This is a genomic window from Streptomyces griseus (genome assembly GCF_900460065.1).
GTDB lineage: Bacteria > Actinomycetota > Actinomycetes > Streptomycetales > Streptomycetaceae > Streptomyces > Streptomyces griseus.
In genome coordinates, this window is record NZ_UAVD01000036.1 from 1 (window position 1) to 57,671 (window position 57,671).

The 57,671-nt window shown below is 72.9% G+C and carries 37 protein-coding genes and 1 tRNA gene; 12 read left to right on the top strand and 26 right to left on the bottom strand.

The genetic code is table 11. The features are described 5' to 3' along the window. From DTB53_RS25825 to DTB53_RS25840, 4 genes are all read right to left on the bottom strand, one after another. Nucleotides 1-5,787: non-ribosomal peptide synthetase (locus DTB53_RS25825; protein WP_370454225.1), on the bottom strand; the 5,787-nt coding region annotated here is incomplete at its 3' end. A gap of 263 nt (nt 5,788-6,050) precedes the next feature. Then, the gene (locus DTB53_RS25830; RefSeq protein ID WP_012379767.1) at nt 6,051-7,289 is read right to left on the bottom strand and encodes a cytochrome P450; all 1,239 of its coding nucleotides are present in this window, start codon (nt 7,287-7,289) and stop codon (nt 6,051-6,053) included. Beyond that, the gene (locus DTB53_RS25835) at nt 7,286-8,263 is read right to left on the bottom strand and encodes a TauD/TfdA family dioxygenase (protein WP_003967389.1); all 978 of its coding nucleotides are present in this window, start codon (nt 8,261-8,263) and stop codon (nt 7,286-7,288) included. The genes DTB53_RS25830 and DTB53_RS25835 overlap by 4 nt, the downstream gene beginning before the upstream one ends. Then, entirely contained in the window at nt 8,260-12,279 is a 4,020-nt protein-coding gene (locus tag DTB53_RS25840; protein ID WP_012379768.1) for a PA14 domain-containing protein, read from the bottom strand. The genes DTB53_RS25835 and DTB53_RS25840 overlap by 4 nt, the downstream gene beginning before the upstream one ends. A 165-nt stretch (nt 12,280-12,444) precedes the next feature. On the opposite strand from DTB53_RS25840, the gene DTB53_RS25845 reads away from it, so the two are divergent. Next, nucleotides 12,445-13,095: a response regulator gene (locus DTB53_RS25845; RefSeq protein WP_003967391.1), complete on the top strand. Its 651-nt coding sequence runs from the start codon at nt 12,445-12,447 to the stop codon at nt 13,093-13,095. A gap of 200 nt (nt 13,096-13,295) precedes the next feature. Here DTB53_RS25845 and DTB53_RS25850 read toward each other — a convergent pair whose 3' ends face one another. The 3 genes from DTB53_RS25850 to DTB53_RS25860 form a co-directional block, all read right to left on the bottom strand. Next, on the bottom strand, nt 13,296-13,553 hold the full coding sequence (locus DTB53_RS25850; protein WP_003967392.1) for a LysR family transcriptional regulator: 258 nt from the start codon (nt 13,551-13,553) through the stop codon (nt 13,296-13,298). Between the two features lie 220 nt (nt 13,554-13,773). Further along, a complete protein-coding gene (locus DTB53_RS25855; RefSeq protein WP_012379769.1) occupies nt 13,774-16,311 on the bottom strand; it encodes an ABC transporter permease in 2,538 nt (845 codons plus the stop codon). After that, nucleotides 16,311-17,081, bottom strand: a complete 771-nt coding sequence (locus DTB53_RS25860; protein WP_012379770.1) for an ABC transporter ATP-binding protein — start codon at nt 17,079-17,081, stop codon at nt 16,311-16,313. The genes DTB53_RS25855 and DTB53_RS25860 overlap by 1 nt, the downstream gene beginning before the upstream one ends. A 256-nt stretch (nt 17,082-17,337) precedes the next feature. On the opposite strand from DTB53_RS25860, the gene DTB53_RS25865 reads away from it, so the two are divergent. After that, the gene (locus tag DTB53_RS25865) at nt 17,338-18,561 is read left to right on the top strand and encodes a cytochrome P450 family protein (RefSeq protein WP_012379771.1); all 1,224 of its coding nucleotides are present in this window, start codon (nt 17,338-17,340) and stop codon (nt 18,559-18,561) included. Between the two features lie 19 nt (nt 18,562-18,580). Here DTB53_RS25865 and DTB53_RS25870 read toward each other — a convergent pair whose 3' ends face one another. Continuing rightward, nucleotides 18,581-20,653, bottom strand: coding sequence for an ABC1 kinase family protein (locus DTB53_RS25870; protein WP_042496536.1), 2,073 nt, complete (start codon nt 20,651-20,653; stop codon nt 18,581-18,583). 247 nt (nt 20,654-20,900) lie between these two features. On the opposite strand from DTB53_RS25870, the gene DTB53_RS25875 reads away from it, so the two are divergent. Then, complete coding sequence (locus DTB53_RS25875; RefSeq protein ID WP_003967397.1) at nt 20,901-21,140, top strand: DUF6269 family protein; 240 nt, start codon at nt 20,901-20,903, stop codon at nt 21,138-21,140. Between the two features lie 71 nt (nt 21,141-21,211). Here DTB53_RS25875 and DTB53_RS25880 read toward each other — a convergent pair whose 3' ends face one another. After that, entirely contained in the window at nt 21,212-23,035 is a 1,824-nt protein-coding gene (locus DTB53_RS25880; protein WP_012379773.1) for an AfsR/SARP family transcriptional regulator, read from the bottom strand. A 212-nt stretch (nt 23,036-23,247) separates the two neighbouring features. On the opposite strand from DTB53_RS25880, the gene DTB53_RS36945 reads away from it, so the two are divergent. Further along, on the top strand, nt 23,248-23,421 hold the full coding sequence (locus DTB53_RS36945) for a hypothetical protein (RefSeq protein WP_003967399.1): 174 nt from the start codon (nt 23,248-23,250) through the stop codon (nt 23,419-23,421). A 21-nt stretch (nt 23,422-23,442) separates the two neighbouring features. Here the strand turns inward: DTB53_RS36945 and DTB53_RS25885 are convergent, their stop codons facing one another. From DTB53_RS25885 to DTB53_RS25915, 7 genes are all read right to left on the bottom strand, one after another. Next, on the bottom strand, nt 23,443-26,445 hold the full coding sequence (locus DTB53_RS25885) for an AfsR/SARP family transcriptional regulator (RefSeq protein ID WP_012379775.1): 3,003 nt from the start codon (nt 26,443-26,445) through the stop codon (nt 23,443-23,445). Nucleotides 26,446-26,545: 100 nt separating this feature from the next. Continuing rightward, entirely contained in the window at nt 26,546-26,788 is a 243-nt protein-coding gene (locus DTB53_RS25890; protein ID WP_012379776.1) for an acyl-CoA carboxylase subunit epsilon, read from the bottom strand. Between the two features lie 11 nt (nt 26,789-26,799). After that, on the bottom strand, nt 26,800-28,347 hold the full coding sequence (locus DTB53_RS25895) for an acyl-CoA carboxylase subunit beta (RefSeq protein ID WP_042496540.1): 1,548 nt from the start codon (nt 28,345-28,347) through the stop codon (nt 26,800-26,802). Nucleotides 28,348-28,811: 464 nt separating this feature from the next. Next, complete coding sequence (locus DTB53_RS25900; protein WP_003967403.1) at nt 28,812-29,585, bottom strand: IclR family transcriptional regulator; 774 nt, start codon at nt 29,583-29,585, stop codon at nt 28,812-28,814. Further along, complete coding sequence (locus DTB53_RS25905) at nt 29,582-30,526, bottom strand: ACP S-malonyltransferase (protein WP_003967404.1); 945 nt, start codon at nt 30,524-30,526, stop codon at nt 29,582-29,584. Before DTB53_RS25905 ends, DTB53_RS25900 begins: the two co-directional genes overlap by 4 nt. A gap of 186 nt (nt 30,527-30,712) precedes the next feature. Then, nucleotides 30,713-31,504 (bottom strand): LuxR family transcriptional regulator, encoded by a 792-nt coding sequence (locus DTB53_RS25910; RefSeq protein ID WP_012379778.1) that lies wholly within the window; start codon nt 31,502-31,504, stop codon nt 30,713-30,715. A gap of 99 nt (nt 31,505-31,603) precedes the next feature. Continuing rightward, on the bottom strand, nt 31,604-32,239 hold the full coding sequence (locus DTB53_RS25915; protein ID WP_234345424.1) for a helix-turn-helix domain-containing protein: 636 nt from the start codon (nt 32,237-32,239) through the stop codon (nt 31,604-31,606). A gap of 1,047 nt (nt 32,240-33,286) precedes the next feature. Between DTB53_RS25915 and DTB53_RS25920 the strand changes: the two genes are divergently transcribed. From DTB53_RS25920 to DTB53_RS25930, 3 genes are read left to right on the top strand one after another with little or no spacing between them, the layout of a single operon-like run. Then, a complete protein-coding gene (locus DTB53_RS25920) occupies nt 33,287-36,133 on the top strand; it encodes a non-ribosomal peptide synthetase (RefSeq protein WP_042496543.1) in 2,847 nt (948 codons plus the stop codon). Next, on the top strand, nt 36,133-37,107 hold the full coding sequence (locus DTB53_RS25925) for an NAD-dependent epimerase/dehydratase family protein (RefSeq protein ID WP_012379780.1): 975 nt from the start codon (nt 36,133-36,135) through the stop codon (nt 37,105-37,107). The genes DTB53_RS25920 and DTB53_RS25925 overlap by 1 nt, the downstream gene beginning before the upstream one ends. Before the next feature lie 10 nt (nt 37,108-37,117). After that, complete coding sequence (locus DTB53_RS25930; RefSeq protein ID WP_172595295.1) at nt 37,118-37,585, top strand: nuclear transport factor 2 family protein; 468 nt, start codon at nt 37,118-37,120, stop codon at nt 37,583-37,585. Nucleotides 37,586-37,611: 26 nt separating this feature from the next. On the opposite strand, the gene DTB53_RS25935 is transcribed toward DTB53_RS25930, so the two are convergent. Continuing rightward, nucleotides 37,612-38,529, bottom strand: a complete 918-nt coding sequence (locus DTB53_RS25935; RefSeq protein WP_030704673.1) for a LysR family transcriptional regulator — start codon at nt 38,527-38,529, stop codon at nt 37,612-37,614. Nucleotides 38,530-38,662: 133 nt separating this feature from the next. Here DTB53_RS25935 and DTB53_RS25940 point away from each other — a divergent pair, with 133 nt between their 5' ends. Beyond that, nucleotides 38,663-39,334, top strand: coding sequence for an FMN-dependent NADH-azoreductase (locus tag DTB53_RS25940; RefSeq protein WP_012379783.1), 672 nt, complete (start codon nt 38,663-38,665; stop codon nt 39,332-39,334). A 14-nt stretch (nt 39,335-39,348) separates the two neighbouring features. Here the strand turns inward: DTB53_RS25940 and DTB53_RS25945 are convergent, their stop codons facing one another. Together DTB53_RS25945 and DTB53_RS25950 are read right to left on the bottom strand one after the other, a co-directional pair. Then, complete coding sequence (locus DTB53_RS25945) at nt 39,349-40,377, bottom strand: polyprenyl synthetase family protein (protein WP_042496546.1); 1,029 nt, start codon at nt 40,375-40,377, stop codon at nt 39,349-39,351. Between the two features lie 312 nt (nt 40,378-40,689). After that, on the bottom strand, nt 40,690-40,890 hold the full coding sequence (locus tag DTB53_RS25950; RefSeq protein WP_003967413.1) for a hypothetical protein: 201 nt from the start codon (nt 40,888-40,890) through the stop codon (nt 40,690-40,692). A 229-nt stretch (nt 40,891-41,119) separates the two neighbouring features. On the opposite strand from DTB53_RS25950, the gene DTB53_RS25955 reads away from it, so the two are divergent. Beyond that, entirely contained in the window at nt 41,120-42,406 is a 1,287-nt protein-coding gene (locus DTB53_RS25955; RefSeq protein WP_012379785.1) for a hypothetical protein, read from the top strand. Between the two features lie 49 nt (nt 42,407-42,455). Here the strand turns inward: DTB53_RS25955 and DTB53_RS25960 are convergent, their stop codons facing one another. Beyond that, entirely contained in the window at nt 42,456-43,076 is a 621-nt protein-coding gene (locus DTB53_RS25960; protein WP_236586295.1) for a response regulator, read from the bottom strand. A gap of 310 nt (nt 43,077-43,386) precedes the next feature. On the opposite strand from DTB53_RS25960, the gene DTB53_RS25965 reads away from it, so the two are divergent. The 3 genes from DTB53_RS25965 (at nt 43,387) to DTB53_RS25975 (ending at nt 47,160) form a co-directional block, all read left to right on the top strand. Then, nucleotides 43,387-44,352, top strand: a complete 966-nt coding sequence (locus DTB53_RS25965) for an ATP-binding cassette domain-containing protein (protein WP_012379787.1) — start codon at nt 43,387-43,389, stop codon at nt 44,350-44,352. Continuing rightward, nucleotides 44,349-45,155, top strand: a complete 807-nt coding sequence (locus DTB53_RS25970) for an ABC transporter permease (protein WP_012379788.1) — start codon at nt 44,349-44,351, stop codon at nt 45,153-45,155. Before DTB53_RS25965 ends, DTB53_RS25970 begins: the two co-directional genes overlap by 4 nt. A 118-nt stretch (nt 45,156-45,273) precedes the next feature. Further along, nucleotides 45,274-47,160, top strand: coding sequence for a sensor histidine kinase (locus DTB53_RS25975; protein WP_012379789.1), 1,887 nt, complete (start codon nt 45,274-45,276; stop codon nt 47,158-47,160). Nucleotides 47,161-47,465: 305 nt separating this feature from the next. On the opposite strand, the gene DTB53_RS25980 is transcribed toward DTB53_RS25975, so the two are convergent. From DTB53_RS25980 to DTB53_RS26005, 6 genes are all read right to left on the bottom strand, one after another. Further along, nucleotides 47,466-47,539: transfer RNA gene (locus tag DTB53_RS25980), tRNA-Thr, on the bottom strand. 127 nt (nt 47,540-47,666) lie between these two features. Then, entirely contained in the window at nt 47,667-49,196 is a 1,530-nt protein-coding gene (locus tag DTB53_RS25985) for an alpha/beta hydrolase (protein WP_012379790.1), read from the bottom strand. A 78-nt stretch (nt 49,197-49,274) separates the two neighbouring features. After that, nucleotides 49,275-50,480: a DNA polymerase III subunit delta' gene (locus tag DTB53_RS25990; RefSeq protein WP_012379791.1), complete on the bottom strand. Its 1,206-nt coding sequence runs from the start codon at nt 50,478-50,480 to the stop codon at nt 49,275-49,277. A 326-nt stretch (nt 50,481-50,806) separates the two neighbouring features. After that, nucleotides 50,807-54,061 (bottom strand): dTMP kinase, encoded by a 3,255-nt coding sequence (gene tmk, locus DTB53_RS25995; protein WP_003967421.1) that lies wholly within the window; start codon nt 54,059-54,061, stop codon nt 50,807-50,809. Nucleotides 54,062-54,262: 201 nt separating this feature from the next. Further along, nucleotides 54,263-57,154: a type I DNA topoisomerase gene (gene topA / locus DTB53_RS26000; RefSeq protein ID WP_012379792.1), complete on the bottom strand. Its 2,892-nt coding sequence runs from the start codon at nt 57,152-57,154 to the stop codon at nt 54,263-54,265. Nucleotides 57,155-57,434: 280 nt separating this feature from the next. Next, nucleotides 57,435-57,632 carry a hypothetical protein gene (locus tag DTB53_RS26005; RefSeq protein ID WP_003967423.1) on the bottom strand — a complete coding sequence of 66 codons (198 nt, stop codon included), beginning with the start codon at nt 57,630-57,632 and terminating at the stop codon, nt 57,435-57,437. Nucleotides 57,633-57,671: the final 39 nt, after the last annotated feature.

Here is a 57,671-nt window from a genome sequence, read left to right on the forward strand (position 1 = left end):
GCCGCCCTCCCACAGCGCGCCCCAGTCGTCGACGCCCGGGCGCAGCCGGGCCGGCCTGATGGTGGTGAACCAGCCGACCGTGCGGGACAGGTCCAGGCCCTCGGCGATCTCCTGCCGGCCGTGGCCCTCCACGTCGATGAGGACCCCGGCGTCCGCTTCCCCGCCCCGGTGGTGCGCCCGGTGCTCCAGGGCGATGGCCAGCGCGGTGACCAGCACCTCGTGCACGCTCGCGTTCAGCGCCCCGGGGACCCGGTCGAGGAGGGGCCCGGTGATGTCCGCGGACAGGGTGCGGGTGAGCCGGCGGGCGGCTCCCGCGGTGTCCCTGGCCGGGTCGAGCGGCCGGTCGGCCAGGACGGGGGCGGGCAGCGCGAGCGCCCTCTCCCAGTGGGCCCGTTCGCCGGACCGGGCGGCCGTCTGCCCGGCGAGCAGTTCGGCCCAGCGCCGCCACGGCGTTCCCACCGGGGCGAGTTCGGGGTCCTTGCCGGCCGCGACCGCCTCCCGGGCGGCTCGCAGGTCCGGCAGGAGGACGGACCAGGACACGCCGTCGACGACCAGGTGGTGGGCGGCGATGAGCAGCCGGCCCGGTGTGTCGGGGCCGGCGTCGAACCAGACCGCCTGGACCATGGCCCCGGCCCCGGGGTCCAGCCGGTTCCAGGCCGCCCGGGCCTCCCGGCCGATCACGGTGCGCAGCTCGTCGCCGTCGATGCCGGCGATGTCGGTGCGGTGCACGAGACCGGCCGCCGCGACCGTGCCGCGCCCGGGGATCGTGTACGTCCAGCCGGCGTCGCCCGCCCGGTCCAGCCGGGTGCGCAGGGCGTCGTGCCGGTCGAGGACCGCCTGGAGGGCCCGGGTGAGTTCGTCCCGGCCGAGCCCGGCCGGGGTCAGGACGAGTGCGCTCTGGTGGAACGCGTCGACGGGGCCGCCGCGCTCCTCCAGCCAGCGCATGATCGGGGTCGCGGGGAACGCGCCGACGCCGGCGTTCTCGTCGGCCCGCGCGGGAGCCGCTTCGGTGGCCTCGGCGGCCAGCGCGGCCACCGTCTTGAGCTCGAACACCTCCTTGGGGGAGAAGACGAGCCCCTTGCGGCGGGCGCGGGACACCAGCTGGATCGAGACGATGCTGTCGCCGCCCAGCTCGAAGAAGCTGTCGTGCAGGCCGACGCTCTCGCGGCCGAGCACCTCGGCGAACAGCCCGGCGATCACCTCCTCCGCGGGGGTCCGCGCCCCGCCCGCGTCACCGGCTCCGGCGGTCTCGCGCTCCGGCGCGGGCAGCGCCCTGCGGTCGAGCTTGCCGTTCGGGGTCAGCGGCAGGGCGTCGAGCACGACGGCGACGGCGGGGGTCATGTACGCGGGCAGCGCCCGTGCCGCCCAGGCCAGGAGGTCGGCCTCGGCGGGGGGTGCGCCGTCGCCGGGGACGACGTATCCGACGAGCCTGCGGTGGCCCGGCACGTCCTCGCGGACCGCGGCGGCGGACCGTGCGACCCCGGGGTGGCGGGCCAGCACCGCCTCGATCTCGCCCAGTTCGACGCGGAAGCCGTTGAGCTTGATCTGGTCGTCGACGCGCCCGAGGTACTCCAGCAGGCCGTCGGCGCGCCAGCGGCCCACGTCGCCGGTGCGGTACATGCGGGCGCCCGGGGGGCCGTAGGGGTCGGCGACGAAGCGTTCGGCGGTGAGCCCCGGCCGGTCCAGGTAGCCGCGGGCCAACTGCCCGCCGCCGAGGTAGATCTCGCCCCGGCTGCCGGGCGGTACGGGGGCCAGCGCGGGGTCCAGGACCCGGACGGCCGAGTTGCGCATCGGCCGGCCGATCGGCACGGGCCCGCCGGGGACGGTGTCGTCGGGGCCGATCCGGAACTCCACGCAGCCGACGGTGGCCTCGGTCGGCCCGTACTCGTTGACGACCGCGATCCCCGGCCGGTGCCTGCGCAGCTCCTCGACCGCCTCGCCGAGCAGCATCTCGCCGCCCACGACCAGTTCGTCGCTGGGCGAGAACTCCTCGGGCAGCACGCCGAGCAGGGCCAGGTGCGCCGGGGTCGCCTTGAGGAAGGACGGGCGGGGCGCGCCGCTCCCGGGCCCTTCGAGGGCGGTCACCCGCACGGTGCCGCCCGAGATCAGCGGGGCGTACAGCGAGGTGACGGTCAGGTCGAAGGAGACGGGCGAGTGGAGCAGGGTGCCGCCCGCGACCGAGGGGTAGCCGTCCCGTGCGCACTCCAGGTAGACGGCGACCGACCGGTGGGTCACGACGACGCCCTTGGGGCGGCCGGTGGAGCCGGAGGTGTAGATCACGTAGGCGGGGTGGTCCGGGTCCAGCGGTCGCGACCGGTCGGTGTCCGCCGGGGCGCCCGGGTCCGGCGCCGGGTCGCGGAGCTCCTCGGCGGCGTCGAGCACCGGCGTCCCGGCGGGCACCGCCGGGGGCGGGGCCCCCGGTCCGGCCAGGACCAGGGCCGGGGAGGCGTCGGCGAGCATGTGGGCGATCCGCTCACCGGGGTAGTCGGGGTCGACCGGCACGTAGGCCGCACCGGACTTGAGGACGGCGAGCAGCGCGACCACCAGCTCCGCCGAGCGGGGCAGCAGCACGGCGACGCGCTGCTCGGGGCCGGCCCCGGCGCGGATCAGCCGCCGCGCCAGCCGGTTCGACAGCGCGTCGAGTTCGCCGTACGAGAGGGTGCGGTCGCCCTCGATCAGGGCCGGCGCGCCGGGGGTCCTGGCGGCCTGCCGCTCGAAGAGGGCGGGGAGGAGGAGATCCGCGCCGGCCTCCGCGGCAAGCCCGAACTCCTCCAGGACCAGGCGTCGTTCGTCGCCGATGAGGATGTCGACGTCGGCGATGCGCCGGTCCGGGTCGGCGGTGAAGGCCTCCAGGACCCGCAGCAGGCGGACGCTCATGGCCTCGACGGTGGAGCGGTCGAACAGATCGGTGCTGAACTCCAGCCGGCCGCTGATCCCGGCGGCGGCCTCGTGGCCCGCCGAGCGCTCGTCCAGACCGAACAGGAGGTCGATCTTGGTGACGCCGGGGTCGACCTGCTGCGGGGTGGTGACCAGACCCGGCAGTTCCAGGCGGGACTCGGCGGGGGTCTGCACGTCCATCATCACCTGGAACAGCGGGTTCCTGGCGAGTGAGCGCTCCGGGTTGAGCGCCTCGACGAGCCGCTCGAAGGGCACGTCCTGGTTGGCGTGCGCGGAGAGCGACATCTCCCGCGCGCGGTCGATGAGTTCGCCGACGCTCGGGTTGCCGGAGAGGTCGTTGCGGAACACCACGGTGTTCACGAAGCAGCCGACGAGGCCGTCGAGGCTCGCGTCGCCGCGGCCGGCGACCGCGCTGCCGAGCGGGATGTCCTCCCCCGCCCCGAGCTTGCCCAGGAGCACGGCGACCGCGCTCTGGAGCACCATGAAGAGGCTGGCCCGGTGCGCGCGCCCGAGCTCGGTGAGCCTGCGGTGCAAACCGGCGTCGATGTCGAAGCGGACGATGTCGCCGCGCTGGCTCAGCTCGCCGGGCCGTCGCCGGTCGAGGGGCAGTTCCAGCTCCTCGGGCAGTCCGGCCAGGGCCTGCTTCCAGTGGTCGAGCTGGCGGGCCAGGGTGCTGTCCGGGTCGTTCTCGTCGCCCAGCTCCGCCTGCTGCCACAGGGTGTAGTCGGCGTACTGGACCGGCATCGGCGCAAAGGCCGGCGGCTCACCGGAGGTGCGGGCCGTGTAGGCGAGGCCGAGGTCGCGGGCGAGGGGGGCCAGCGAGAGGCCGTCGGCGACGATGTGGTGCAAGACGATCAGCAGGACGTGGTCCTCGGGTCCGAGGACCAGCAGCCGGGGGCGTACGGCGAGCCTTTCGGTCAGGTCGAAGCCCTCGGCGACCACCTCGGCGACGGTCGCGTCCACCGTGGCGGCGTCGGCGGGCGACTGGGTGAGGACCACCTCCGCAGCGGCCTCGGCCGGCGGGAGGATGTGCTGGCGCGGCGTCCCGTCCGTCTCGGGGAACGTCGTCCGCAGGCTCTCGTGGCGGGCGAGGACGTCCTGGAACGCCGCGGCGAGCGCGGGGCGGTCCAGGCGGCCGGTCAGCCGGAGCGCGAGACCCATGTTGTACGCGCCGCTGGGTCCCTGGAGCCGGTTCACCAGCCAGAGGCGCTGCTGGGTGAGGGAGAGCGGGAGCACGGCGGGGCGGTCGAGCGGCTTCAGGACGCTCCGGTGGGTGGCGGAGCGGGCGAGGCGGCCGGCGAGGGCGGCGACGGTGGGGGTCTCGAAGACGGTACGGATGGAGAGTTCCGCCCCGAAGGTCTCGCGGATCCGGCCGAGCAGCCGGATCGCGGTGAGGGAGTGGCCGCCGAGGGCGAAGAAGTCGTCGTCGATACCGACCCGTCCGACCGAGAGCACCTCGGCGACCAGGGCGCAGAGCCGCTCCTCGCGGGCGGTCCGCGGGGCCCGGTAGGGCGCGGGGGCCTGCGCGGGGGTGGCGTCCCCGGTGTCCGCCGGGGGGACCCAGCCGACGGGCGCGCCGGTGACGACGGAGTCCAGCCGGTCGTCCGGTCCGGCGCCGGCCAGGGCGGTGAGGAAGCCGGTGAACGCCTCGCTGTGCCCGGTCACCGACTCCTCGGTGTAGAGGTCGGCGTTGGCGTGGAGGTCGAGGAGGAAGCCCGCGTCGGGCGTCCGGTTGTCGACGATCAGGGAGAGGTCTTCCTCGGGCCCGACGGAGAAGCCGCGCACGGTCGCGGGGTGCCCGGCGAAGGAGAGCCGCTCGCCGTACATGAGGAGGTTGATCTCGGGGCCCCACAGCCGCTTGCGGTCGCCGACGCGGCCGAGGTCGCGGTGGATGTCCTCGTAGCGGTAGCGCTGGTGCCGCAGCGCCCCGTGGATCTCCTCGCTCACTGAGCGGAGGAAGGCGCCCACGGTGCCGGACGGCACGGGGCGCAGCCGCAGCGGCAGCGCGTTGGACACCATGCCCGGGGTGCGCCTGCTCGCGGCGGACCGGGCGCTGACGGCCAGCCCGAGCACGAGGTCGTCGGCGCCGGTCAGCTGCCCGAGGTGGGCGGCGATGCCCGCGACGACCACGGCGGGCCAGGCGACGCGGGTCTCCCGGGCGAGGTCGCGCAGCGCCTCGGCGTGCGCGGGGGCGACCGGTCGGGTCCGGCGGATGTGGTCGGTGGGCACGCGGGTGGGGCGGCCGGCGAGGGTGACCGGTTCGGGGGCGCCGGCCAGCCGTTGCGACCAGTACGCGCGGTCGGTGGTGAACTGCTCGGAGCGCCGGTAGCCGGTGTCGAGGCCGACGAGCTCGGCCAGGGTGCCGAAGGTGCTCGGCGGCGGCTCCTCGCCGGCCGCCAGGGCCGAGTAGAGGGCCGCGACCCGGGACACGATCAGGGACCAGCTGTAGCCGTCCACGACGGTGTGGTGGACCCGGCTGAACCAGGTGTGGCGGTCGGCGGCCAGCTTGAGCAGACCGAAGGTGAACAGCGGCCCGCCGGCCGGATCCACCGGCTCCCGCACCCGGTCCAGCATCCACTCCTCGGCGCGGGCTGCGGGGTCGGCGTCGGCGCTGACGTCGACGTGGTGCAACGGCAGGTCCATGCCCTCCACCGGCGACTGCACGGGCCCGTCGGCTCCGGTCCCGAAGCCGACCCGCAGGGTCTCGGCCTCGTCGACGACGCGGCGCAGGGCGGCCTCGAAGAGGGAGACATCGATCCCGCCCCGAATCTCGACGCATTCGGCGATGCTGTACATCGGATTGTCCGGATTCACCTGCTGCGCAAGCCACATTCCGTGCTGAGCGGCCGTCAGCGGCAAATGGAATCCATTCCGATCAGCCATTTCCATTCACTCCGATTGAGTAGACGCGTCGAAACCGGCAGAAGATCGCTCACCGATGGGCACGGCAGTCGCGACCCGGCCCACACTACGAATCAATGGGAGGCGCTCCACCGACTCATGAAAAACTTCGATCCACCGGGATCCGCGTATCGAAGAATGCTCATCGCGCTTTACACGGGCGGCTCCGCCGCGGGCTGCGGACATGGCGCGTGCCCCGCTCCTGGGGAGGAACGGGGCACGCTTCCAGCACGGATCGCGGCGCGGGGGCCTCAGGTCCTGTCGCCGGTGACCGGCCGCAGGGAGACGGGCAGACTGCTGTATCCGTGCAGGAAATTGGAGTGGATGGGCCGCGCCGGGGCGGTGGGCTCCATCGCGGCGACATGGGTGCGCAGTGCGGTCAGCAGGGCGTGGATCTCCCCCCGGCCCAGATAGGCGCCGAGGCAGAAATGCGGACCGTATCCGAACGACACGTGTTTGTTGGGCGTCCTGGCCAGGTCGAACTCCTCAGGACGGTCGAACACCGTCTCGTCGTAGTTGGCCGAGCTGTTCCAGAGCGTGACGACGTCGCCGGCGCGGATCGTCCGGCCGCCGATCTCCACGTCCGTCAGCGCCCGCCGGCCGAAGTGCATGGCCGGGGTGACCCAGCGCAGCACCTCCTCGACGGCGCTGTCGACGGAGACCTCCCCCGAGACGAGGCGCCGCCACTGGTCGGGGTGTTCCATCAGCTCGTGCACCGCGCAGATCATCGACAGCCGGCTGGTCTCGTCGCCGCCGATGATGACGCTGTAGCAGTTGAAGACGATCTCCTGCTCGGTGAGCGGCTTCCCGTCGACGGTCGCCGTGGCCAGCACGCTCACCACGTCGTCCCGCGGATCCTCCCGCCGGATCTCCGCCAGCTCCGAGAAGTAGTAGAGGAGTTCGTTGCGGGCGACCACCGCCTCCTCGGCCGACTGCCCGGCCTCCTCGGCGCTGAGGGCCTGCTTGGTCAGGGAGAGCAGGTAGTCACGGTCGGCGGCGGGCGCGCCCAGCAGGTCGGCGATGGTGGCCATGGGAATGTGCTCGGCCACGTCCTGGGCGAAGTCGCAGCTCCCGCGGCCGACGGCCTCCCGCACCAGCCGGTCGGCCCTGCGGCGCACGCCCTCGACCACGGAGGCGAGGAGCCGCGGTGAGAAGGCCTTGAGCAGCAGGTTGCGCAGCTCCCGGTGGCGGCGGCCGTCGGTGACCGCCAGCATCTGCCCCGCGGCCGAGTCGCCGCCCTCCAGGAGGGTGGCGAGGACGTTGCCCCGCTCGGAGGTGAACCGCTTGTTGTCCCGGTAGACCTCCATGACGTCCCGGTAGCGGGACAGGACCCAGAAGCCGGGCACCTGACGGCCCTCGACGGGATGCCAGTGGACCGGGCTGTGGGACCTGAACTCCTGCCAGAGGCCGACCAGGTCGTCCTTGCGGTCGAGGAAGGTCTGCGGGTCCGTGAGGTCGACGCCGTGCAGCGTGGACGTGGCCGTCGTCATGCCCCGGCCGTCTCGCGCTGGGTCATGGCCACCAGGACCTTGCGGTCGCCGGTGAAGGGCCGGCGGCCGTGCGAGGTGAGGAGGTTGTCGATCATCAGGAGGTCGCCGGTGTTCCAGGTCTCGGCGAGGGTGATCTCGTCGTAGACGCCGAGGACGGTGGCGATCTCGTCGGCGGTGATGGGCGTGCCGTCGCCGTAGTAGGCGTTGCGCGGCAGCCCGTCCTCGCCGCAGATCTCCAGCAGCCCCTCGCGCACCGCCTCGGGCAGCGCGTTGACGTGGAAAAGGTGCGCCTGGTTGAACCAGACCCGCTGCCCGGTGACGGGGTGCGCCAGCACCGCGGGGCGCCGCTGCCGGGTGCGCAGCACGTCGCCGTCCCACCGCGTCTCGATGCCGTGGTCGGAGCAGTAGCTCTCGACGTAACCCTTGTCGTCGCTCTGGAACCCCTCCTGCCAGGACAGGCCCATTCCGGTGCGGTAGGTGCGGGTGTACAGGACCCCCTTCTCCTCGAACCGCCGGACCAGCCCGGCCGGCAGGCGGTCGAGTACGGCGGTGCTGTCGGCGACCGGGGTCTCCCCGCCGGTCTCCGCGGCGAGCGCGCAGAAGAAGAAGACGTTGTGCGGCCAGTTCTCCGAGTACGCGCTCTCGTTGTGCTGCGGGATGCTCTGGTCCTTGGGGTACTCGGTCGAGGTGTAGACCTTGCCGGTGACCCTGGAGCGCGGTGTGGAGCGCTCGTTGTACTCCAGGGTCCGGCCGCCGATCTCCTCGGCTATCTCGGCGAGTTCGGCCTGCTCGACCAGCCCGCTGCTCTTGACCATGACGGCCGCGTGCTCGTACATCGCCGACCGCAGGGCCCCGGCGTTGGCCGTGAACCAGTCGCGGTGGTCACCGCCCGCGGTGGGCCGCACCCGCACCATGCGGCTGCCGTGGTGCTCCAGGATCTCGGTGTCGGCGTCGGTAAAGGGCGTCTTCGTCATTCCGTCTCCACGTCCAGGTCGTAGCCATTGATGCTCGTGCGGTTGACCGGGTCGCCGGCCGCGTACTCGTAGGGATTGAGGAAGGGGCCGCCGGACACCGGGGCGGAGAACCGGCCGAAGGCGGTGTTCAGCACACGGGTGTCGAGCACCACGTTGTACAGCGCGCCCTCGTGCTCGGTGCCCACCTGGTACTGGCCGAGCCAGCCGTAGTCGAAGTCGCCCGGCAGGTTGTCCGGCAGGTGCTGGGGGTCGACCGTCCCGTCCGCCCGGAGCGCCTCGCCGTACAGGCCGTACCGGTACAGGTCGCCCTGCTGCCGGCCGGTGTCGCCGGCGACGAGGAACAGGTCGCCGCGGACCGTCGGTGCGCTCCACGTCGTGGTCCGGCCGGCCGCCGGGGCCCCGGCGGCGTGCGAGAGGACGACGCCGCCCGGCAGCCCGATCACCCGGGTCAGCAGCCGTCCGTCCTCGCCGAGGACCAGGTCGGGGGCCGGGTCGTTCATGTCGGTGTGGCCGTAGCCGACGCTCTCGGAGCCCGCGTCGGTCGTGGCCGTGCGGGTGAGGAAGCGGTCGGCGATGTCCTTGGTGTAGCGGACGTCGGCCGCGCCGGGCCCCGTGACGGCGACGCCGATGTGCCGCTCGACGGCGTCCTGGCGCTGGGTGAGCCGCGCGCCGCCGGAACGGTATCCGGTGAGGTGCCCGTTGAGGCCGTACGCGGTGTCGGTGACGGGGTCGTCGCCGGTGGTCGCGAGCAGCCGGTCGGCGTCGTCGTAGCAGTAGCCGGTGACGGTGCTCCCGTCGGCGGTGCGGTCGGTGAGCCGGACGACGTTGCCGTTGGCCCCGGCGTTGGCGCGGGTGCCGTCCGGGCACTCCCCGGCCGAGGGCGCGGTGAAGTCACGGGTGTAGGTGTGTCCCGTGATCCGGGCCTCGACGAGCCGGCCGGCCGCGTCGTAGCGGAAGTCGGGGCCGCCGGGCCCGGACTCCCGCCCCGCGAGGGACTCGTCCACCACAGCGCCCGAGCGCGAGCGGGTGACCTCGCTCGTCCGCTCCGTGCCGTCCGCGAGGACCCAGTTCTTGGCGGTGATCCGCCCGGCCTCGTCGCGGGCCACGGAGAGCCGCATCCCGTTGGCGTAGCGCACGCTCCGCAGCGAGCCCGCGTCGTCGTGCGCGGTCGAGGCGAGCTGCCTGCCGTTCAGCACGACCGCCAGGACCCGGCCGGCGGCGTCGTACCGCGTCCGCTCGGTCTGGGTGGCGCCGGACGGCGGCGTCACCCGCTGGAGTTCGGCCCGGCCCGCCCGGTCGTACGCGGTACGGGTGCGGGTGCCCCGGCCGTCGGTGTAGCTCACGGTACGGCCGAGCAGGTCGACGGTGCTGGTGACGAAGTGGTCGTGCTGGGTCGCGCGCAGCGTCAGCGGGTCGCCGCCGTGGGCGCTGTCGTAGTCGACGCTCCACGCGGGCAGGCTGGAGTTGCCCGGCATGGACATCCGGCCGATCCGGCCCCGGTCGTCGTAGGCGACGCAGGTCCAGTCGGGCCCGCCGAAGTTCACCGCGACCGGCAGCCCGCGTGCGCCGTAGACGAACTTCTCGACCCGTGCGGTCCCGTCCGCCGCGGTGGGCAGGGTGATGGAGCGGGGCAGACCGCGCTGGGCGACCGGGTCGTTCCCGGCGGTGCAGGGGTTGTCGGCGCTCTCCGACGGCCCGTAGTAGCCGTAGGTCTTGCGGGTGCCGTTGGCGAGGATCTCCGCGACCGGCCGGAAGGCCTCGTCGAACTCGTATCCGGTGGTCAGGGCGAGGCCGTCGGGGTCGGTGACCAGCTCGGCGGGGAGGCCCGTCGCGTCGAACCGGGTCAGCGCGACCAGCGGCGGCACCCCGAGGGAGTCGGCTCGCACGGTCGTCAGCCCCTCGGGGCCGAGCGTCGTCGTGGTGGCGGGGACGGCCCCGCAGCCCTCGGGGACGGGCGAGACGGGCCGCAGGTCCGGGCCGAAGCAGGCGCGCGGTCCCGGGCCGTACTCGCCGACCGGCATGCCGGAGGCGTCGTGGACGGTCGTGCTCAGCCGGCCCGCCGGATCCGTCGTCGACTCCGGCTGGTCGGCCGCGGTCCAGGTGTACCGGGTGGTGCGCCGGGTGCCGTCGGTGTCCGTCGTCGTGCGGCCCGCGGTGTCGTGGGTGACCCTGCGGGCCCAGCCCTGCGGGGTCCGCACCCCCGCGACGCCGACCTCCGTGACGCCCGGGGAGTAGGTGTAGTCGCGCCGTGGCCGGGCGTCGCCCGTGGTCGCGGTCCCGTCCGGGGCGGGCCCGGTCACCCGGCTCGCCGCGGCCGATCCCGGCCGGTAGTCGATCCGGTACCGGGCGGCCTCGGTGTCGCGCCCCGCGCCCGCCGCGATCCAGTCCATGACCAGCGGCGGCCGTACGGCGCCGAGCAGACCGCCGGAGGTGTAGCCGAAGTCGGTCGTCTCGGCACCGGGGTTGACGAGGCGGCTCAACTTCCCGTTGCGATAGTGGAGTTGGGTGGTGCCGGCGCCGGGGACGCGGACCGCGCACACGAAGCCGGCGGGTGCGGCGGCGTCCGCGCAGTCGTCATCGCCCGCGTAGAGGAACGTGGTCCCGGCGTCCTCGGCGGCCTCGATGCCCGCTGCCGGTCCCGCGGCCGCGTCGGCCTCCGCGCGCCCGGCCGCTCCGGCCGGACCCTTGCGCGGCGCGTGCGGCGCGCTCGCGCCGGGGGCCACGGGCGCCGGGACGGCCGGAGTCGAACCCCGGGCGGCCAAGGCTCCCGGCGCTCCCCCGGCACCCGAAGCACGCGGAACGCCCGAGACGCCGGAGGCGTCCGCCGGGGCGTCGCCGCCCTGTCCGGCGGCGGCGGGGGTGACGGTCCAGCCCGGCGGAAGCACCTCGGCGTCCGGCCGCAGCCAGGACGCGGGGACGGGCGCGGCGCGCCCCGGCCGGGAGACCCACAGCCCGACCTGTCGGCCGTTCACCGGGCGCCGGTGCTGGACTTCGACGGCGTACGAGCGGCCGGACTCCAGTCCGACCGGGCGGCCGTAGGCCGGGCGGTCGCCCGAGGCGTCGGCGCCCCTCCAGTCGTCGAGGAGCGGCTTGCCGTCGACCAGGATCCTCAGACCCCCGTCGTAGACGCCGCCGAGCCGGTACGTCCCGTCGGCGGGCACGGCGAGCCGGCCCTTCCACGCGACCCGGAACGCGGCGTCCGGCTTCGTGCCGGGCAGGGGGCTCTCGCCGCCCCAGCGGAAGTCGACGCGGGCGTCCGCGCGGACGGCTGCGGGCTTCTCGTCCGCGCCGATCCCGGCAGCCGGGTCGCCCGCGTAGTACGCGCCGGTGAGGCCCGAAGCGGATTCCACGGCTTGGGAGTTGTAGGTGAAGGTCGCGCCCAGGAGGCCGGCGCCGGTGGACGTCCGGGCCGTGTCGACGGAGGCGGTGACGTTGCCGGTGGCCAGGTTCACCGTGACCGGGCCGAGCCCGTCGGTGGGGGCCGGGCCGCCCTCCGGCCGGGCCCCGAGCCGCTGGTTCACGGTGAAGCCGCGGGCGGCGGAGTCCTCGCCGACCCGGCCGGAGGAGTCCTTGGTCCGCACGGTCCAGGTGTACCGGCCGCCGTCCCTCAGGACGCCTGCAGGAACCTGCCAGCGCGGCGAGGAGACCCAGCCCGAGGAGGTGACCTGCCCGGTGCGCGGGGTGTCGCCGGTCGCCACCACGAACTCGTAACGGGCCCTCCCCGTACGGCGGTCGGCGACCAGCTCCGGCCGGACGCCGCTCAGCACCGCCCCGTCGGCCGGCCGGCTCGCCACCGCCCGTACGGCGTCCTTGACCGGGGTCGCCGTGCCGAACGCGGCGGCGGGCCAGGCCGGCCGGTCACCGGTCGCGTCCGGGGCGGGCAGCAGCGGCACGCGGGTCGCGTCGCCCCTCGCCGCGGTCCCGGCCGAGGCCGGGAACCCCGCGCCGAGCAGCGTGAACGACAGTGCCGTCGCCCCGGCCGCCGCCAGCGCTCTGATTCTCCTGGTGTGAGCCATGCCCAGTCACCGCTCCAAAGGAAAGGGGGAAAGCACCGCCCAGCGGCGCTGAAGTTCCTACCCGCCCGATGCTTCCAGCGGCTCGATCCCGGCCGTAGTCCGCAGAAATAATTTGCATACGGTTCCGGTGGCTGAACGGGGCGAACTCGAACTACGGTACCGATCGTGACCATTCGCATACTCCTCGCCGACGACCAGGAATCCGTGCGCGTCGGATTCCGCCTCATCCTGGATTCCCAGCCCGACATGGAGGTGGTCGGCGAGGCGTCCGACGGTCTTCAGGCCGTGGAACTCGCCGCGAAACTGAACCCGGACGTCGTGCTCGCCGACATCCGCATGCCGCGCCTGGACGGTCTGGAGGTCACCCGGCGGCTCGCCGGGCCCGATGCCGAGAACCCGATGCGGGTGGTGGTGGTGACGACCTTCGGGCTCGACGAGTACGTCCACACCGCGCTGGGCAACGGTGCCTGCGGCTTCCTGCTGAAGCGGTCGGGCCCGACGCTGCTGGTGGAGGCGGTGCGGGCCGCGATGGCGGGCGACACGCTGATCAGCCCCTCGCTCACCGTCAGCCTGCTGCGGCACCACCGCGACGCCGGCCGGCCCAGGGCGGCGGAGCCGCTGGACGCGTTGACGGGCCGGGAGACGGAGATCGCCCGGCTGGTCGCCAAGGGGATGACCAACGCGGAGATCGGGGCCGAACTCTTCATCTCGGCCGGTACGGCCAAGACCCATGTCGCCAACGTCCAGCGCAAACTGGACGTCCGCAACCGGGTCGGCATCGCCGCCTGGATCTGGGGCAACGGCCTGGAGGGGTAGCGCCGTTCGTGCGGCGGCCGACGGCGCCCCCGCGCGAGGTGCGCGCACCGGGCGCGCCCGGCCGGCGTGATCCGGGCGGGAGTCCCTGGGCCGGGTGGCCCTGGGCCGGGTGGCCCTGGGCCCGGGGGTCCTGTGGCCGCCTGCGGGGCGGCCCGGCCCCGGACCGCCCGGAGCCGGCTCCGGATCCGGAGCCGCTCGCATCACACCGGCGCGCAGACCCCTTTCATACTGTCGATCAGAGCGAGCACGGCGCGGGCGGACGGCAGGATCATGCGCCCCTCCCGGGTGAGCCGCGCCCCGGTGGAGTCGCGGGTGAAGAGTTTGGCGCCCATCATCTGTTCCAGACACTTGATCTGATAGCTGATAGCCGGCTGCGAATATCCGAGTGCCTTCGCCGCCTGATCCATACGCCCGATCTCGGCCACGAACACGAATGCCCGGAACTCACGCTCATGCATCTCTTCCCCCTGTCACTCGATGGAGCACAAGCGATTGCCAGCGAGTCCGGTGTTCGACCGCCGAAACCACTGGAATTGCTGTCCACTTTCGGCCCACCGGGGGACGAGGGCAATGGAGGGTGCAGGAAGCTGCACGGGCAAAGTCGGACCGGACCCGGCGCAGACCGAAGGCGCCCTCCCGGGGGATCGGAGGACGCCTTCGGAGCAGGGGTGCGTCCGGTCAGCCGTGGCTGATGGCCGCCAGGACGTTCAGCCGTGCGCCGCGCCGGGCCGGGGCGATCGAGGCGATCACCCCGACCACCGCCGCGCCCACCACGTAGGCCAGCATCTGGCCCCAGGGGAGCGACAGTTGGCTGACGCCCTGGTCCTCCATCCCGCGGGCCACCGCGAGGCCGAGCGCCCCGCCCACGACGACGCCGAGCACCGCGCCGAAGAGGGAGATCACCACCGACTCGGTCATGATCATGCGCATGGTCTGGCCGCGGCTGAGGCCGATCGCCCGCAGCGTGCCCATCTCCCGGGTCCGCTCCAGGACCGACAGGGCCAGCGTGTTCACGATGCCGAGGACCGCGATGAGCATGGCCACCCCCAGCAGCGCCTGCACGATGGTGAGCATCATGGCGAACCCGCCGCTGAACATCTCGATCACATCGGCGCGGGTCTGCACGGTGACTTCGGGACTGCCCTTGAGCCGGGTCTCGATCTGCGACCGGACCTGGCTCTCGTCCGCCCCGCCCGCCAGCTGGAAGTAGGCCTGCGAGGGCTGCTTGGAGCGGAAGCCCGCCTCGGCGTCCGCCCAGGGCACGACCATGCCGTTGGACAGGGTCGAGTCCGCGAAGACCCCGGCCACCCGGTAGGTGTGGGAGTCACCGCGCTGGAGCTGGACCTCGATCCGGTCGCCGACCTTCGCGTCCCTGCTCTCGGCCGTGCTCTCGTTGACGATCACGGCCCCGGCGGGCAGGGTGTCGATGTTCCCGTCCACCCGCTTCAGACCGAGCACCTCGCGGGCCTTCGCCCAGTCCTGCCAGGAGGCGACCGCCTGGTTCTCCTTGCCGATCTTCGCCGTGTCCATGGTGGCGGCGGCGACGTTCCGGACCCCGGGCACCTCGGCGATCTCTGCCAGGGCCGCCGGAGCGATCGAGGCGGAGGACGCCGAACCCGCTTCGCCCATCGCCACCAGCTCCGCCTTGAGGTCCCGCTTGATGTCGCCGGCGACGCTGTTCTCGGCCGAGACGGCCACGGTGCTGATGGCCGTGACCAGCGCCACGCCGATCATCATCGCCGAGGCGGTGATGGCCGTACGGCGCGGGTTGCGGGCCGAGTTGGCGCGGCCGAGCGACCCCGGGGTCGAGCGGGCGAACACCGCGCCGAGCACCTGGACCGACGGCTTGCTGAACAGCGGGGTGAGCAGGGAGACGCCGACGAAGGCCAGCAGCACGCCGGGGATGATCAGCGAGGCTCCGCCGGACCCGAAGAGTCCCGCGGCCAGGAGCAGCGCCCCGAGGCCGAGCATGATCCCGCCGGTCCAGGTCTGTCCCCGGTGCCTGCCCTGCGGTGCGGCGGCGGCGCGGATCACCGCGATGGGGGCGACCTTGGAGGCCCGTACGGCGGGGAAGAGGGCGGACAGCATCGTCACGAGGATGCCCACGGCGAACGAGGTGACCACCGCCTCGACGGGCACGCCGAGCCCGGCGACCTGGAGCCCGTCGGTGGACGAGGCCATCATGTCGGCGCCCAGGGCCCCGATGCCGACCCCGGCGGCCAGTCCCAGGACCGACGAGACGAGGCCGACCACGAACGACTCCACGAGCACGGAGTTGATCATCTGCTTGCGGCTGGCGCCCAGGGCCCGCAGCAGGGCCAGTTCGCGCATCCGCTGGGCGATGATGATCGAGAAGGTGTTGACGATCAGGAAGACGCCGACGAACACCGCGACGCCGGCGAAGCCGAGGAGCAGCATGCCCATCATGTCCAGCATGCCGCGGGACTTGTCGGAGGCCTTCTTGGCCAGCTCCTTGCCGGTGAGCACGTCGTAGCCGCCGCCGAGCTGCTTGCCGAGCGCCGCCCGCACGGTGCCGGCGGCGGCGCCGTCCGCGAGCGTGACCTCGATGCCGGAGAAGCGGTCGGCCCGGCCCAGCATGAGCCGCTGCGCGACCGGGTCGGTGAAGGCCACCGTCTGCTCGCCGCCGATGGAGTCCCGGTCTCCGGAGTAGCCGAAGACTCCGGCCACCACGAACGTCTGCCGGGGCTCGTTCGTCAGCACGCCGACCCGGTCGCCGACCTCGATCCCGGCCTTCTCGGCGAGGCCGGCGTTGACGGCCACCTCGTCGGCCGCGCGCGGTCCGTGGCCCGAGCGGAGCTTGATCAGCCCGCTCTCGCCCCGCCAGCTCTCGCCGTAGCGGGGGCCGCCCGTGCCGGGCACCACCTTGCCGTCCTTCCCGATGACCCGCGCGCCCTCGGTGAGCACCAGCCCGCGCGCCTCGGCGACGCCGTCGACCCGGGAGGCCCGCTCGACCGCGGCGGCGTCCACCGGGGGGACCACCGCCGTCTCACCCTCGGCCTCCACCGCGGGCTTCAGCGCGGCGTGCAGGTCGATATCGGCGTAGGCCCCGGTGAACTGGGCGTCGATGGAGCGGTTCAGGGTGTCCTTGATGACCATGGAACCGGACACGAACATGACAGCCAGGACGACCGCGAGGCCCGACAGGACCAGCCGCAGCTTCCGGGACAGCAGGCTCTTGAGAGTGAAGGTCAGCATCACGCGGCCCCGGTCCTGCCGTCGAGCGAGCGCATCGTGTCGATGACCGCGTCCGCGGTCGGCTCGCTCAGCTCGGTCACGATCCGGCCGTCGGCCAGGAAGACGACCCGGTCCGCGTACGACGCAGCGCGCGGGTCGTGCGTCACCATGACCACCGTCTGGCCGAGCGAACGCACCGAGTCCCGGAGGAATTCGAGCACCTCGGTGCCGGACACGGAGTCCAGGTTGCCGGTCGGCTCGTCGGCGAAGATGACCTCGGGCTGGGAGACCAGGGCCCGGGCGCAGGCCACGCGCTGCTGCTGTCCGCCGGAGAGCTCGGTGGGGCGGTGCCCCAGCCGCTCGGCGAGGCCCACCGTGCCGACCACCCGGTCGAACCAGTCCTTGGACGGCTTGCGCCCCGCGATCGACAGCGGCAGCAGGATGTTCTCCTGAGCCGTCAGCGTCGGGAGCAGGTTGAACTGCTGGAAGATGAAGCCGATCCGGGTGCGGCGCAGCAGCGTCAGCTCCTTGTCGGACATGTCGCTGACCCGGGCGTCGCCGATGAAGACCTCGCCCTCCGTCAGCGTGTCCAGACCCGCCATCGTGTGCATGAGCGTGGACTTGCCCGAACCGGAGGGGCCCATGATGGCGGTGAACTCACCGGCCGCGAACTCGACGTCCACCGAGCGCAGTGCGGCGACCTGTGCCTCTCCCTTGCCGTACAGCTTCGTGACACCGACAGCTCGCGCCACGGTCTGACGCCTGGTCATCGTCGGAATGGTCACGGTCATGACTCACACTCCCCACACGGGTTGATTCGGACAGTCCATGACCGGAGCACTGTGCACCGTGTCCGGCGGTTGCCAAGGAGCCTAGGAGTCGCCTGGATACGGCCACATCTCCCGAACGGCATAGATGATCCCGGCCGCGATGCGGCGATCCGAGCACAGATCGAACTCTTGAAACCAGGCATGTGCCGAACGGCAGAGGCCGCCTAACGTGCCGACCGGATGAAGCGCTCCCGGCGTCACGGCACGGAGGACGGGCATGACCGGCACACAGACCCTTTCCAAGTACTGGATGCTCACCAACGAGTTCACCCAGAACCCCTATCCCGTGCTCGATCACGTGCGGCGCGAGGGCCCGGTGCGCGAGCTTTCGTTCCCGGACGGCGGGCGGGCCTGGGTGGTGACCCGGTACGAGGAGGCGAAGGCGGCCCTCGCCGACCCCCGGCTCAGCCGTGACATCCACGTGCACTACCGGCTGATGTCCCGGCGCACGGGGCGGGCGCTGACGCCCCCGCCCGAGGAGGCGAACCACCTCGCCAACCTGGAGCCGCCCCGGCACACCCCGCTGCGCCGGGCGATCAGCTTCGCGTTCACCCCGCGCCGGGCCGAAGCCCTGCGGCCGAAGGTGGAGCGGATCGCCGACGACCTCCTGGACCGGCTCGGCGAAGCCCCCGAGGCGGAGCTGATCGCCGGGTACGCCGACCCGCTGCCCGTCATCACCATCGCCGAGCTGATGGGCGTGCCCGCCGACGCCTGGCCGGACTTCCTGCGCTGGTCGACGGCGCTGCGCACGCACTCCCCCACGGACGGCTCCGGAGTCCTGGACCGCAACGTCCAGGAGCTGTCGGCCTACATGGCCGACCTGATCGCCCGCAAGGAACGCGAGCCGGGCGAGGACCTGCTCTCCGCGCTGATCCACGCCGCCCCGGAGAACCGGCTCACCCCCACCGAGATCCTCTCCACCGGCTTCGCCCTGATGACCGGCGGCAACGACACCACCGCGAGTCTGGTCGGCGGGGTGATCGCCGCCCTGCTCACGCACCCCCGGGAGCGGGCCCGGCTGCTGGCGGACACCGGCCGCTGGGGCAAGTCGATGGACGAGCTGATCCGCTACGTGAGCCCCATCAGCAACGCCCTGCAACGCGTCACCACCGAGCCGGTCGACGTGGGCGGCGTGACCATCCCGGCCGGCGAGGTCGTCGTCGTCTGCGTCATGTCGACCAACCGGGACACCGGGCAGTTCCCCGGCCACCCCGACCGGCTCGACCTCGACCGGGTCAAGCCCGCCCACCTCAGCTTCGGTTTCGGCATCCACTACTGCTCCGGCGCCCACCTGGCGAAGGTCATCACGGAGGTGTCCGCCCGCCGCCTCTTCGAGCGCTTCCCCGCGGCCCGGCTCGCCGTCGACCCGTCCCGGCTGCGCTACCAGCAGAACGTGGTGGTCCGCCCGCTGGAGGCGCTGCCCGTCCTGCTGCGCCCGTGATCCGACGCCGGGCGCCGGGTCACGGGGGCCGGCGCATCGCCGTGTAGAGCGCCCTGAGCGTGAGGATCGCGCTGAGGGCGAGCACGTGGTAGCCGATCAGCGGATACAGCTCCAGCCGGTCGGAGACCCTCGGCCCCCTGCCGGTGCCGAACACCATCAGCAGCACCCCCATCAGCCCGGTGCAGGCCGCCAACAGGGTCACCATCACCTGATGGATCAGCCCGGAGACGAACCGGCGCTCCCGTTCGTCCGCGAGCACCCGGACCCGGATCCCGAGCCGCCCCTCCTCCAGTGAGGCGCTGATGCGCTCGGCCCGCCGCGGCAGCCTCCGCAGCATCGGCAGCACCGACAGCAGCTCCTGGGTCGCCGCCTGCGCCACGGTGGCGAAGACCCCGCCCGGGGCGCTCCTGGCGCCCTCCCCCTTCGGCTTCCCGTAACCGATCCGGTCGGCGAGCAGCCCCAGGGCGAACCCGCGCGCCTCGTCCAGGATGTTGAAGCCCGGGGCGAGACGGGTGAGGGTCCCCTCGATGGTGGCGAGCGCCCGGAACACCGCCGCCACCTCGGGCGGCACCGCGAGTCCGAACCGCGCGAACATGCGGAACAGCGCGGTGAACATCTCCGTGTCGGGCTGGGCCGCGGCCCTCAGATGGCGTGCCATGAAACGCCCCAGCTCGCGCTCCAGCAGCAGCTGGTCCGGTATCAGCTCCTCGTGCGTCGTGGCACGGGTGCCGAGCAGGCTGATCACCGCGTCGTGGAGACCCGCCGGGTCGCCCCGGCCCACGGCCACCAGCAGTTCCTGGATGGAGATCTGCACCGACGGGTCGATGCGTCCGACCGAACCGAAGTCGATGAGCCCGATCCGCCCGTCGTCCAGCAGCAGCATGTTCCCGGGGTGCGGGTCGGCGTGGAAGACGCCCACCCGGAGGATCTGGTGGAGCATCGAGCCGATCGCCGTACGGGCCAGCGCCTCCCGGTCGAGTCCGGCCCCGTCGGCCACCGGCCCCGCCCGGTCGAAGGTGACGCCCTCCAGCCACTCCTGCACCAGGATCCGGTCCGAGGTGTACGCGTAGTGGACCCGGGGGATCCGCACCGGCGCGTCCGCCGCGTAGCCGCCGGTCGCCTCGGCCACGGTGGACGCGTTGCGCGCCTCGATCCGGAAGTCGAGCTCCTCCCGCACGGACTCGGCGAACCCGTCGCCCAGTTCGCGCAGGCCGAGCACCTGCGCCGAGCGCAGCCGGCTCTGCAGACCGCGGCTGATGGAGAGCACGATGTCCAGGTCCCGCTCGACGGACTCCCGGATGCCGGGCCGCTGGATCTTGACGACGACCGTGGGGCCGCCGCTCAGCCGGGCCCGGTGGACCTGGGCGATGGAGGCGGCGGCCAGGGGCTTGTGCTCGATCCAGTCGAAGACCTCGGAGACCGGCTTCCCCAACTGCTTGCGCAGCACGGCCTCGACCTCGGGCCAGGGCGCCGCGGGGACGTCGCTCTGCAACCGGCTCAGCTCATCGATGAAGTGCGCGGGCAGCAGATCCCGCCGGGTGGAGAGCACCTGCCCGAGCTTGACGAACGCGCCCCCGCACTCCTCCAGCGCCATCCTCGCCGAGGCCGCGCACTGCTCGCCGTACGGTCCGGGCTGCATCGCCCGGTGCCAGGCTCTCCGGCCGCGCAGCACCCGGCCCAGGCCGTGCTTGACGAAGATCCGGCTGATCCGGGAGTAGCGACGGGCCCGGCGCATCCGGTCGCCGAGGCCGCGCACCAGGTGCAGCGGCCGGGCCCAGCTGCCGTGCGGCAGGAACACCTCCAGAACCACCAGAGCGGCCATCGCGGCGAACAGCGCCAGCGGGATCTGCATGGTGGAGAGCGCGCCCAGGTCCTTCTCGCTGTCGCGCATCAGCCGGCCGTACACCGCGAGGGCGCCGACCCCCACCAGCCCCGCGCCGAACGCGCGCAGGGGGCCGACCCTGATGCCCAGGAGCCGACGCGAGGCCGTGGAGACCCCGAAGGCGAGGAGCCCGAGCAGGACCGCGGCGGTCAGGGCGACGAGAAGGACCAGGGGCAGGTCGTTGAAGACGCCGTCGGCCAGCACTGCCATGAAACCGCTCCCTCGGTAGGTCGCGGGCCACCCTAGGCGCAACTCCGCGAGGGCCTCGGGGATATGGCAGCTTCATGCAAGACCGCGGCCACCGCCCCGACCGGGCGGCCTTGCGGAATTCTGTACCGCGTCCCGAGGAACCCTCTTCGGGAGGCGAGAGGAGGACGCGGGGATTCCTCCGGACGTCCGCCCGACTCTGTGACCGCGGGGCCTTGGGAAGGCCCGATCCGCGAACAGAGGAGGCACCATGCGCGAAGGCCCCAACTCCCCTGTCCAGGTGCGGCATCCGCTGGAGGTGCTGGAGGACATCGAGGAAGAGGCGTCGAGGAGCACCGAGCAACTGCTGTACGCCGCTCCCGCCCCGTGGGCCGAGCTGCTCACCCAGTACGTGGACACGTTGAACGAACTCGTCGCGCACAAGGACGAGTTCACCTCTCCCGCCGAGACGCACACCCTCGACGAGGGGCACGCCGGCGGGTGCGGCTGACCGGGGCGGAGGACGCCTCCGGGGCCCGTCCCCTCCTGGGAACGGGCCCCGGAGGGGCGGGCGGACCGGGGTCAGGCGACGGCGAGTGACGCCCCGCGCAGCTCCTGGGCGAACAGCCGGACCAGGCTCGGGAAGCGGTAGCACGGCCGGCGGTCGGCCCCGGCGCTCCAGCCCTCCGCCAGCCGGGCGTCGGTGAGCTCCTCCAGCACCTCCTCCGCCTCCTCCCAGCCCGTGCCGAGGAGGACCGCCGCGTCGGGCACGCCGAGCTGCGGCGGTCCGGCCGAGGCCAGCTCGACGAACGCCTCGGCCAGCCGGACCGGCAGGCCGTCCACGGCGTGGCGCAGCCCCGCCGCGACGTCCAGGCTCCCGAGCCGCAGCTCCGCGAGACGCCGGTGCCCGTGGGCCAGCCGGCCGGCGAGCCGGGTGGTGGACCACTGCGGCCGGGCGACGAGCCGGGCGGCGGCGATCCGCAGGGCGAGCGGGAGGCGGTCGCAGAACTCGGCGATGCGGACGACGGCTTCGGGGTCCTCCGCGATCCGGGCGGGGCCCACGATCGCGGTGAGCAGACGCACGGCGTCGGCCGGGCCCAGCGCGCCGAGCTGCACGACCCGGGTCCCCTCCAGCGAGGCCAGCGGGGCCCGGACGCCGGTGACGACGGTGCGGCTCGGCCCCCCGCCCGGGAGCAGGGGACGGACCTGGGCGTCGTCGGTCACGTTGTCGAGGACCACCAGCGCCCGCCGTCCGGTCAGCAGCGTGCGGTAGAGCTGGACCCGCTCGTCGAGCGTCTTGGGCAGCCGGTCCGGATCCGCGCCCAGTGCCCGCAGGAACCAGCCGAGGACCTCCCCGGGCCTGCGCGCACCGCTCCCGGTGCGCAGGTCGGCGTAGAGGCTGCCGTCCGGGAAGGCGTCGCGGCAGCGCTCGGCGGCGTGCAGCGCCAGGGCCGACTTGCCCGTGCCCGGCGCTCCGGTGACCACCACGTCCCGCCGCTCGCTCAGCGCGGCGAGCACCGCCTCCACCTCCGCGGCCCGGCCGGTGAAGTCGCCGGGGGCGGCGGGCAGGAGCGACGGCACGAGGCCGGTGGCCCCGGCGCCCTCCGGCGGCGGACCGGCCTCCCGTACGGGATCGGCGAGCACGCTCCGCACCCGCTCGGGGGCCGGCGGCGCGGGCAGGGCGCCCCGGAGGATCTCCTCGTACAGTCCGCGCAGGGCGGGCCCCGGGTCGATGCCCAGCTCATCGGCGAGGGCGCGGCGTCCCGCCTCGTACAGCGCGAGCGCCTCCGCCTGCCGGCCGCACCGGTACAGCGCGGTCATCAACTGGCCCCGCATGCCCTCCCGCAGCGGATGCAGCGCCACCTGGCGGGTGAGGCCGGCCACGGTCTCGGTGTGGCGGCCCAGGGCGAGCGCCGCCTCAGTGCGGTGCTCCTCGGCGCAGAGCCGGGCCTCCTCCATCCGGGGCGCCTCGGCGCCGGCCAACTGCTCGGTGACTCCCGTGAGGGCGGGCCCCCGCCAGAGGGCGAGGGCCGCCGCCAGTCCGCGTTCGGCCTCCGCGTACCGTCCGGCCCGCAGCTCCGCGCCGCCCGCGTCGGCCAGCTCCCGGAAGGCCTCCCAGTCGACCGTGGAGTCGCCGATGTCCAGCCGGTAGCCGGGGCCGCCGCGCTCCAGCCGGACCCCGTCCCCCAGCCGGGTGCGCAACCGCGAGACGTAGGTGTAGAGCTGGTTGACGCTGCTCGCGGGCGGGTCCCAGCCCCACACGAACCTGATGAGCCGCTCGTCGGTCACGACCTTGCCGTGGGCCAGCAGCAGGGCCGCGAACACGGTGCGCTGCTTGTTGCCGTCGAGTGCCACCACGCGCGCCCCGGTCTCGGCCGACACGGAGCCGAGCAAGGTGAAGTGCATGGTCTCTCCTCGCCGCGCGGACCCGCTCCGGACGCTGGGCCACCCGCCGCGAAACGCTACGGACCAGGGCTTCTCCGGCGATGTCGGAAGGATTTCGCGCCCGCGAAAGCGAGACGAAACCGCCGGAAAAAGCCGCCGCCGTAGCTTTCTCGGCATACCGCGTGGCAACGCCCCAGGGCCGGACCGCGCCAGACCCACCTCAGGAGAGTGCCGTGCAGCGCTTCGTCTTCACCTCGGCCAGGACAGTCGTCGCCACGGGCGCGGTACTGCTCGTGGCCGCCATCGGATCCGTCGCGTACACGGCCCCGTCGGCGGACCGGGCGGTCACCGGGACGGCCGCGGACGACCCGTGGACCTCCGTGCGGGGCGACGACCCCTGGACCTGACCCGCCGGCGGGCGGGTCACGTCACGGCCGTACCAGTTCGACGAGCCCCGGCGAGGCGATCCGCTCGCGCCGGCCGAGCGCCGCCAGCAGCAGCGTCGTCCGCTCCCGCCAGTACGGTGCGCCGACCGCGGCGAAATGGTCGCCCGCCGCCCGGAAGCAGGCGGCGGCGCCGTCCTCGTCGCCGAGCAGGGCGCGCACACAGCCCAGGGCCGTCCCCGCCCTCGCCTCCAGATACCGGTCCGGGACCTTGCCCGCGGCGGACAGGGCCAGCGCGAGCACCGCCCCGGCCTCCTCGTACCTCTCCTGGCACCACAGCGCCTCGCCCAGGGTCCGCAGCGCGTGGGCCTCACCGCGCCGGTCGCCGCTGCCCCGGACGAGTTCCAGCGCACGCCTGCACGCCTCCTCGGCCCGGCGGCCCTCCCCCTGGTGGATCAGCGCCTCGGCGAAGCGGACGGTGCTCTGCGCCTCGCCCCGCACGCTCCCCAGCCCCCGGCTGCGGGCGACCGCCTCGGCCGACAGCAGCAGTCCCGCCCGGGGCCGCCCCCGCTCCAGCTCGATCTGGGCCAGCAGGCCGAGCACATGGGTCTCCGCGTACCGGTCGCCGACCCGGCGGAAGATCACCAGCGAGCGCCGGACCAGGTCCCGCGCGACGTCCAGCTCCCCGCGGTGGCGGGCGCACAGCGCCTGGTTGCGGAGCACCAGGGCCCGCCCCTTCTCGCCCGTCTCCCGCTGCCCCTCCTCCAGTTCCTCGAAAAGCTTCCACGCCTGGTCGAGGAAGGCGGCGGCCTCGTCGAACTCCCAGCGGATGATCCCGAGCGTGCCGAGCGACTGGAGCATCACGGCCTCGCCGAGCCGGTCGCCCGACTCCCGTACGGCGTCCAGCGCACGGTCGCCGCAGAAGCGCCAGTCCTCCAGGTAGTTGCGGTTCTGCAGGAGGGTGACACTGGTGATCGCCAGGTCCCAGGCGTATCCGGCCTCGCCCTCCCGGGCGGTCCGGTCGACCAGGGCGACGACGGAGGCGCGCTCGCTCTCGAACCACTCCATCGGATCCTCCAGCAGGCTCTCCGTCAACCGCGCCGGCAGCGGCCACGGGCGGGCCGTCCCGTGGATGATCGTGTAGTCGCCCCCGTACACCCGGCGGTGCGCCTCCGAGGCGAGCGCGAGCCACGCGCCCGCGGCGCGGCACAGGGCCGCGCGCCGCTCCTCCTCCGTGTCCTCGGCGACCGCCCGTTCCCGGGCGAACAGCCTCGGCAGGTCCTGGAAGCGGTAGCGCACCCTGCCGGTCGTGAAGGGGAGCGGCACCAGCATCTGCGCGTCGACGAGCTCCTCGATCAGGTCCTCCGCGTCGATCGGGTCGATGTCGAGGAGCGCGGCCCCGGCCCAGGAGGCGAAGTCGGGCACGTTCAGAGAGCCGAGCAGCCGGAACATCCGCGCGGTGGCGGGCGGCAGGTCCCGATAGCTCAGCCGCAGGCCCGCCCGCACCCCCCGTTCGTCCGGACTGAGTTCGTCGAGCCTGCGGTGCTGGTCCTCCAGCCGCTCCACCAGGGTGCGGACCGACCAGTGGGGTTTGGCGGCGAGCCGGGCGGCCGCGATGCGCAGTGCCAGCGGCAGCCGGTCGCACAGGGCGGCGAGGCGGTCCGCGGCCACCGGGTCGGCGGCGAGCCGGTCGTCCGCGGCGACCTTGGAGAGCAGCGCGATCGACTCCTCGTGTCCCAGGGCGCCCAGCCGCAGGGGGACGAAGGCGTAGTCGCCGGCCAGGGCCCCGCCCATGGGGTCGCGGCTGGTGACCAGCACGCAGGAGGGGCCGGAGCCGGGCAGCAGGGGCTGGATCTGCCGGAACGAGCGGGCGTTGTCGAGCACGATCAGGACGCGGCGGCCGTCCAGGACGCTGCGGAACAGCGCGGTCCGCTCGTGCGGGTCCCCGGGGATGTCGGATCCGGGCACGCCGAGCGCGCGCAGGAACCGGTCGAGCACCGCACCGGCCCGCCGGGGGGCCTCCTCGTCGTATCCCCTCATGTCGGCGAAGAGCTGGCCGTCGGGGAAGCGGCCGACGGCCCGGTGCGCCCAGCGGACGGCGAGCGCCGTCTTGCCCACGCCTCCGATGCCGGTGATCGAGCCGACCGGCAGCGCCGATCCGCCCACCTGCTCCAGCAGGCGGTCCAGGACGGCCAGTTCGGCCGAGCGACCCGTGAACGACAGCGCGTCGAGGGGCAGATGGGCCGGAACCGCCACCGGGGGGACCGGCAGCACCGGCTCGACGGGCAGGCCGAGGAGCGGGGAGTCGGCGAGGATCTGGTCGTGCAGTCGGCGAAGCGCGGGCCCGGGGTCGATGCCCAGCTCGTCGGCCAGGATCTGGCGGCCCTCGCGATAGGTCTCCAGCGCCTCGGCCCGGCGCCCCGAACGGTACTGGGCCAGCATCAGGTGCGCCGCGGCCTGCTCCCGCAGCGGGTGCTCGCGCACGAAGGCGGCCAGTTCGCCCAGCACCTCGCGGTGCTGGGCCAGCTCCAGCCGCAGCCCCATGTACTCCTCGTACGCGTCGAGCCGCGTCCCGGTCAGCCGGGACGCCTCGGCCTCGACCCGCTCGGCCGGTATCCCCTCCAGGGCCGGGCCGCGCCACATGGCGAAGGCCTCGTCGAAGTGGGCGCAGGCCTCCTCGGTCCGGCCGCCGCGGGCGGCCTCCCGGCCCCGTGCCGCCCGTTCCTCGAACTCCACCGCGTCGATGCGGTGTTCGCCGGTGACCACCATGTAGCCGGGGTGGCTGGTGACCAGCATGTCGTCCGCCCCGGCCGCCGCCTTGAACGTCTTGCGCAGGGCCGAGACGCAGATGGCGATCTGGTTGCGCGCGGTCGGCGGCGGGGCCCCGTTCCAGACGGCGTCGGCCAGCTTGTCCACCGAGACCACCCGGTCCGGCGCGAGCAGCAGCATGGACATGATCGTGCGCTGACGGGCGCCGGTGAGGACGATCGTCCGCCCTCCGGCGCTGATGTCCAACGGCCCCAGGATCCGGAACACCACCTGAAGCACGAGCTGCCTCCCGATATCGCGGACGGCCTCCGCATGACCCGTTCACTCCGCTTTTGTACTGGTTAACAGGGCGCCGAAGGGCCCGCAACGCGACTGGCAGCTAGCTGCCGGGCACGGGCTCCGCCGCGGCCCAGGAACAGGGCGGGCCCCCCTCCCGGCGAGCCCAGCCGGCCCGGGCGGGCGCCGCGCCGCGGCCACCGTCGGGCGAGATCACGGCCCCGCCCCCACCGGCCAGGGCGGTGAGCAGCGCGACGACGGCCGCGAGCTCCTCCGGGGAGGGGGAGCCGCTGACGACCTTGAGCAGTCCGTCACCAAGTGGCCCGTCGAACGGGGAGATCGGCATGGCTTACTCCTCTACACCGGGGGGTTTCCGTGCTTGCGCGAGGGAAGCGCGGCGTTCTTCGAGCGCAGCATGGCCAGGGCGCGGACCAGGGCGGACCGGGTGTCCGCGGGGTCGATCACATCGTCGACGAGGCCGCGCTCCGCCGCGTAATACGGGTGCATCAGCTCGGACTTGTACTCCTTGACCAGCTGCCGGCGCGTCGCCTCGGGGTCGTCCGCCGCCTGGATCCGCCGCCGGAAGACCACGTTGGCCGCGCCCTCCGCCCCCATCACGGCGATCTCGTTGGCCGGCCAGGCCAGGGAGAGGTCCGCCCCGATGGAGAGGGAGTCCATCACGATGTACGCGCCGCCGTACGCCTTGCGCAGGATCACCTGCACCCGGGGGACGGTGGCGTTGCAGTAGGCGTACAGCAGCTTGGCGCCGTGCCGGATGATGCCCCGGTGCTCCTGGTCGACGCCGGGCAGGAAGCCGGGCACGTCGACCAGGGTGACCAGCGGAATGTTGAAGGCGTCGCACAGCTGGACGAACCGTGCGGCCTTCTCCGAGGCGTGGATGTCCAGCACGCCCGCGAAGGACTGCGGCTGGTTGGCGACGATCCCGACCACCTGGCCGTCCAGCCGGGTCAGGGCGGTGATGACGTTGGCGGCCCAGCGCTCGTGCACCTCCATGTACTCGCCCTCGTCGACGAGTTCGGAGATCACCTCGCGCATGTCGTACGGACGGCTGCCGTCCAGCGGCACCAGCTCCAGCAGCCGTTCGCACCGCCGGTCGGCCGGGTCCTCGGGGCGCACGACGGGCGGCAGCGCCCGGTTGTTGGAGGGCAGCAGGGACAGCAGGTAGCGGACCTCGGCGAGGCAGGTCTCCTCGTCGTCGTAGGCGAAGTGCGCCACCCCCGAGGTCTCCGCGTGGACGTCGGCCCCGCCGAGCCCGTTCTGGGTGATCTCCTCACCGGTGACGGCCCGCACCACGTCGGGTCCGGTGATGAACATCTGCGAGGTGTCCCGGACCATGAAGACGAAGTCGGTGAGCGCCGGGCTGTAGGCCGCGCCGCCCGCGCACGGGCCGAGCATCACGCTGATCTGCGGGATCACTCCGGAGGCGCGGGTGTTGCGCTGGAAGATCCCGCCGTAGCCCGCCAGGGCGGAGACGCCCTCCTGGATGCGCGCCCCGGCTCCGTCGTTGAGGGAGACCAGCGGCGCCCCGGCGGCGATCGCCAGGTCCATCAGCTTGTGGATCTTGGCGGCGTGGGCCTCCCCGAGCGCCCCTCCGAAGATCCGGAAGTCATGGGCGAAGGCGAAGACCGTGCGCCCCTCGACCGTGCCCCAGCCCGTCACCACGCCGTCGGTGTGCGGCCTCTTCGCCTCCAGGCCGAAGCCGGTGGCCCGGTGCCTGCGCAACTGCTCGGTCTCCGTGAAGGAGCCCTCGTCGAAGAGGAGCGCCAGACGTTCGCGCACCGTCAGCTTCCCCTTGGCGTGCTGGGCCCGCGTGGCCGTGTCGACGCCTTCGAGTACCTCGTGACGGATCTGGGCCAGTTCGCCCACCCGGTCATGCATCGTCATACCCGATTCCTCCTGTGGCCCGGGACCGCGACGGTCGTGGCCGACTCTCGCAGCGTGACCTGCCGCGCCCAATAGACGTGACAGGAAAGTGCCGTTATGCAGAAGGGGCCGTCGAATTCCGGCGCCTTTCACCTTCCTGCCAACATCCGCGCGGCCGGTGCCGCACGGGGGAAAGGAAGTTACTCTCCTGATTCGAAGAACTTGTCGGGAAGGAATGAGGCCCGGAAAAGAAGGCGATACGAGCACCCGGATCGCCCCCGGCGTTCCCGGCGTTCCCGGTCGGGAGGTCCGTGCGGCAGACGGTGACCGGCCGCCGGGGCGCGGTCCCGGACCCGCTCCGATCCGGTACGTACGTCCCGGTGCCGGGCAGCGCGCGGCCGTCGGAACGGAGCACCGCGACGCCCGGCGACACGTATCCGCGCCCCCGGGCGCACCGCCGGCGGACGCGCCGGGCCGGCCGGGGGCTAACCCCGCTGGGAGACCGCCGCGCGCGAGCGGACGGGCCGGGTGTCCACGAGTACGTCACCGAGTTCGCCCGCCGCGTCGATGACGGCGCCCAGCAGCAGCCGGCTGGGGATGGCGGGCATCCTGGGATGCGCCCCGGTCAGGGCGAGTGCGGCCACCACCCGCTTGCCCATGGCCCGCACCGGCACCGCGATCGACACGGCCCCCGGCATCGTCGCGTCGGGGCCGTGCACCCACCCGCGACGGCGTACGAGCGAGAGCTGGGCGGCGGTGAACCGGGCGCTGCGCAGCCCTTCGTACAGCTCCCCCGGCTCCTCCCAGGCCAGCAGCACCTGGGCCACCGGGCCCGCCCGCAGCGAACGGGCGGTACCGACCGGCAGCTCCTCCGCGTCCCCGTCCGCCTCGGTCCGGGCGCCGACGCAGACCTGCATGGCCCCGCTGCGCCGGAACAGCCGCGCGTCCAGCCCCGTCAGCTCCCGCAGCTCCGAGAGCACCGGGGTGGCCGCCTTGACCAGCCGGTCGCGCTGCACCTCCACCACCATGTTGCCGAGCCTCGGGCCGAGGACGAACCGCCCCCTGAAGTCGCGGGCGAGCAGTCCGAGGCTCTCCAGCCCCAGGGCGATGCGGTGGACGGTCGGACGGGCGAACCCGCTGCCCGACACCAGCTCCGCCAGCGACACCGGGCCCTTCTCCACCACGTCGAGGAGTGCCGAGGCCTTGTCGAGCACCCCGATGCCGCTGACCCGCTTCGGCTGCCGGGTCGCCACGCTCATCGTTCACCCGCCGACCGGGCGGGGGCGGCCAGGGGCTTGTTCACCGAGACGGTCTCCACGCCCGGGTCGATCCGGCGGATCAGCCCGGCGAGCGTCCGGCCCGGTCCCAGCTCGACGAGCCGGCCGCAGCCGAGCGGCCCGGTGAGGGTCCGCACGCTCCGCTCCCACAGCACCGGGGAGGTGAGCTGCCGGATGCAGAGGGCGGGCCAGTCGGCCTCGCCCGCGTGCGCCTCGGCGTCGACGTTGGTCACCACCGGCACCGCGGCCGGGGCGAAGACGGTGTCCCGCAGCGATCTGCCGAGCGCCTCCGCGGCAGGGGCCATGTACGGACTGTGGAAGGCCCCGCCGACCGCGAGGCGGAGCATCTTGCCCCCGATCGACGGCGCCCGGTCCGCGACCTCCCCGATCGCGTCGGGCGAACCCGAGACCACCGTCTGGCCGGGGGCGTTGACGTTGGCCACCCACACGTCGGCGCCGGAGGCGCGCATCTCGCCCGCCAGGGCCTCCACCTCGCCCAGCGGGGCCGCCACCACGACGCCCATCGTGCCCTCGCGGGCCCCCGCGGCCTCCCGCATGGCCCGTCCCCGGACCGCGACGAGGGCCGCGGCCCGGCCGACGGTCAGGACCCCGGACGCCACGAGGGCCGCGTACTCACCGAGGCTGTGCCCGGCGCAGCCGGCGACCGGGCCGTCGATGACACCGTCGCGCACCGCTTCGGCGTGGGCCATCAACGCGACCGTGAAGACGCTCAGCTGCGCGAGATCCGTACGCCGGAGGTGTTCGTCGGAGGTGTCCAGCAGCAGCTCGGGAAGGTCCTCGCCGGTGACGGCGGAGACCTCCTCCGCGATCGCCCAGGACGGGGTGTCCCGCCAGGGCGCTCCCATGGCGCGCTTCTGTGTCCCCTGACCCGGAAACACCAGCCCGACCGGTACCTGATTCATGAACCCGCCTTCCGCACGACGCTCTTCGAAGGGCACGCAGGGCCGGCCATCCCGGACGGGATGACCGGCCTCGTGCGCCGACGGCCAACGGGGGGGGGTACCAGCCGCCGGGGAACGGGCCCCTCGGGGGGTCCCGTTCCTGACACCTCATGAAACGGCGGCGCGGCGCGGGCGGCAACGAACCTTTCAGGAAGGTGCCAACGGTCCACCGCGCTCCGGGCCCGATCCGGCCGCCGGTGGCAGCAATCCCAGCTCGGCGGCGCGCACCCCTGCCTGGAACCGGGACTGCGCCCCGAGCAGGGCCATGATCTCCGCGACATGCCGCCGGTAGGTGCGCACGGAGATGGTCAGCTCGCGGGCCGCCACCTCGTCCGTGACGCCGGCCTGGAGCGCGCCGAGTATCTGCCGGGCGAGCGAGGCCCGGTAGCGGTCCCCGAACACGGTGCGTTCCCCGGCGGGGACGGCCCGCGTCCACACGTTCTCGAAGAGGCTCTGCAGGGTGTTGAGCACCTCCGGGACACGGATCACCGAGGCCCGCCGGCCGACCGCCGAGTCGGCCACCACCAGGGCGGCGCACTCGTCGACGATCAGCGCCTGGAGCGGCGGAACCCGGGCGACCCGGATGGCCACCGGGTTCTCCCTGGACAACTGCTCCCGCACATAGCCCTCGTCGAGCATGGCCGGGCTGGCCAGGAGCCGCACCTGCACCCCCTCCCGGGCGTCGTAGATGAGCTCCCTCTCCGTGCGCTCGGACCGTTCGTCGGAGCCGAGCTTGCGCGCGTGCACGATGTCGATGCTCCGGCAAGCACCCTCGATGAGCTGCTGCGCCTGGTCGAGCACGACGTCGTAGTCGTTGTCGAGGCCGGTGATCAGGCTCTCCTGGAGATTGCGGTCCCGGTGCAGCGCGACCGTCGACTCGATCAGCGCCCGCACCTGGAGTAGAGCGCTCTCCAGCTCATCGTCTCCCCCGATGGGCACGTCCTGTCCACCTACCTTGGTTCAGCCGTCAAGACCCCTGGGCACGCTGTCCGCCCGGGCCGCTTTCCCTCGCACGGTTCCGCGACGCGGCGGCTCGCCCTACTCCGTGAGGAGTCCGACCTCCACGGCCCTCACTCCGGCCTGAAAGCGTGAGTGCGCGTCGAGTTCGCGCATGATCTCGGCCACGTAGCGCCGGTAGGTGCGCAGCGACACCTGGAGTTCGCGGGCCGCGGTCTCGTCCGTGTTGCCCGCGCGCAGCCGCTCCAGGATGCGATGGGCCAGTTCGGTGCGGAGGCGGGGGCTCAGCCGGAGGTGATCGGCCAGCCTGCGGCCCCGGGACCACGCGCCCGCGAAGAGGAGTTCGAGAGCTCGCACCGCGGCGGGGTCGTTCACGATGGCGGTCTGCCCCTTGGTCCCCTCGACGCCGCGGACCAGCGCGGCCACCCCGTCGACCACCAGGGTCTCGCGCAGTTCGCTCTCCGAGACCTGGACCTCGACCCGCCGGTCGGCCAACTGGTCGAGCCGCGCCAGGGAGGCGTCCGTGGCGTCGGCGGTGCACAGGATCCGCACGGCGGCCCGGGCCGGGATGCAGCTGAGCGAACGCACCACGGCGTCGGCGAACTCGCCGGTCTCGGCCAGGGCGACGCACACCGTGTGGCGGGTCCGGCCGATGAGCGCCTCCAGGGCGTCCCCGATGGGGACCCCGCCCGTGCGCGCCACCGGCTGGGGAGACATCGAACGCTGCCTGTGCAGCAGGACCGTTGAATCGATCAAGGCGCTGACCTGCAACAGCGTCTGTTCCAGACTGGCGGAGTGATCGGCGGTCGCCGCTCTCTCGCCACTTCTGTGTTCAAGCAACGCGTCCGACATCTGAAAGCCCCCCTGTAGCGCACCAGGCCCCCGCTCCCGGCGAGACTTCCGCCGGCCGCGGGCTTCACAGGTACGCCCCCGCGGGAACTTTGATGACTAAAACATTTGTCGGCCTATCGACTAAGCGTCGACAGCAAGTCCGACCAGATTGCTCCAGACAGTAGTTCGAGCAATCACATCCAGTCAACAGCCCCCTACACCCTTTAAGGCATTATTGAATATAGAACAGTCGCGCACAACACAGGAACAGGACTACGGAAACAGCCTCTGGACTCTTGTCAGCAAACTGCACCGAATCGCCGGAAGCGGCGGCTCATATTCCTTTTCGGTGGCATTACCGTGACGTAACATTCACGTTGCGTAGTATCCCTGTCCGCTAGCGGCCATACGTCCCGCACTACGGACGGCTGTCCGCCTAGATTCCTCGCCATGCCCACGGCGTGCACACATCGAAGATCGGCAACACCCTTCACACGGGCACCAGCAGGCACGCCGAAAGCGCACCTCAGTCGTCCGAGGTGCTGACAGAGCGACACATTTCAAGCCAGCGCGCTCCACCCCCAACGGACCGGGCAACCACGCAGAATCAGCCACCTCCGGGCACCCGCACCCCCTCCCCCGCCGTCACGCACCGGTCGACGGCGAGATCCACCCCCTCCGGGCGACGCGAACACCGGCCCCCTATACCGCCCGAAACGGGCCAGCAGCACCCTATTCGGCTCACGGCGATTCCCCTCCATAAATAGCCGGTGAATAGCCGCGGTATTTATCGGTTTCCCGGGCTCGCGTCCGCCGTCGCACCGCACGTGATCAGCCGCCGTGCGCACTCCCCTGTCACGGCACACCCGTCATCGGCCCCGCCCACCGCGGCGCCATCAGGTCCTGTCACGCCACCAGGCGAGGGAGACAACCGTGAACACCTCACCGCACCAGAGCATCGCCGGCCTTCTCGTGCACGCCGCACGGCACCACCCCGCCTCGGGCCTCCGCTACCACCTTCCCGGCACGCCCGCGGACGTACAGGAGCAGAGCCACACGGAACTCCTCGCGGACGCCCTGCGGATGCTCTCCGGACTGCGCGCCCGGGGGCTGCGCCCCCAGGACAAGGTCCTCCTGATCCTGGAACGGCCCAAGGAGTTCCTGACCGCGTTCTGGGCGGCGGTGCTCGGCGGGTTCGTGCCGTGCCCCATGGCACCCCTGCGCGGCGACCCGGAACGCTGGGCCGCCCGGCTGGGCCAGATCGACACCCTGCTCGACCACCCCCTCGTCGTCACGGACGGGGCCCTGGCCGCCGAACTCCCTCCGGTCGACGGCCTCATGGTCGCCCTCGTCGAGGAGCTGGGCGCCGCCGCGGAGCCCGCCACCGCGCACGCCGCGTCGCCCGAGGACACCGCGCTGCTCGTCCTGACCTCGGGCTCGACGGGCAACTCCAAGGCGGTCGTGCTCAGCCACGCCAACCTGCTGGCCTCCATGGCGGGGAAGAACCACTACCACCGGCTCACCCCGGCGGACACCACCCTGAACTGGATCTCGTTCGACCACGTGGCCGCGCTCCTGGAGTGCCACCTGCTCCCCCTCTCCCGGGGAAGCAACCAGCTGCACGTGGAGCCCCGGGTCGTCCTGGAGGACCCGACGCAGTTCCTGCGCATCGCCTCGGAGCACGGCGTGACGATGACCTTCACGCCCAACTTCCTCCTCGGTATGCTCAATGCGGCGGTCGAGGAGCTCCGCGAGCGGGGCGAGAGACTCGACCTGACCCGGCTGCGGCACATCGTCAGCGGCGGCGAGGCGGTCGTCCGCGCCACCGGCGAGGCGTTCCTCGACGCGTTCGCCCCGTACGGGCTCGCCCCCGACGCCCTGTGGCCGGCCTTCGGCATGACCGAGACCTGCGCCGGCAGCATCTACTCCCACCGGGCGTTCCCCGCCGTGGACCAGGGCTGCGAATTCGCCTCCCTCGGCACCCCGGTGCCCGGCCTGGCCCTCCGCGTGGCCGACGAGCACGACCGCGAGCTGCCGGACGGCGAGACGGGCGAACTCCAGCTCAACGGCCCCATGATCACCTCCGGTTACCACAACAACCCCCGTGCCACCGCCGACGCGTTCACCGCCGACGGCTGGTTCCGCAGCGGCGACCTCGGCCGGATCGTCGAGGGCCGGCTCTCCCTGGTCGGCCGCAGCAAGGACAGCATCATCGTCAACGGGGTCAACTACTACAGCCACGAGATCGAGACCTCCGTCGAGCAACTGCCCGGCGTGGCGGGCTCCTACGTGGCCGCCTTCCCGACCCGCCCCGCGGGCGCCGACACCGAACAGCTGGTGATCGCCCTGCACGCGGAGGTCCCCGAAGGCGACGACACCGCCCTCCACCAGGTGCTCACCGCCGTACGCAGCAGCGCCGTGATGCACTGGGGGTTCCGCCCCTTCCTCGTCCTGCCCCTGCCCAGGGAAGCCTTCCCCAAGACCAGCCTCGGCAAGATCCAGCGGTCCCTGATGCGCGGTCGCCTGGAGTCGGGCGCGTACGACGGACCGGCCCGCGCCGTCGCCGACCTCACCCTGCGCATGCTCGGCGGCTACACGGCGCCCGCGACCGACACCGAGCGGATCCTGTGCGACATCTACGCCGAGATACTCGACGTGGCGCCCGGATCCATCAGCGCGACCGCCAACTTCTTCGACCTCGGCGGCACCTCCCTGGACATCCTCCGCCTGCGCAGCAAGGTCGGCCGCCACCTGGGCGTCGGCGACCTGGAGATCATCACGGTGCTGAGGGCCCCCACCGCCCGGGCCCTCGCCGCACGGCTCACCGAACGGACCACCGCCGCCGCGCCCGCCTACGACCCGATCGTGCCGATGCAGACCAGCGGAACCAAGACCCCCCTGTTCTGCGTGCACCCCGGTGTCGGCGAGGTCCTCGTCTTCGTCAACCTGGCCAAGTACTTCGTGGGCGACCGGCCCTTCCACGCCCTGCGCGCCCGAGGGTTCGACGACGGGGACAAGCCCTTCGCCACCTTCGAGCAGATGGTCGACTGCTACGTCGACGCCATCCGGTCCCAGCAGCCCCACGGCCCCTACGCCGTCGCCGGCTACTCCTACGGCGGCGCGGTCGCCTTCGAGATCGCGAAGGCGCTGCGCTCCCGGGGCGAGCGCGTGGACTTCGTCGGCAGCTTCAACCTGCCGCCGAACATCGAGTACCGCATGAAGGAGCTGGACTTCACCGAGACGGCCGTCAACCTGGCGTTCTTCCTGGCCCTGATCGACCGCAGACAGTCCCGGGAGCTGCCGGGCCTGCTGCGCGGGCTGCCCTTCGAGGAGCAGGTCACCCGGCTCCTCGACCTCGCCCGGCCCGACCGGCTCGCCGAACTGGACCTGACCCCGGACAAGTTCGCCGGCTGGGCCCATGTCGCCAACGCCCTGACCGACCTCGGCCGCTCCTACCGGCCGACCGGCACGGTCCCCACGATGAGCGTCTTCCACGCCATCCCGCTGCGCGGCACCAAGGAGGACTGGCTCAACAACGAACTGCGCCGCTGGGACGAGCACACCACCGGGCCCAACCGCTACATCGAGGTTCCCGGCGAGCACTACACGCTGATGAGCCCCCAGCACGTGGCGTCCTTCCAGGCCATCCTGCGCCGGGAGCTCGACCGCGCCCTGGCGGACGCCGACGCGACGGCACGGCGACGTGCCCACGACGAGCACCGGGCCGCCGACTCCGCCGCCGCGTCCACCACCTCCCCCGCCACCGAGACGGAGAGCTGATGCTGAAGGGCAAGAAGATCCTGGTCACGGGCGGCACCGGACAGGTCGCCCGACCCGTCGCGGAGGCACTCGCCGAACACAACGACGTGTGGTGCCTGGGCAGGTTCGGCACACCGGGGATCGAACGGGAGCTGAACCGGACGTCGATCACCACCCGGCGCTGGGACCTGGAAGACCCCTCGCCGGACGCGCTCGCCGCCGTCCCCGACGACTTCACCCACGTCCTCCACTCCGCCGTACGCCGCGGGAACGACGGCGACTTCAACGCCACGATCGAGGCCAACGCGGTCGCCACCGGCCGGCTCATGGCGCACTGCGCCTCCGCCGACGCGTTCCTCTACGTCTCCACCGGCGCCCTCTACGCACGGCAGTCGCTCGACCACCTGTACCAAGAGGACGACCCGATCGACGGGGTCGCCGACTGGCTGCCCGCCTACCCCGTGGGGAAGATCGCCACCGAGGGAGCGGTGCGCGCCCTCAGCCAGGTGCTCGGCCTGCCCACCACCATCGCCCGCCTCAACATCGCCTACGGGCCCGGCGGATACGGCGGCGTACCCATGCTGTACTTCCGGCGGATGCTCGCGAAGGAGCCGATCCCCGTCCCGCTTCAGGGGCAGAACTGGTTCTCACCGCTGTACACCGACGACCTCGTGGCCCAGGTCCCGGCCCTGTGGGACGCCGCGTCCACCCCGGCGACCCTGGTCAACTGGGGCGGCGACGAGTCGGTGGGCATCACCGACTGCGTACGGCACATGAGCGAACTGACCGGGGTGCCGGCCCTGTTGGCGCCGTCCGAGGTGACCCGTGAGACCTACCGCTTCGACCCGGCCCGCCGCCGCGCGCTCACCGGCCCCTGCACGGTCTCCTGGCAGGACGGCATCCGCCGCACCCTCGCCGCCCACTTCCCCGAGCACGTCCCCGGAGCGGACCCGGCCGTGACCGGCGCGACGCCCACGAGCCCCGCCCACCGTTGAGGAGAGTCCCATGCCCGTGACCGACCAGACCGAGACCCCGCCGCCCGCCCGGGTCGTCCAGGACGCCGGGGCGTCCACCGTGACGCCGCCCAACCTGGAGCTGGTCCAGGAGGCCTACCGGGCCTTCGGCCGCCAGGACGCCGACGTCCTCCTGGGGATCCTGGCGCCGGACATCCGGTGGATCCATCCCGTCGGGATGTCCGCGTACCAGTTGGGCGGCGCCCGGCACGGGCACGCCGGCGTCCGCAGCTTCCTCGCCCGGGTTCCCGCCGTGCTGGGGGGAATGCGCCTGGAGCCGCGGGAGTTCGTGTGCGCGGGCGACCGGATCGTGGTGTTCGGCGTACGCCAGGTGACGTCCTTGCGGGGGCACACGGAGGAGCTGGAGTTCGTCCACTCCTGGACGCTGCGCGACGGGAAGGCCACGGTGATGGAGGACATCTTCGACACCGTCCTGTTCCATCGGCTGATCGAGGCCTGACCGCCCGCCCCGGCCCCGCCCCCGCGTCACGGCAGCCGGAGCGACGCGCCCGACTGCCGGCGCACCTCCGCGAGGACGGCCGACACCGAGGGGTTGGACACGGCCCCACTGCGCACGACGAGGGAGACGTGGCGCATCAGGCCGGGGCCGTCGAGGGTGATCCGGCGGACCGGGTATCCGGGCCGGTCCGGCACCAGATCCGGTACGAGGGCGACCCCCCAGCCCAGCGAGACGAGGCCGAGGGTGGCCTGCAGATCGGAGGTCCGGGCCACGATGTCGGGGACGAAGCCCGCGGAGGCGCAGGCATGCACGGTGAGCCGGCCGAGCCCCGAGTCCGGGTCGAGGGCCCAGGCCCGGTCGGCGTACGCGGCGAGCCGGTCGGGCAGGCGGCCCGCCGGCTCGTCGGCTCCCCCCGGCCCGACGGCCAGCCGCACCCGGTCGGCGGCCACCGGCTCCTCGTGCAGCCCCGGCATCGACGGCTCCGGCACCTCGTCGTACCCCATCGCGAGCGCCAGATCGACCTGTCCGAGCCGCACCGCCTCCCGGCAGCCGCCCACCGGAAGCGCCCGCAAGGTGATCCTGAGGGCGGGGTGGAGATCACGCACCCGGGTCAGCGCGGGTATCAGCAGGGCGGGACCCTCGTGGAACGGCACGCCGACCCGCAGCTCTCCGCAGACCCGGCCGGTCGCCGCGAGCAGGTCGGACTCCGCCGACTCCAGGCCGGCGAGTATGTACTCCGTGTGGTCCACCAGCAGCCGCCCGGCCGAGGTCAGACCGGCCCGGTTGCTGCGCCGGTCGAGCAGTTCGGTCCCGGTCTCCGCCTCCAGCGCGGACAGCTGCTGGGACACCGCCGACCGCGTGTAGTTGAGGGACTCGGCCGCCGCTGCGATGGACCCCCGCGCCTGCACCTCGCGCAGCAGCACCAGCTTCCGTACGTCAAGCACGATGCGCACCGTCGATTCCCCTAATGCCCGACGTCATCAATGGTTACTCCAAGTGGCGCGGCCGGAGACCGAGTTGACCGGTTGAATGGAGCTATTCCCGCACTCTCGACCCTTCGATGAGAGGTAACCCGGCGTGTCCACTTTGCTCCGCGTCGACTGCAGCCCCCGACCCGAATCGGTCTCCCGGCAGATCTCGGCCGAATTCGCGGCGGCCTGGCACCGGGCCCACCCCGAAGGCCGCGTCCTGCACCGGGACCTGGCGGCCACACCCGTCCGCCACGTCGACGCGGCCCAGGTCGAGGTCGTCTCGCGGCTCGAATCGGCGGGCACGGTGGACCTGGAGGAGGCTCGCCGGGCGGCCCGCGCCCCCGAGGAGCTCGACAGCTGGCGCCACAGCTGGGAGCTGATCGACGAACTCATCGCCTGCGACACCCTGTTGATCAGCCTGCCCATGTACAACCTCTCCGTTCCCTCCGCCTTCAAGGCATGGTTCGACCGGATCGCCATCCCGCCGCTGCTCGTCGACCCGCACACCGGAAGGGGACCGCTGTCCGGTCTGCGGACCGTGGTGGCGACGGCTCGCGGCGGAAGCCCCCGCCCCGGCACGGCGGACCGCCCCGACGAGTTCCAGGAGCCCTACCTCCGGGCGGCGTTCCGCACGGTGGGGCTCGCCGACGATCTGCTGTTCCTGGGCGCGGACACGACCAGGTCCGGGCACGTCCCCCGGCTCGCCCCCCACCGGGGCGCCGCCCAGACCTCGCTCCGGCAGGCGGTGGAGCGCGCCCGCGAACGCGCGCGCCTCTGACCGCGAACGTCCGGCTACGCCGTCCTGGTGGCGACGAACTCGCACAGGGACTCCAGGGCCTTGCGCGCGGGCCCCGGCGGCAGCGGCCCCAACGACGCACGCGCGGCGGCGAGCCGCTCGTCCATGATCCCCCGGGCCCGTGCCATGCAGCCGGACCGCTGGAGCAACGCGAGGGTCCGCTCGTGCTGCTGCCCGCGCATCGCCTGAGCCCCGCTCAACAGCGAACGGAGCTCCTCGTCACCGGGCCACGCGTCGTCGAGCACCAGCAGGACGGGCAGGCCGGCCACGCCCACCGCGAGGTCCTTGCCCTGCTCCTTGCCGAGCTCCGCCGAGGACGAGGTGATGTCGAGCAGGTCGTCCGATATCTGGAAGGCGACCCCGAGATGCTCGCCGTACGCCGCGAGCGCCTCGCCCACCCCGGCGGGCGCGCCCGCCTGCACCGCGCCGAGCCGCAGCGAGAGGGAGATCAGCGACGCCGACTTGTCGGAGATCACCGCGAAGTAGTGCGACAGCCGCCGCTCCGCGCCGTCCGGCCCGACCAGCTCCCGCAACTGCCCCCGGACCAGCCGCTCGGACGCCTCCGCCTGGAGCGGTATCGCCTCCGGCGCCAGGGAGGCCGACAACCGGGCGGCCCTGGCCAGGAGCCAGTTGCCCGACCGGACGGCGACGGTGTTGCCCCAGCGGGCGTTGACGCTGCTGACACCGTGCCGCAGCAGCGCCTCGTCCATCACGTCGTCGTGGTGCAGCGAAGCCGTATGGATCAACTCGGCCACCACGGCCGCCTCGATGACCCCCTCGCCCCGAACGTCGCCGAACTCGGCCCCGAGCAGGGTGAGCAGCGGCCTCAGCCGCTTGCCCCCCGCGGCGATCAGATGCCCGGCGACCTCGGCGAGCCGCGGATCCTCCGCCTCCCCCGCGCACTTCAGCAGGCGGGTCTCCACCTGTTCCAGCCCGCGGAGCACCCGCCGCTCCAAGGCGCTCTCACCGACGACCAGCCGACTGATGATCGACCGCCCCCGCATTCTCGCCGCCAGCGCGGTCATCAGCTTCCCTCCGGTACGCGGCTCTCTCTCGGCCGCCGGCATCCCCCACCGGAGCCTAGAAACGTGCTGTCGCGCCTCGACAGCGATCGGGGCGTCCCTGTCCGATAGCGGACAGGGACGTCCCGCGGAGCGAGCACCGTCTGAGACGTGGACCTCACCGGTGGCAGCAACCTGCCACACCGGGCACCGGCACGGAGCACCGCCGTCCCGGTGCCACCGGGCCGCCCCGACGGGAGGCCGGGGTCAACCGCTGACCGGCCCGTGGGGGCCGGGACGGCCGGTGCCACGACCCCGGGGCACGCTCCAGAAGGGTCACAGGGCCCTGGGGACGGGGAGGTGGCAGTCGAGGATCTGGCGGGCCTCCCTCCGGCGGGAGCGGCGGGGGTGCAGCAGGGCGACGACGACGATGACGACGTGGACGGTGATCCGGACGCACAGGACGGTGATCAGGACCCAGAGCAGGGGTCCGGCGGCCGGGAGCAGTGCGGTCAGTGCGGTCAGTGCGGTGGGCATGGTCTTCTCCTGATGTGCGGCCGGGCCGTGTGCTCCGGCGTCTCCCTCAGATCACCAGGCCCGGTGCGCGAGGCCCGGACCAAGGTGGGGGGTCTCTATTCCCCGAGGCGCGTCCTCATGTCCCGAAGGCACGTCCTCGCTCCCCGAGGGCGCGTGCCCGTTTCCCGAAGACAGGTCCTCGTTCCCCGAAGGCACGTCCTCTTCCGACGGAAGTGGGTAGATTCGCGGCATGTCTTCTCCCGGTGGTCCGGTCTCCGCCGATCAGCAGCTCGTCGAGCACGCGCGTCGGCACGGTTTCGTGGTGTCGGCGAAGCAACTCGCGTCGTGGCGGCGGTCGGGGCTGCTGCCGGGCCACACGACGCGGGCGCTGGGCCGGGGGCGCGGCAGCGCGTCGGACCCGGCCGACGAGGCGTTCGGTCTGGTGGTGGCGCTCGCCCGGCTGGCGCGGAGGGGCGCTCGCCCCTCTCATCTGGCGCTGGAGCTGTTCGGCGAAGGGCATCCGGTGCCCGCGGAGGCCGTGCGAAACGCCTTCGGCAAGGCGGTCCGGGGGCTGGGCGCCGGGCTCGGCGAGGAAGGTCCCGGAGAGGGGGAGGACGAGGAGGAGTGGGCGGAGCGCGTCGCCGACGAGGTGGTCGCCTCGGGGCGGCGGGTGCGGCTCGTTCCCGCGCGGGTGCGTCGGATCGACGAGGGCATCGCCCGGTACATGCGTGACCGGGGGGTGGCGTGGCCCCCTCCCGAACTGGCCGCCCTGGACGCGAACCCGGAACCTCCGAGCCTGTCCGCCGGGGAGGTCACGGCTGCCGCGGTGACCACGGTGCTGCGGGGCGGCGCCGCCGTCACGCCGCAGGGGATCGGCGACGTGCTGCGGGCCGTGCAGCCGACGGGGTGGGGCAACCCGGCGGCGTCACTGGCCGAGTACACGGTCGAGGACGTCCCTGATGCCGCCCGGGAGGTGTTCCTGCCGGACGGCGGGATGAGCACCGTTCCCGACGGTGACGTCCGCGGCGCCCTGCTGGGCCTGGCGGAGACGGCCTCCTTGGAGGATCTGCGGGACGCCTGGGAGGTGAGCGGGGCGACCCGCGCGTGGGCGCTGGACCTGTGCGCACGGGTCGAGGCGGAGCTCGGGGCCGGCGAACTGGGCGACGCCGCACTCACCTGGCTGATGGGCAGGGCCTTCGTGTCGGGGATGGTGCTGGTGGCCCAGGTGGGAGACCGCCACTGGTCCCCCGGGGACCGGGCGTCGGACGCCCTGACCCTGCTGATGATGCGGCGATCGTTGCGCGATCTCGACGCCAGGGTGCCGGGCTGCCAGTGGGAGCTGCTCGGATCCCCCGCCGTGCTGCCGCCCCCGCTGATCCCGTTCCTTCAGCCGCGACGCACCTCCGAGGTGGGCGAGATCGAGGAGATCGGCGAGATCGGTCGGGAGCGTCACGGACCGGAGCCCTCGGGGGACGGTGGCGGCGGCCGTGCCGCGCGCACGGGGTCCGTGTGTGAAGACGCAGATGCCCGCGCGTAGCCGCGGCACCCCAGGAAGGCTGACCGTGCGGGGGGGGTGATGAGCCTGGTCAGCGGCGACCGGGCGGGACCAGGTCCGCCTCGTACGCGGCGATGGCCGCCTCCACCCGGTTGCGGGCGCCCAGTTTCGCGAGTACCGCGCTGACGTGGGCCTTCACCGTGCCCTCGACGAGGTGCAGTCGGCTCGCGATCTCCGCGTTCGACAGGCCCGCCCCGAGTCCGGCCAGCACCTCGCGTTCACGTTCGGTGAGCCGAGCCAGTGAGCGGTGGGGGTGTGCTGCTCGGTGCGCGCGCATCCCCGCGATGACCCGGCCGGCGACCCGTGGAGACAAGTAGGCCCCGCCGGCTCCCACCGCCCGTACCCCGTTGAGCAGTTCCCTCGGATCGTCCGCCTTCAGCAGGAAGCCGTCGGCGCCCTCCTCCAGGGCGCGGGTGACGTACTCGTCCTGGCCGAAGGTGGTCAGCATGATCAGTCCCACCGTCGCTGATTCCCGGTGCAGCCGCGCCGCTGCCGTCAGCCCGTCCAGGCCCGGCATCCGGATGTCCATCAGCACCACGTCCGGCCGGTGCGCGCGGGTGAGCGCGATGGCCTCGTGCCCGTCGCCCGCCTCGGCGACCACCTCGACGTGCGGGTCCCTGGCGAGGATGGCCCGTACCCCCGCCCGGACCATCGCTTCGTCATCGGCGATCAGCACCCGGACCGGGCGACCGGCCGGTGTCGTCTCTTCCACCCGGCGAGCCTAAGGGCGAGCCGCCGCCGTACCAACGGTCTCTCTCGCCGATCAGCCCGTGGGAGGAGGGCACCCCTGACGAACGGCAGGACGCCGCTGCCGTTCGGCCGATGGGCGGCGGGCCCACGGACTTCTAGCGTCTCTCTCGTACAGGAATCGCGGCGGTTCCCGCTTCGGAACCGAGCACCACGTGCCGTCCGTGGGGCGCGCCGCCGACTCCCGTGATCCGCGACCGGCACCGAGGAGCTCTGTGATCACCCTTCGAGAACTGACCAAGCGTTACGGCGAGACCGTCGCCGTGGACGGTCTGACCCTGGACGTCAAGGGTGGTCTGGTGACCGGCTTCCTCGGCCCCAACGGCGCGGGGAAGTCGACCACGATGCGCATGATCCTCGGCTTGGACCACCCTTCCGGGGGCGAGGCGCTCATCGGTGGCAGGCCGTACTCCTCGATGCGCCACCCGGTCCGCGAGGTCGGCGCGCTCCTGGACGCCAAGGCGCTGCACCCGGCTCGCTCCGCACGCAGCCACCTGGTGGCGCAGGCGCGCAGCAACGGCATCCCGGTGAGCCGGGTGGACGAGGTGCTGGAGATGGTCGGCCTGGCGAAGGTGGCCCGCCGTTCGGCCGGGGCGTTCTCGCTGGGCATGCACCAGCGCCTGGGAGTGGCGGGCGCGCTGCTCGGTGACCCGCAGGTGCTCGTCTTCGACGAGCCGGTCAACGGCCTCGACCCGGACGGCGTCCGATGGGTGCGTGAGCTCGTGCGGTCCCTGGCAGCCGAGGGCCGGACGGTCTTCCTCTCCAGTCACCTGATGAGCGAGATGCAGTTGACCGCGGACCGACTGGTCATCATCGGACGGGGGAAGCTGCTGGCCGACACGCCGATGGCCGATCTCCTGGCCGGCAGTGCGCTGTCGTCGGTCCGTGTGCGCACCCCCGACATGGCAGACCTGCACACGCTGACCCGCCACCTGCTGAAGGACGGCGACGTGAGGGTGGAGACGCCCGCCGCCGGCGAACTCGTGGTGAGGGGCCGCAGTTCCGAGCAGGTGGGCGATCTGGCCCACGGGCTGGGGCTGCGGCTGCATGAACTGCGTACCGTCGCCGCCTCGTTGGAGGAGGTCTACATGGAACTCACCGCGCGGAGCGTGGAGTACGGAACGGGCGACCCGCTGCCCGACGGTCCGCGCAGCGGGCAGACACGGGGAGCGGAAGCATGAGCGCGGTAACGGCCGACGTGAGCGACGACCGCGGTGGCCGGGCGGCCTCCGGCCCCGCGGGCGGTGGCTTCGCCGGTGCCTTCGCCTCCGAGTGGACCAAGCTGTGGACCCTTCGCACGCCGTACGTCTGCCTGCTGGTCGGCCTCGTCGTGACCTCGGTCTTCACGTTCTACTACGGGTCGATCGCCCGGATCAACGACAAGCCGGTCCAGCCGGTGGGGAACGCCTCGGTGTCTTCGGTCGTCCTCACCCAGTTCGCCCTGGTGATTCTGGCCATGACCACGGTGACGAGCGAGTACGCCACGAGCAGCGTGCGCACCTCGCTGCTGTGGGTGCCGGTCAGGGCCCGGGTGCAGCTGGCCAAGGCGCTGCTGAGCGCCCTGGTGGGCTTCGTCACCGCCATGGTGTGGGCCGTGCTGGGCATCGCCCTGGCCTGGGTCCCCTTCCGGGGTCACGCCGAGTTCGAGCTGCCGAAGGTGGCGTACCAAGCCGTGGCCATGGGCGTGTACGCCGCGCTGATCTGCGTACTGACGGTGGGAGTGTCGTTCGCTCTCCGGACGGCAGCAGGCGCCATGGCCATGGTCTTCTTCCTGGTCACCGCCCTGCCCGGCATGCTGGTCGGCCTGGGGGGTCCGGTGCTGCTGGCCGTCAACGACTACCTGCCGCAGACCGCGGGTGGCTATTTCATGCTGGGCGACGGGAAAGCCCCGTTCCCGGACGCCGTGAGTCTCCTGATCCTGCTGGTGTGGGCCGTCGCCGCCCAGGTGGCCGGTCTCCTCGTGCTGCGACGGCGGGACGCCTGACCTGCGGCGGGGCCGATTTTCGGGGTACGAGCACGTCCCCCGGGCCGGGTGTCCGAGCGCTTCCCACAGAATCGACCTGACGGGCACGGGACCTCGACGAAAGGGCGGCCGACGCACCATGCTGCACGCTCGTACCACCTCTGCCGGGTCCGCGCGCGCCGCCGACGCGGCTCTGTGGGCCGCGCTCGCGGCCACCACCGGCTACGGGTTCCATGACGCGGCCACGGCCTCCTTGACGACGGACCTGCTCCTCCCTCTGGCCGTCCTCGCCGTGGCCGTGCCATGGTCCCGCCACCGCCCCGCGGCCGCCGTCGTGCTCGTCAACGGATTGTGTGCCGTGGGCCTGGCCGACCCGGCGACTCCGGGCAACACCCACGTCCTGCCGCTGGCCGCTCTGAGCTTTCTGCTCGGCTCCCGCGTGGCCGCGGCGCGAAGCCCGCTCCTCGTGCTCGCCGGGTGCTCCGCCGTCAACCTCGCGACCTGCGCCGTGCTGCGTGCGCACCCCGTGTGGTGGTTCTACGCGATGTCCGTCCTGCCGGCAGCTCTGCTGCTTCCGTGGCTCATGGGACGGCACTGGCGAGGCAGGCGCCAACTCGTACGGGAGGGCTGGCGGTTGGCCCGCAGCCTGGAGGATCGGCAACACCTGGTCGCCGAACGGGCGCGCCTGACCGAACGCGCGGGGATCGCGGCCGACATGCACGACTCCCTCGGCCACGCCTTGAGCCTGGTCGCCCTCCGCGCCGGTGCGCTGGAACTCTCGCCCGACCTCACCGACCGCGACCGCGCCGACCTCTCCGAGCTCCGCGGGACGATCGCGGACGCGGTGGAGCAGCTGAGGGACACCGTCGCCGTCCTGCACGACCCTCCTGACGGGAACACCGGCGCGAGCCTGCCGGTGAACGACACGGTGGAGGACCTCCTCTCGCGGGCGGTCGCCTCCGGCGTACCGGTGCGCTGGGAGCGGCGCGGCGCGGAGTCTCCCCTGTCACCGCTGATAGCGCGCGGGATGTACCGGGTCGTGCAGGAGGCCCTCACCAACGCGGTGAAACACGCGCCGGGCTGCCCCATCAGCGTGCGGATCACTCACGAGCCCAGCCGTACCCACGTGAGCGTCATGAACGCGGTTCCGTCGGCCGGTGGCTCGGCGCGCACGGGCGTCCGCCCGGGACGTGGCGTCGGGCGCGGGCTCATAGGACTTCACGAGCGCGTAGCCGTCCTCGGCGGCTCCCTGCGGACCGAGCCCGACGCAGGAAGGTTCCACATCACCGCCGTCCTCCCGCACCAGACAACCACCCGCCCCCGAACACCGACGCAGGAACCCATGACGGCACCCGGTAGGCCGACGCAGAAACCCGTAACCGCGCCCGGTACGCCGACGCCGGAACCCGTAACGGCACCCGGCAAGCCGACGCCGAAACGCGTGACCGCGCCCGGTACGCCGACGCCGGAACCCGTAACGGCACCCGGCAAGCCGACGCCGAAACGCGTGACCGCGCCCGGTACGCCGACGCAGGAACCCGTAACGGCACCCGGCAAGCCGGCCCGGGCCCAAGCACCCGCCTCACCCTCCGAGGCCGCTCTCACCCCGGGCCCGGACACAGCCTCGGCCCCGTTTCCACCGGAGTCCGCCAAGCGCCTCGCCTCCGTACGAGGCGAGGCTCGTCGCCGCTCCGCCGTCGCCTTCGTCGCCCCCGTCGTCGCAGCCGTCTTCTTCGTACCCTCCGCCGCCTACCTGGCCTGGCAACTCACGACGAGCGTGCTCCCGCCCTCCCACTTCGACGAGCTGTCCGTGGGCCGGCCGCGCGCCGAGCTCGCGCCCCTGCTGCCGGCCCGCGCCTACCCCTACCCACCCGACCACGCACGTTCCGCACCCCGGCCACCCGGCACCCGCTGCGAGTTCTACCGTTCCGGCCGCGACCTGCTGGGAGACGTCGACCTCTACCGGCTCTGCTGGTCCGGCGACACGCTGTCGGCGAAGGACACCGTGCGCGCGAGACGCCCTTGACGCCGGACAAACGCATGCCCATGAGTACGTCATGCGTCGGATCAGGGCGGACGAGTAGCGCGAACTGCGCGCGATGCGCCTGGGTCCTTGCTCGACTCGCCCAACGCCTTCGGTGTACGTCACGCCGATGCCGCCGCAATCGCGGGCCACCTGAGCCAGGAGCAGGCGGCAAAGGCCGCAACTTCGGCTGACCCGCGACCAACGCATTGCGAAGCACGGACCGCAAGTGCCCGATCGGCCAGAATCCAAGGTCACCCTAGACAGAAAACCCCAGGTCACAAGCTACGTGACCTGGGGTTCAACTGAGCCGCCTTCGGGATTCGAACCCGAGACCTACGCATTACGAGTGCGTTGCTCTGGCCAACTGAGCTAAGGCGGCGCGCCCTGTCGCACCATGGTGCGATCAGCAGCGGGGCCAAGTCTACACAGTTTCCGGGGGTGCTCCGCACACGGCGGCCCCGGAGGCGTTTGCGCTGGTCAGGGCGGGTCTGAGGGGAGGAGGGAGGTCAGGTGCACTTCTTGCCGTCGGTGGGCGGGGTGCCCTCCAGGAGGTACGTGTTGATCGCCGTGTCGATGCAGTCGCTGCCCCGGCCGTACGCGGTGTGGCCGTCGCCCTCGTAGGTGAGCAGGACGCCGGAGGAGAGCTGCTCGGCGAGGGCCTCGGACCACTTGTACGGGGTGGCCGGGTCGCGGGTGGTGCCGACGACGACGATCGGGTCGGCGCCCTTCGCCTCGGTGCGGTGCGGGGTGCCCGTGGCGTCGGTGGGCCAGTAGGCGCAGTTCAGGGAGGCCCAGGCGAAGCCGCGCCCGAAGACCGGGGAGGCCTTCTCGAAGTCCGGGACCGCCTTCTCGACCGCGTCGGGGCCGTCGAAGGCGGGCGGCAGGTCGAGGCAGTTCACCGCGGCGTTGGCGAACATCAGGTTCGCGTACTTCCCGTTCGGCTCGCGCTCGTAGTAGCTGTCGGCCAGGGACAGCAGGCCGGAGCCGTCGCTGCGCTGCGCGCCGGCCAGCGCCTCGCGGAGCTGCGGCCAGGCCGCCTCGTCGTACATGGCGGCGATCACCCCGGTGGTGGCCAGGGACTCGCCCAGCTTGCGGTCGTCGCCGGTCGGGATCGGCTGGGCGTCCAGGTCCGCGAAGATCTGCTTCAGCGCGGTCGCCGCGTCGGCGGTGGACGTGGTGCCGAGCGGGCAGTCCGGCTGCTTCACGCAGTCGGCGGCGAACGACTGGAAGGCCCCTTCGAAGCCCGCCGTCTGGTCGCGGTTCATGTCGACGGCCTTCAGGGAGGGGTCCATCGCCCCGTCCAGGACGAGGCGGCCCGAACGCTCCGGGAAGAGGTCCGCGTAGGTGGCGCCGAGGAAGGTCCCGTACGACGCTCCGACGTAGTTCAGCTTCTCGTCGTCGAGCAGGGCCCGCAGGACGTCCATGTCGCGCGCCGTGTCGACGGTGGAGACGTACGGGAGGATCTCGCCGCTCCGCTTCTCGCAGCCCGCCGCGAACTTCTCGAAGGCGCCGGTGAGCTTCTTGACCTCCGCCTCGTCGTCGGGCGTCTGGTCGACCTGGGTGTAGGCGTCCATCTCCGGTCCCGTGAGGCATTCGACGGGTTCGCTGCGGGCCACGCCGCGCGGGTCGATCGCGACCATGTCGTAGCGGGCCCTCACCTGGGCCGGGTAGCCGAGCGCCGCGTACCCCTGGAGATAGCCGATCGCGGAGCCGCCGGGGCCGCCCGGATTGACCAGGAGGGAGCCGATCCGCTTGCCCGGTCCCGTCGCCTTCTTGCGGGAGACGGCGAGGTCGATGTCGCCGTCACCCGGCTTGTCGTAGTCCTTCGGCGCCTTCATCGTCGCGCACTCGAACCCCTCCACCCCGCAGTCGCGCCAGCTCAGCTTCTGCGCGTAGTACGACGACAGCCCCTCGGGGGCCGCGGTGCCGGTGGCCGAGGCGCTCGGCGAGGAGCCGCTGCCACTGCAGCCGGAGATGAGGAGGCCGGCAGTGCCGATCCCGATGGCGAAGGTGCGGAGCAGCCGCCTGGTATCCATTCAGGGAGCGTATCCGCCGGGTGACGAGTCGTCCGATTCCCTGCTCATTCGGGTGAACGGGGACTGTCGTGGAAGCCTTCAGCCCGCCCGCAGCGCCATCGTCATCGCCTCCACCGCGAGCAGCGGCGCCACGTTGCGGTCCATCGCCTCGCGGCAGGCGATCACCGACTCGATCCTGCGCAGGGTCGCCGCGGGCGTCGAGGACTCCGCGATCCGGTCGAGGGAGTCCTGGACGTCGACGTTGGCGATGGCCAGCCTGGAACCCAGCTGGAGTGCCAGCACATCGCGGTAGAACCCGGTCAGCTCGGTCAGGGCCAGGTCCAGGCTGTCGCGCTGCGTACGCGTCTTGCGGCGCTTCTGCTTGTCCTCCAGCTCCTTCATCGCCCCCGCCGTGCCGCGCGGCATCCGGCCCCCGGCCACCCCGCCGAGCGCCGCCTTGAGGTCCTCGGTCTCCTTGGCGTCGACCTCCTCCGCCATCTGCTTGGCGTCCTCGGTGGCCGTGTCGATCAGTTCCTGGGCCGCCTTGAGGCAGCCTCCGACGTCGGCGACCCGCAGCGGAACCTTCAGCACCGCCGCCCGCCGCGCCCGCGCCCGCTCGTCCGTCGCGAGACGGCGGGCCCGGCCGATGTGCCCCTGGGTGGCGCGCGCCGCGGAGTGCGCCCGCTCGGGGTCGACGCCGTCGCGGCGGATCAGGACGTCGGCCACCGCCTCCACCGGCGGGGTGCTCAGGGTGAGGTGCCGGCAGCGGGACCGGATCGTGGGCAGGACGTCTTCGAGCGAGGGGGCGCACAGCATCCAGACCGTGCGCGGCGCGGGCTCCTCGACGGCCTTCAGCAGGACGTTGCCCGCGCCCTCGGTGAGGCGGTCGGCGTCCTCCATCACGATGACCTGCCACCGGCCGACCGCCGGGGAGAGCTGGGCGCGCCTGACCAGGTCGCGGGTCTCCTTCACGCCGATGGAGAGGAGGTCCGTACGGATGATCTCGACGTCGGCGTGGGTACCGATCAGGCTGGTGTGGCAGCCGTCGCAGAAACCGCAGCCCGGGGCGCCGCCCAGCGCCCGGTCCGGGCTCGTGCACTGGAGCGCGGCGGCGAAGGCCCGTGCCGCCGTGGAGCGGCCGGAGCCGGGCGGTCCGGTGAACAGCCAGGCGTGCGTCATCTTCGAGCCCTGGTCCAGCGGCTTGCCGTCGGACACGGCGGTGACCAGAGCGTCGGCGTCCTTGGCGGCGGCGGCGAGCTGTTCCTGCACGCGGATCTGTCCGACCAGGTCGTCCCATACGGTCATGGGTCACCGCCCTTCCGGTGGTGTCGTGCCGAGCTGTGGTGCGGCGTGTTGTGGTGCGGCGGGGTGGCGTCGAGCGTTCCGTGTTGCTGTACGTCCGTTACGTGTCGTTGCACGTCCGTTCCGTGTCGCCGTATGTCGGTCCCGCGTCATCGCACGTCGTGTCCACCAGGTATCCACGACGTGGACACGCCGTTTTGCGGGAGGGGCACGGAGCGCTGTCCGCCTCGTCGCTCTCCATTGTGGAGGACGCCACCGACAGTCCGGCCCGCCCGCCCCCGGAGGGACGGACGGGCCGGGACGTCACCGTCGGCGGTGGGGCGGGGCCGTCAGCCGCGCGGGCGACGTCCCCGGCCCCGGGGGCCGTCGTCGTCCTGGCCCCCGAGCAGCTCGTCCGCCAGGGTCGGCAGATCATCCAGCGGAGTCTCCTCCGCCCAGTCCGGGCGGGGGCGCTTGCGGCGGCCCTGCTGCCGGTCGGGCGACCCACCCGCGTTCGGGTCCTCGATCTGCGGCAGTTCCCGGGTGCGCTCGTTCTCGCTCTCCGCGGGCGGGGGCGCCGGGCTGTCGTCCCGGAAGAAGCCCCGGGGCACCCGGTCGGAGGGCCGGTCGGCGGGGACCGGCGGCAGCACGGCCGTCTCCTCCGCGTCCCGGTCCTGCCGCCGGTCCGCCGGCCGCTCGTCGGTGACGCGCGGCAGCATCGCCGTCTCGTCGTCCGGCAGGGCGGAGTCCGAACGCGCGCCCGCGTCCGTGCCCGTCCCGGATCCGGACGGACGGTCGTCCTCCGGCCGGACCGCCGGCACCGGCTGCGTGATCTCGTTCGGGCTCACGATCGGTGTGGGCACCGTGATCTCGTTCTCCGGAACGGACGGGCCCTCGGAACGCGAGGACGACCGCGAGGAGGTCTCCGTACGAGAGGCACGGGACGCCTCCGCCGCCTCGGCCCGCTCGGCTTCCGCCCGCTGGGCCTCCGCCCGCTCGGCCTCGGCACGAGCCGCCTCCGTACGGGCCGCGGCCTCGGCCTCGGCCCGGCGGCGGGCCTCCTCGGCGCGCATCAGGGCCTCTTCGGCCTTGCGCTGCTTCTCCAGCCGCTGCGCCTCGGCCTCCTTGCGGAGCCGCGCCTCCTCCGCGGCCTGCTTGCGCAGGCGCTCCTGCTCGGCCTCGCGGGCCCGTTCCTCGGCCTCCAGCCGGCGGCGGTCCTCCTCCGCGCGGCGGCGGGCCTCCTCGGCGCGCTGCCGGGCCTCCTCCGCCTGGCGCTCGGCCTCGCGGCGGCGGGCCTCCTCCAGTTCGCGCTGCTTGCGCTCCTCCTCCTCGGCGCGCAGCCGGGCGAGCTGCTCCTGGCGCTCCTTCTCCAGGCGCTCCTCCTCGGCCTTGCGGGCGGCCTCTTCCTCCGCCTTGCGCCGGGCCTCCTCGATGGCCTGGCGACGGGCCTCCTCGATGGCCTCGATCTCGGCCTCGGAGAGCGGCAGGAGCTGGTCGAGCCGGTGGCGTACGACCGTGGTGATCGACTCCGGCTCCTGGCCGGCGTCCACCACGAGGTAGCGCGTCGGGTCGGCGGCGGCCAGGGTCAGGAATCCGGACCGCACCCGCTCGTGGAATGCGGCCGGCTCCGACTCCAGCCGGTCCGGCGCCTCGGTGAACCGCTCCCGCGCGGTCGCCGGGTCGACGTCCAGCAGCACCGTCAGATGCGGTACGAGGCCGCTCGTCGCCCACCGCGAGATCCGGGCGATCTCGGTCGGGGCCAGGTCCCGGCCCGCGCCCTGGTAGGCCACGGACGAGTCGATGTAGCGGTCGGAGATGACGATCGCGCCGCGCTCCAGCGCCGGGCGGACGACGGAGTCGACGTGCTCGGCGCGGTCGGCGGCGTACAGCAGGGCCTCGGCCCGGTTGGACAGACCGGCGGACGACACGTCGAGCAGGATCGAGCGGAGCCGCTTGCCGATGGGGGTGGCCCCGGGCTCGCGGGTGACGACGACCTCGTGGCCCTTGGACCGGATCCAGTCGGCGAGCGCCTCGACCTGGGTGGACTTGCCCGCTCCGTCGCCGCCCTCCAGGGCGAGGAAGAAGCCGGTGGCGGCGGGTGCGACCGCCGGGTCGCCGCCGCGCAGCGCCTCGCGCAGGTCCCGGCGCAGCGGCACACCCGCCCGGTCGTCCGTCTTGGCGAGGACGAGCGCGGCGACGGGCAGCAGCAGCGCGCCGAGCAGCATCAGGGTGAACGCGGCCCCGCCGTGGGCGAAGACGAAGTCGCCGGCGACCAGGCGGTGCCGCCCGATGGCGGCGGCCAGCAGGGGGCCGGCGACCGCGCCGAGCGCGACGAGCACCCGGACGACGGCCTGGAGGTGCTCGGTGGTCCGGGCCTGCCGGAAGGGCTCGGTCTCCTGGTCGATCAGGGTGTGCCCGGTGTTCGCGGCGACCCCGGCGGCGTAACCGGCGAGGAGGGCGATGGCGATCTCGGTCGCGGTGTCCGGCACCAGGCCGAGCGCGAGGAGCGCGAGGCCGGTGACCATGAGGGCCAGCGCCAGCAGACGGCGGCGGGACAGGGCGGGCAGCACGTGGCGCGCGGTGCGGATGCCGAGGGCGGTGCCACCGGTCAGTCCGAGGACCAGCAGAGCGAACGTCGCGGGCCCGCCCCCGAGGTCGTGGGCGTGCAGTACGGAGACCGCCGCGGCGGCCGCGACGGCTCCGGCGAGGAGCGCGCAGACCGCGACCAGCAGGGGTGCCGCACCGGTGCGGCCCTTGTCGGGGCCGTTGCCGGTGGTGGGGCGGCGCAGGCCCTCCAGCGGGGAGCGCGGCCGGGGCGTCTGCGCGGCCGGGAACTCGAGGAAGTAGAGGACGGAGATGGATGCGGAGAAGAGTCCGGCCGCGACGTAGGAACCCAGGGCCGCCTGGTGGAAGGAGAACCACTCCAGGCCCGAGCCGAGGAGGTTGCCGACCAGTGTGGCGGCCAGCAGGACCACCGCGGCGGCGGGCACGGCGAGGAAGTTCGTCCGCAGCGACAGGCGGCGCAGGGCGTCGAGGTGGTCGGGCAGGGGGCGTACGGCGGCGCCTTCGAGGGGCGGGGCCGGCAGCAGCGCCGGGGCGGCGCTGTCCTTGGCCACGGCCCACAGGCGCTCACCGGCGCCGGTCACGAAGACGGTGATGAGGATCATCATGAGCGCCTTGTCGGGCGTCCAGTCGATCCACAGCGGGGCGATGACCAGGAGCGCCAGGCGCAGCCCGTCCGCCCCGATCATCAGCCATCGTCGGTCCAGCTTTCCGCCGGGCCCCGTGAGGGACGTCAGGGGTCCCAGGAGTACGGCTCCGAAGAACAGGGTGGAAAGGATCCGGGCACCGAAGACGGCGGCGACGGCGAAGGCCGCCCCGCGGTATCCGGTGCCGAATGAGCCCTCAAGGACCGCCGCTTGCAGCGACAGCAGCACCAGCACGAGAAGGGCGAGTGCATCGCCGATACCGCCGACGAGCTGGGCACTCCACAACCGCTTGAGCGGGGGAATGCGCAACAGGGCCCGTACGGCGCGCTCGCGTGAGTCTGCGGCAAGTGTGTCGGAGGTGGGGCTCACGACCGTTGGCTGCTCGGCTCGCGTCATCCGCCCAGCCTATCGGCAGCGGTGCGGTGACCGTCGGCCCGTCCGAACATATGGACGCAGACGGCTTCCGGCCATGGTGCCCGAGACCCTCTTGCGCCCGTCGCCCGGCACCTGTGCGCGGTGCCGGGCGACGGGGCGTGAAGGCTGGTGGACGAGGCGCTAGGCGCCGGGCGGCGGGGTGCGGTCCGCGCGGTGCCGGGGTCAGTCGTCCGACGGGGCGGCGGAGGCGGACGTCGTCTTCTTGGCGGCGGTCTTGGTGGCCGTCGCCTTCTGGGTCGTCGCCTTCTTGGCCGTCGTGGTCTTCTTGGCCGTGGTCTTCTTGGCGGCCGCGGTCTTGGTGGCCGTCGTCTTCTTCGCGGCCGTCTTCTTGGCCGTCGCCTTCTTCGCGGGGGCCTTCTTGGCCGTCTTCTTCTTGGCGGGCCCCTTGGCACGCTTCTCGGCGAGCAGCTCGTAGCCGCGCTCCGGCGTGATCTCCTCGACGCTGTCACCGGTCCGCAGCGTCGCGTTGGTCTCGCCGTCGGTGACGTACGCGCCGAAGCGGCCGTCCTTCACCACGACCGGCGCACCGCTGACCGGGTCGGTGCCCAGCTCCTTCAGCGGCGGCTTGGCGGCGGCCCGGCCGCGCTGCTTGGGCTGGGCGTAGATCGCGAGGGCCTCTTCGAGGGTGATGTCGAAAAGCTGGTCCTCGGAGGTCAGCGACCGGGAGTCGGTGCCCTTCTTCAGATACGGGCCGTAGCGGCCGTTCTGCGCGGTGATCTCCACACCCTCGGCGTCCTCGCCGACGACGCGCGGCAGCGACATCAGCTTGAGGGCGTCGGCGAGGGTGACCGTGTCCAGGGACATGGACTTGAAGAGGGAGGCGGTCCGCGGCTTCACCGCGTTCTTGCCGGTCTTCGGCGTCCCCTCGGGCAGCACCTCGGTGACGTACGGGCCGTAGCGTCCGTCCTTGGCGATGATCTGGTTGCCGGTCGCCGGGTCGGCGCCCAGCTCGAAGTCGCCGCTGGGCTTGGCCAGCAGTTCCTCGGCGAGCTCGACGGTCAGCTCGTCGGGGGCCAGGTCCTCGGGCACGTCGGCCCGCTGGTGGCCCTCGGCGTCCTTCTCGCCCCGCTCGATGTACGGGCCGTAGCGGCCGACGCGGAGCTTGATGTCGTTGCCGACCGGGAAGGAGGAGATCTCCCGGGCGTCGATCGCGCCGAGGTCGGTGACCAGGGCCTTCAGGCCTCCGAGGTGGTCGCCGTCGCCGTTGCCCGCGTCGGAGGCCGATCCGGCTCCGGCGGTGTCGTCACCGGCGTCGGCGCCGAAGTAGAAGCGCTTGAGCCACGGCACGGACTGGGCCTCGCCCCGCGAGATGCGGTCGAGGTCGTCCTCCATGCGGGCGGTGAAGTCGTAGTCGACGAGCCGGCCGAAGTGCTTCTCCAGCAGGTTGACCACGGCGAAGGACAGGAACGACGGGACGAGAGCCGTGCCCTTCTTGAAGACGTAACCGCGGTCCAGGATGGTCCCGATGATCGAGGCGTACGTGGAGGGGCGGCCGATCTCGCGCTCCTCCAGTTCCTTGACCAGCGAGGCCTCGGTGTAGCGGGCCGGGGGCTTGGTGGCGTGCCCGTCGACCGTGATCTCGTCGGCGGACAGGGCGTCGCCCTCGGCCACCTGCGGCAGCCGGCGCTCGCGGTCGTCCAGCTCGGCGTTCGGGTCGTCGGCGCCCTCGACGTACGCCTTCATGAAGCCGTGGAAGGTGATCGTCTTGCCGGAGGCCGAGAACTCGGCGTCGCGGCCGTCGCTCGCCCGGCCACCGATCTTGACGGTGACCGAGTTACCGGTGGCGTCCTTCATCTGGGAGGCGACGGTCCGCTTCCAGATCAGCTCGTAGAGCCGGAACTGGTCGCCGGTGAGGCCGGTCTCGGCGGGGGTGCGGAAGCGGTCGCCGGAGGGGCGGATCGCCTCGTGCGCCTCCTGCGCGTTCTTGACCTTCCCGGCGTACGTACGCGGCTTCTCGGGGAGGTAGCTCGCCCCGTACAACTGCGTGACCTGGGCCCGGGCCGCGGCGACCGCGGTGTCCGAGAGGGTCGTGGAGTCGGTACGCATATAGGTGATGAAGCCGTTCTCGTACAGCTTCTGCGCCACCTGCATGGTGGCCTTCGCCCCGAAGCCCAGCTTGCGGCTCGCCTCCTGCTGGAGGGTCGTCGTCCGGAAGGGGGCGTACGGGGAGCGGCGGTACGGCTTCGACTCGACGGACCGGACCGTGAAGGAGGAGTCGGCGAGCGCGGCGGCGAGCGCGCGGGCGTTCGTCTCGTCCAGGTGCAGGGTCTGGGCGGAGCCGGCCTTGAGCTGCCCGTCGGGGCCGAAGTCGCGGCCCTGGGCGATGCGGCGGCCGTCGACCGCGCTGAGGCGGGCGGTGAGGTTCGAGGGGTCGGAGGCGTCACCGGTGCGGCCGGTGGCGAACTTTCCGGTCAGGTCCCAGTACTCGGCGGAGCGGAAGGCGATGCGCTCGCGCTCCCGCTCGACGACGAGGCGGGTGGCGACGGACTGGACGCGGCCCGCCGAGAGCTTCGGCATGACCTTCTTCCACAGGACCGGCGAGACCTCGTAGCCGTAGAGGCGGTCGAGGATGCGGCGGGTCTCCTGGGCGTCGACCATGCGCTGGTTGAGCTCGCGCGGGTTGGCGACGGCGGCCCGGATCGCGTCCTTGGTGATCTCGTGGAAGACCATCCGGTGGACCGGGACCTTGGGCCGCAGGACTTCCTGGAGGTGCCACGCGATGGCTTCGCCCTCGCGGTCCTCATCGGTGGCGAGGAAGAGTTCATCGGACTCGGCCAGCAGCTGCTTGAGCTTCCTGACCTGCGCCTTCTTGTCGGCGTTGACGACATAGATGGGCTGGAAGTCGTGCTCGACGTCCACCCCGAGGCGGCGGACCTCGCCGGTGTACTCGTCCGGCACCTCGGCCGCGCCGTTCGGGAGGTCGCGGATGTGCCCGACGCTCGCCTCGACGACGTATCCGGGGCCGAGATAGCCCTTGATCGTCTTCGCCTTGGCAGGCGACTCGACGATGACGAGTCGGCGGCCGCCCTGTGCGGTCTCGCTGGTCGGGGACAACTTCGCTCTTCTCTCCGGTCGACACTCGATGGGCATCCGGGCGGCGTCATGACGCCGCCCGCGGTGCTGTCGCTGCGGAGTGTGACGGTACAACCCGCCCCCGTGTCAAACGGCAAAAGCCCGCAACGGCCACTCGAACGGTAACCCGACTTCCGCCATTCCTGCCGCCCGGACCGCCGGGTCCGCACCACGCGGAGGCTTGGCCGGCGTCTTTTCGGAGGTGGTCGCGGTGTCCGCCGGGCGACCGGCGGACCGGGCGCCGCCCTGCCGGGAGCGGGGATCAGACGAGCGTGTAGCACCACACGCCGAGGCCGAGGAAAACCACGCCGAAGAGGGTCGTGAGCGCGGTGGAGGCGACGGGGCTCACACCGTGCGCCACCGGCGCGCGGTGCAGGGCTCGCGCCCCTGTCCAGATCAGGAGGGCGGCGCCGAACAGCGCCAGGGCCGTACCGGCGAAGACTGCTGAGACGCTCTCCATGTCGTACTCCCGGACCGTCGTGGCGAACCGCCCGGGGCG

What these genes read in the sequence shown, in the direction of transcription:
- DTB53_RS25945 (WP_042496546.1), bottom strand. Translation starts at nt 40,377, where the DNA reads ATGACCGCGCTGGCGGCGAGAATGCGGGGGCGGTCGATCATCAGTCGG.
- DTB53_RS25915 (WP_234345424.1), bottom strand. Translation starts at nt 32,239, where the DNA reads ATGTCTCCCCAGCCGGTGGCGCGCACGGGCGGGGTCCCCATCGGGGAC.
- DTB53_RS25870 (WP_042496536.1), bottom strand. Translation starts at nt 20,653, where the DNA reads ATGGCAGTGCTGGCCGACGGCGTCTTCAACGACCTGCCCCTGGTCCTT.
- DTB53_RS25850 (WP_003967392.1), bottom strand. Translation starts at nt 13,553, where the DNA reads ATGCATGAGCGTGAGTTCCGGGCATTCGTGTTCGTGGCCGAGATCGGG.
- DTB53_RS25890 (WP_012379776.1), bottom strand. Translation starts at nt 26,788, where the DNA reads ATGCCGATCTCCCCGTTCGACGGGCCACTTGGTGACGGACTGCTCAAG.
- DTB53_RS25960 (WP_236586295.1), bottom strand. Translation starts at nt 43,076, where the DNA reads ATGGTCCGGGCGGGGGTACGGGCCATCCTCGCCAGGGACCCGCACGTC.
- DTB53_RS25930 (WP_172595295.1), top strand. Translation starts at nt 37,118, where the DNA reads ATGCCCGTGACCGACCAGACCGAGACCCCGCCGCCCGCCCGGGTCGTC.
- DTB53_RS25900 (WP_003967403.1), bottom strand. Translation starts at nt 29,585, where the DNA reads ATGAGCGTGGCGACCCGGCAGCCGAAGCGGGTCAGCGGCATCGGGGTG.
- DTB53_RS25880 (WP_012379773.1), bottom strand. Translation starts at nt 23,035, where the DNA reads ATGCACTTCACCTTGCTCGGCTCCGTGTCGGCCGAGACCGGGGCGCGC.
- DTB53_RS25925 (WP_012379780.1), top strand. Translation starts at nt 36,133, where the DNA reads ATGCTGAAGGGCAAGAAGATCCTGGTCACGGGCGGCACCGGACAGGTC.
- DTB53_RS25905 (WP_003967404.1), bottom strand. Translation starts at nt 30,526, where the DNA reads ATGAATCAGGTACCGGTCGGGCTGGTGTTTCCGGGTCAGGGGACACAG.
- DTB53_RS25975 (WP_012379789.1), top strand. Translation starts at nt 45,274, where the DNA reads ATGCTGCACGCTCGTACCACCTCTGCCGGGTCCGCGCGCGCCGCCGAC.
- DTB53_RS25830 (WP_012379767.1), bottom strand. Translation starts at nt 7,289, where the DNA reads ATGACGACGGCCACGTCCACGCTGCACGGCGTCGACCTCACGGACCCG.
- DTB53_RS25895 (WP_042496540.1), bottom strand. Translation starts at nt 28,347, where the DNA reads ATGACGATGCATGACCGGGTGGGCGAACTGGCCCAGATCCGTCACGAG.
- DTB53_RS25840 (WP_012379768.1), bottom strand. Translation starts at nt 12,279, where the DNA reads ATGGCTCACACCAGGAGAATCAGAGCGCTGGCGGCGGCCGGGGCGACG.
- DTB53_RS25950 (WP_003967413.1), bottom strand. Translation starts at nt 40,890, where the DNA reads ATGCCCACCGCACTGACCGCACTGACCGCACTGCTCCCGGCCGCCGGA.
- DTB53_RS25955 (WP_012379785.1), top strand. Translation starts at nt 41,120, where the DNA reads ATGTCTTCTCCCGGTGGTCCGGTCTCCGCCGATCAGCAGCTCGTCGAG.
- DTB53_RS26005 (WP_003967423.1), bottom strand. Translation starts at nt 57,632, where the DNA reads ATGGAGAGCGTCTCAGCAGTCTTCGCCGGTACGGCCCTGGCGCTGTTC.
- DTB53_RS25860 (WP_012379770.1), bottom strand. Translation starts at nt 17,081, where the DNA reads ATGACCGTGACCATTCCGACGATGACCAGGCGTCAGACCGTGGCGCGA.
- DTB53_RS25970 (WP_012379788.1), top strand. Translation starts at nt 44,349, where the DNA reads ATGAGCGCGGTAACGGCCGACGTGAGCGACGACCGCGGTGGCCGGGCG.
- DTB53_RS25855 (WP_012379769.1), bottom strand. Translation starts at nt 16,311, where the DNA reads ATGCTGACCTTCACTCTCAAGAGCCTGCTGTCCCGGAAGCTGCGGCTG.
- DTB53_RS25985 (WP_012379790.1), bottom strand. Translation starts at nt 49,196, where the DNA reads ATGGATACCAGGCGGCTGCTCCGCACCTTCGCCATCGGGATCGGCACT.
- DTB53_RS25990 (WP_012379791.1), bottom strand. Translation starts at nt 50,480, where the DNA reads ATGACCGTATGGGACGACCTGGTCGGACAGATCCGCGTGCAGGAACAG.
- tmk (WP_003967421.1), bottom strand. Translation starts at nt 54,061, where the DNA reads ATGACGCGAGCCGAGCAGCCAACGGTCGTGAGCCCCACCTCCGACACA.
- DTB53_RS25835 (WP_003967389.1), bottom strand. Translation starts at nt 8,263, where the DNA reads ATGACGAAGACGCCCTTTACCGACGCCGACACCGAGATCCTGGAGCAC.
- DTB53_RS25875 (WP_003967397.1), top strand. Translation starts at nt 20,901, where the DNA reads ATGCGCGAAGGCCCCAACTCCCCTGTCCAGGTGCGGCATCCGCTGGAG.
- DTB53_RS25865 (WP_012379771.1), top strand. Translation starts at nt 17,338, where the DNA reads ATGACCGGCACACAGACCCTTTCCAAGTACTGGATGCTCACCAACGAG.